A 57,671-nucleotide genomic window follows, 5' to 3' on the forward strand; every position below is an offset into this window, starting at 1 on the left:
ACGGTTCTAATCCTGCCAATACAAGGTCTCTTCTTTTTTCTGCCATTTTCTTTTTAATTTTCAACGGAATAAATTCCGTTGCTACTATTTCTCGTTCCTCTGGAACTATTATTCAACGTCTTGCTTGTCTTTGAGAGGAACAAAGCAATCTCATTCTAATATTTCAAATCCTACAAGATTTACAAAATCTTTTAGGTTTATTTATTTTCTAATCTTATTTTGGGCGTGTCCCAAGGGCCGGGCTATCCGTTACAAGTCCTCGACCAATTCCGTTATCACTGCATCGGTCTGTGGGCTTTTCTCTTCTATCCCTCACGCAAACTCAGTTTCATAATAATGTTTATGTTTTTCCGAGGTTTTAATTTTTCTTATTCTAACAATTTATCCAGTTGATTTTGAAGCGTTTTTTTATCCGGCAGATACAATTGGTATTTACTCAACAAAACTTTGTTTGTAATACTATCTGTTGCGTATTCAACCAAAATATGGTTTTTGTGAGCGCCTAAAACAATTCCAATTGGTTCATTGTCTCCTTCTGTTGCTTCCTCTTTTTTAAAATAATTCAAATACAAATTCATCTGACCAATATCCTGATGATCTATTTCGCCTCTTTTCAAATCAACCAAAACAAAACATTTTAGTATCCTATGATAAAAAAGCAAATCCAGATAAAAATGTTTTCCCCCAATATTCATTCGGTATTGTCTTCCTATAAAAGCAAACCCTTTTCCCATCTCCATAATGAACTGTTGTAAATTGGAAATAATTTTCTCCTCCAATTCATTTTCCAAATAGTGATATTGCTCCGGAATATTCAAAAAATCCAATACAAAAGGATCTTTAATCAAATCCTCGGCATTTTCTACAATATGTCCTTCTTTCGCTAATTTTAAAACACCTTCTTTGTCTTTGCTCAAAGCTAATCTTTCAAACAAAGAACTTTTCATTTGACGTTTTAGCTCCCGAACACTCCATCTTTCATGCTGACATTGTTTGGTATAAAAACTAATTTCTAACTCCGAATCAGCTTTTAAAATTTCAAAATAATGACTCCAGGTCAATAAGTGAGACAGTGTCTCACTTATTGGAAAGGATAGATAAAACTTACGCATGTATAAAAGATTAGATCGACTGAACCCTTTTCCATGAGCTTGTACCAAATCCTTTGAAAGCCTTTCAAATAATTGACTCCCATACTCCGCCTTTTCACTTCCTTTTTGTTCAAACTCAACAATATGTTGCCCAATGTACCAATACGTTTGCACCAAAATAGTATTTACCGATTGTGCTGCTTGTTGCCTGCCTTGTTGCAACAAACTCCCAATTGTATCGATAAGAATACTATATGATTGCCTTTCTGGGTTCATAACTATTTTATTGTCTCAACTTATTTTATATTATTTGCTCTTTACAAAGCTCTTTTTTTAATATTTTGGGCGTGTCCCAAGGGCCCGGGCTATCCGTTACAAGTTCTCAACCAATTCCGTTATCACTACATCGGTCTGTGGGCTTTTCACTTCTATCCCTCACGCAGACTCGGTTTCATAATAAATTTATGTTTTTCCGAGGTTTTTAATTGTATTTTTCATTTGTAGTCATGAGCGTTACGCTCGTGCACAATTCCAACTTATAAATTTTTAAATCCTTTGCGGGTACGAGCTGGAAGATCTCGCTAGCAGGGGCTTCGATCAGACTCTCAAAAAATACTATCTTACCATTGCAATATTTTCATGGAACCATTTCGCTTCTTCTTTTGCTGATATTTCTGCTTGCTTACTCGTAAATCTGCTAAACACAGAAACAAAATCATACGGTTTACTATCATCAAAATAAGGCCCTACTACACCTAACATCCAACCGTCTTTGGCCGCCCAATGAGGTTCGTATGTTCTAAATTTAAACACACAATAGCATACTTTATTACCATCAAAATCTATTGTCACTTTTTCTTCCAACTCTAACTCATCTGGACAAGCATCAAGTTCTGTAGGAAATTCAAGCCAATTTGCTAAATCTGTTTCCGCTCCTTTTTCAATTGTATTAAAAATATTAGGGAACAATTCTAATTTTTTATACTCTTTCAATAACTGAAATGTAATTTTTCTTGTCAATAAATCAGATGCAAAACTTAAAACTTCATCTTCTCTTACTTCTAATCCATTCCTTAATTTTTGATAAATTGGCTCAATTCTTCCAAGTCTTACTTTATTTAATTTTCTGTTTTGAATATTAACAACTATATACCTATAAATTGCAAGCAACAATAATACTGAAACAGCTATGCCAATTATTATGAATATTATTCTCATTAATTTATCTCTAAATTACATACCTACAAGGTTTTAAAAACCTTGCAGGAGACGTTATTCTAAAACAGGCGCCACTCTCGGCTTATAATCTTTCGCAACCTCAGCCATTAATCGAATATGATCCGGAGTGGTTCCGCAACAGCCACCGATGATGTTAATTAAATTATCCTCTAAATATTCTTTAATGAATGCTTGTGTCTGTTCTGGTGTTTCATCATATTGTCCGAAAGCGTTTGGCAATCCTGCATTTGGATGTGCCGAAACGTTGAACTGTGTATGCTGGGATAACGTTTTTAAATACGGTTTCAGCAAATCGGCTCCTAATGCGCAATTGAAACCTACACTCAATAACGGAATATGCGAAACTGAAATCAAAAACGCTTCAACAGTCTGTCCGGAAAGTGTTCTTCCTGAAGCATCGGTAATGGTTCCTGAAACCATGATTGGAATATCGATGTTACGTTCGTCTTTTACTTCTTCGATTGCAAAAAGTGCTGCTTTTGCGTTTAACGTATCAAAAATCGTTTCTACCAAAAGTAAGTCGCAGCCTCCGTCTAATAAAGCCTCAACTTGTTGTTTGTAGGCAATTCGTAAATCGTCAAACGTTACGGCTCTGTAGCCCGGATCGTTTACGTCCGGTGACATGCTTGCCGTACGGTTTGTTGGTCCGATGGAACCGGCTACAAAACGTGGTTTTTCGGGGTTTTTGGCTGTAAATTCGTCTGCTACTTCACGGGCAATTTTAGCCGATTCGTAGTTGAGTTCGTAAACCAGATCTTCCATGAAATAATCGGCCATACCAATTGTCGTTCCGGAGAAGGTGTTGGTTTCTACAATGTCTGCTCCGGCTTCGTAATAGGCTGCGTGAACAGCACGAATTGCCTGTGGCTGCGTGAGGGATAATAAATCATTATTTCCTTTTAAGGGATGCGGAAAATCTTTGAAACGCTCGCCACGAAAATCTTCTTCGGAGAAGTTGTAGCGTTGTAACATGGTTCCCATTGCCCCGTCAAGGATTAGGATTCTTTCTTTTATTGCTTCCTGAATTGTTATTGACATATCTTTTATTTGATGTTCTAAAAAGTTGTAAAAACCTGTTAGATCTCTATTTTTATTTAATTTATATTTTATGTATGAAACTTATACCTAAGAAGTTTTAATAACCTGTTAGGATACGTTTCCAAAAGTTCACTAATGCTGGCTGTTTAGCCCCGATGGGAGCAAATATCCTTTTATTCTGGGGTTCAGAATAAAAGATATGGTGTACAGCGGGAACTATTGCCTGCAAAAATGCACTAATAATTCGCTCCTTTTGCTGAAATTGATTCAGTAAAATTATGTTGTAATGTTGTCAGGAAAAGTGTTGGGAAATACGTGATGTATTTTGCGTTATCTATCTTAATATCATGACATTAAGTAGAATGTAGCACCTTCTTTATGGTAAAGGGTTGCTAAGGTTTCATTGGGTCTTTCCCTCCGCCTTTCGTGATAACTTTCAGTAAAATTAGGAACAGTGCAAAGTAAAGACATAAGTGTAACAATTGCAAGTTTTTTTTAAGTTTCTAAGCTACTTACGTTCCGTGTTTCTAAGCTTAAAATTTCTGAAATAAAAAAGCTCAAACTATTGTGAGAGTTTGAGCTTCTTTTTAAGAATTTAGCTTTTTATACCGAAAAAGACGGGGTGTTTTTTGAAAATAAAGAATGGGCTTGGTTAAAAACTTCTGTCCCATTTTAGAAATGTATCCATGACTTCCTGATGATCTGTTAATTCATTATCTGTCATTTTCATTTCACTGTCAATTTTTGCCTGTTCTTCGGGTGCTAATTCTTCATTCCAATTGTTCATAATAGATAATTTATTTAAATAGATACTTAAAGTTAGTATTTTATCCTGATTTTTCAAAATTTATTTTATGCTACAAAGCTACTAAGCTTCTAAGGGACCAAGATTAAGTTAACATTAATAAAAAAGCTTAAAGTATTGAAGGTTCATAGTTGTGAAACTTCTGCAAACTACAATTAAAGTAAAAAGCCCAAACTTTTAAAAATTTGGGCTTTATAATTTGAAAATGTTAGTCGTTTACTATCTAGCGACTTAGAACTTATCTTTAAACAATCGCTTTAACAACTGCTTTTGGAGCTTCTTTTCGGGTTCCGTCAAAACCGTCTACACCAGAAACTGTGGTGTATTTTAATACGTATTTTTTACCTGGATTGATGATTTGGTACGCTGCCTGACACATTAAAGTCGCTTCGTGAAAACCGCAAAGAATCAGTTTTAATTTTCCAGGGTAGGTATTAACGTCACCAATTGCGAAGATTCCCGGAATATTGGTTTGGTAATCTAATGCGTTGTTTACTTTAATGGCATTTTTCTCGATTTCTAATCCCCAGTCTGCGATTGGACCTAATTTTGGCGTTAAGCCGAAAAGCGGAATAAAATAATCGGTTTCGATTTTGCGGTGTGCTCCGTTCTCTTCGATGTCCAAAGCTTCTACATGCTCAGCACCGTGAATTCCGATTACCTCAGCCGGTGTAATTAATTTGATTTTTCCAGCAGATTTTAATTCCTGTACTTTTTCAACAGAATCCAAAGCTCCTCTGAATTCATTTCTACGGTGAATTAAAGTTACTTCTGAAGCTACATTTGCCAAAAAGATACTCCAGTCTAATGCTGAATCTCCACCTCCGGCAATAACAACTCTTTTATCCCTGAATTTCTCCGGATTTTTGATGAAGTATTTTACACCTTTATCTTCATAAAACTCGATATCTTCAATAAGAGGTTTTCTGGGTTCGAAACTTCCCAAACCTCCGGCAATTGCGATAACCGGTGCGTGAAATTTCTTTCCTTTATTTGAGGTTACGATAAAACTTCCGTCTTCTTGTTTTTCGATCGTTTCTGCACGCTCACCTAAAGTAAAACCAGGTTCAAATTGTTTAATCTGTTCCATTAATCCGTCTACTAAATCTCCCGCTAACACTTCCGGAAAACCAGGAATGTCATAAATTGGCTTTTTAGGGTACAATTCAGAAAGTTGTCCGCCCGGTTGTGGCAAAGCATCTAAAATATGGCATTTTAATTTTAATAATCCTGCCTCGAAAACGGCAAATAAACCTGTTGGTCCTGCTCCAATTATAAGTATATCTGTTTTAATCATTATGGTGTTGTTTATAATCATTCTTAATAATACAAAGAAACGAATAATTTATTCTAATTTCAATGACTTTTATCATTCATTCTTTGCGAAACTTTTACTCTTTATTTTTTAACGAAACGGTAATTTCGTTTCTTTGGTCTCATCGGGTTACAAGCCGACACTACAAAATCGGTCGTTCCTCCGGAACTTTTTTTGTTATTCTTTATTTTTCAAAGATGCTGTTATTTCATTCATCTTCTTCACTTTATCTTCAAAATCGCCTTTCAGCGTTTTTCTGTATTCGTTGAGGTTTTCAACCATTTTGTTGATGTCCTCCGGAATCACTTCTTCAAAAAACTCTCTTAGTCTTTTGGCTGTTGTTGGTGATTTTCCGTTCGTTGAAATCGCAATTTTGACATTTCCTTTTGTTACGATTCCGCCCAGATAATAATCACATAAATCTGGTGTATCGGCAATATTGCAAATCAGATACCGATTTCTGGACAAATCGTATACTCTTTTATTTACTTTTAAATCATCAGTACACGCAATAACCATGTGTCGCTTTTTGAGCATTTTCTTTTTAAACTTCGATTTTGTTAGTTTAATTGAAGGATGCTTTTCTGCCAGAAGCTTTATTTCCAAATGAAAATCTTTTGAAACGACCTCTACATTCGCATTTGGGCTTGATTTCAATAAAAAAGAAAGCTTTTCAAGTCCTACATTTCCTCCACCAACAATCAGCACACTTAGATTGTGAAGCTTTAAGAATACCGGATATAATTCGTTTTGTTCCATTTTAATTTATTTACATCCAGCCAAAATTAGATGATTTTTATTTCGATCAGATTAAAAATATGATTTTATATGCTATACGTTATTGTCATGCGTCCATTGGGTTGAAACCCAACGCTACAAAATCGGTCGTTCCTGCGGAACTTTTCATCTCTCGATTTCTTTTGAGAGAAACTCTTCATAAAATCCTTTTAATTTAGTGCTTTCGCGAACTACTTCTCCAAGAACAATAATCGCCGGTGAACTTAATTTTTGGTCTTTTACGATTTCTAAAATCGAATCCACTGTTCCAACTCCTGTTTTTTCTTCGGTTGTTGTACCGTTTTGAATAATTGCAACGGGTAAATCGCCTTTGTTTTCTTTTTGAAACAGTTCAATAATTTCTGGCAGTTTATGCATTCCCATCACAATTACGACCGTTGCCGATGACTGTGCTGCCAAAGCTACATCTGCCGATAATTCTCTGCTTGATGTTGTACCGGTTATGGCCCAAAAACTTTCTGAAACTCTTCTTTTTGTAATGGAAATTCCCTGACTTGCGGGAACTGCTACTACTGATGAAATTCCGGGAATTACAAAGGTTTCGATTCCGAAGCTTTCTGCAAATTCAATTTCTTCACTTCCACGTCCGAAAATAAAAGGATCTCCACCTTTTAATCTTACTGCGTTTCCATATGTTAAAGCATTATCAACAATCAGCTGATTGATTTGATCCTGTGTATAACTGTGATTCCCTTTTCGTTTTCCAACAAAAATACGGATTGCATTTTTGGGTGCGTACTCTAATATGGCATCATTAGCCAGCGCATCATACAAAACCACATTCGCTTCAGCAAGTGCTTTTACGGCTTTCAGCGTAAGCAAGTCCGGATCTCCGGGACCTGCACCTACTAAAGTGACTTTGGGTTTTACTGTATTATGCATTTTCTAATTCTTGTGCTCTGTATTTTTCTATGATCGCAAAAAATGCAATTCCTTCCTGAATGTATTGTTTCGCAAATGCTTCAGTTGGCTCATTTTTATTGATTTGATATACTAATTCGTTGAACGTCGTCGACAATCGAATTTTTGAACTTTCAATAAAAACTTTATCAAACAAATCTACAATTCCTGCGTGGTTATTTGTTTTTTCGTTTTCAGATAATAACAGTGCTTTTGCACCGTTTACAAATCCTGCATAAGCGTGGTAGATTGCATCTGCCCATTTTCCTTCGTCGAAAGATTCCTGCGCAAAGGTCAGTTTATCTTTTGCCTCTAATAATAAAGTAGCCACCAAATCAATTACAACGCCGGCACATTCTCCCACTCCTACAGCTTTCACATAATTATCTGCATTACCCCAGTCAATAAAATCAGCTTCTGTTAAATTGGTTACATCTGCAAAAGGCTTTAAGATTTCGTAGAAATATTTTTCTCCTTTAGCATCATAATAATTAAGGAATTTTTGTCCGTTTCCGTTAGTGTCAAAATCATTTAATATAGTACGCAACGCATCTGGTCCTCTACGGCTTGGGATTTTGATTACTTTATCAGCAAAACGTCCTTCTCCGTTTCCTAAACGTCCTCCTCCTAATAAAACCTGTAATGCCGGAGCGACTAATTTCCCTGAATTGATTGACATTCCCTGAAAACCAATTGCCGACATATTGTGCTGTCCGCAGGCATTCATACAACCACTGATTTTAATTTCAATTTCTTTATTGTTGCTGTATTGCGGGTATTCTGCTTTGATTACTTTTTCTAATTCATCTGCAATTCCGGTACTGCTCGCAATTCCTAAGTTACACGTATCTGTACCCGGACAAGCTGTAATATCGCCAATTGTATTGTAACCTAAAGCTACCATATCTAATTTGGCTAATTCCTGATAAAAGAAAGGTAAATTTTCTTCTTTTATATGACGGATCACAATATTCTGACGCAATGAAAAACGCAGTTCATTTGCTCCGTAATTCTTAATTAAATCGGCTAATAATCTGGCTTTATCCGTATAAAAATCTCCTAATAAAACTTTGATTCCGATAGCATAATAACCTGCTTGTTTCTGAGCAATTACATTTGATGCTTTCCATGCTTCATAAGCTGCTGTGTCATCAATTGTAACTTGTGGAACTGCTAATAGTGGCTCGGGAATTGGTCCATCAAAAGCAGTGGTATCAATTTCATAAGTTTCGAAAGCGATTGCTTTTTTCTCTTTTTCAACTAAATCTAAGAAAACATCTTTTCCGATTTCTTTGATTAAGAATTTCATACGTGCTTTCATTCTTTTGGCACGCTCACCATATCTGTCAAAAATACGGATGATTCCTTCAGCCGTAGGAATGATTTGGTTTGCCGGAATAAATTCTGAAAGCAATTCGGCATGAGCTGGCTGAGATCCTAAACCTCCACCAAAAACAACTTTAAAACCTTTTTCGCCATTTACAATTTTTGGAATAAATCCTAAATCATGCAAATAACTCAAAGCCGTATCTTCATCTGAAGAAGAGAACGAAATTTTGAATTTACGTCCCATTTCCTGACAGATTGGGTTTCTTAATAAGTACTGGAACATTCCGTGTGCATAAGGCGAAACGTCAAACGGTTCGTTTACATCTACTCCTGCAAGTTCACTTCCTGTAATATTACGAACGGTGTTTCCACAAGCTTCACGCAACGTAATATCGTCTTTTGCCAGTTCTGACCAAAGTTCCGGCGTTCTGTCCAGGCTTACATAGTGGATCTGAATATCCTGACGTGTTGTAATGTGCAAACGTCCTGTAGAATATTTATCTGACACTTCTGTAATTCTTTTTAATTGCTCGCTGGTAACTTTACCATAAGGCAATTTGATCCGAATCATCTGTACACCTTCCTGACGCTGCCCGTAGATTCCACGCGCTAAACGAAGACTACGAAAACGCTCATCATCAATTTTTCCTCCACGGAATAAGTGAATCTTTTTTTCTAAATCGATAATCTCTTTCTGAACTATCGGGTTTTCTATTTCTGTTCTAAAACTTTCCATTTTATTTTTGGCTTTAGGCTTTAAGCTGTACGCTTTAGGCTTTTTTAACTTTGTGTTTTTTGCTTAAAGCTTACAGCAGTGAAACTATCTAATGAATCCTACTCCTGCTGTTGTATTGGTTACGGCATCAATTAAGATAAAAGCTCCGTTTGATTTATTTTCATTATAAGAATCAAAATACAATGCTTTGCTTAATTTGATACTTACTTCTCCAATTTCATTAATTGCTAACTGTGAAGCCGGAGTAGTTCCTGAATAATCAGTTGCAATTGTATTGGTAACGCTCTCAATTTTAGCTAAAACCCTGTTCGTGTTGTGCTGTACAAAATATTTAGCTCCTGGAACTAATTTTTTGCTGTCCATCCAGCATACAGTAGTCACAATGTCTTTTTCAATTTTTGGAAGTTCAGATGATTTTACAATCATATCTCCTCTTGTTACATTGATATCATTTTCTAATTCGATTGTAATTGAAGAACCTGCAACAGCTTCATCAAATTGTTTATCAAAAAAGTGAATATTTGTAACCTTTGATTCTGTTAATGATGGAAGAACTGTAACGGCATCACCTACTTTAATAGAGTTTCCGTATAATTTTCCGGCATATCCTCTAAAATCGTGGTATTCTTCTGTTTTAGGACGAATAACAGTCTGTACCGGAAAACGTGCTTTTCCGCTTTCAAAAACATCTGAAGAATGCAATCCTTCCAAATACTCTAAAATAGTTTGTCCCTGATACCAAGGCATTCCGTCTAATTTATCCACTACATTATCTCCTGTTAAAGCACTTAGCGGAATATAACTTACGTTTTGCTCTTTGAAAGTACTTTTTGCATTTAATGCCTGAAAATCGGCTTTGATTTTATTGAAAACTTCTTCTGAATAATCAACTAAATCCATTTTATTGATGGCAACGATTACCTCTTTTACTCTCAATAAATTATTGATAAAAAAGTGGCGGTATGTTTGCTCAATAACCCCTTTTCTGGCATCAATCAAAATAATAGAAACCTGAGAAGTCGAAGCTCCTGTAACCATGTTTCTGGTATATTCTACGTGACCCGGAGTATCAGCAATAATGTAACTTTTCTTTGCAGTAGAAAAATAAATATGAGCTACGTCTATTGTGATTCCCTGCTCTCTTTCTGCCACTAATCCGTCAGTTGCCAATGAGAAATCAAGATAATCATATCCTTTTTGTTTACTGCTTTTTTCTATTGCTTCAATTTTATCTGTAGTCAATGATTTTGTATCGTATAATAATCTTCCGATCAAAGTACTTTTCCCGTCATCTACACTTCCTGCTGTTGCTATTTTTAAAACGTCCATTCTGTAATATTTTGTTTCAGGTTTAAAGTTTCAGGTTTTCTGTTGAAACTAATAATCTGTATGTTTTTGTTTTCTTGATTTTCACTTTTAAAATTTCGTCTAGAATTGCATTCATAATTCACAATTCATAACTCATAATTATTAAAAGTATCCTTGTTGTTTTCTTTTCTCCATTGCAGCTTCAGAACGTTTATCATCAATTCTGGCGCCTCTTTCTGAAATAGTTGATTCTCTGATTTCACCAACTACTTCTGCAATAGTTGCTGCATAAGATTCAACAGCTGCTGTACAGCTCATATCTCCAACGGTTCTGAAACGAACGATTCTTTCTTCGATTTGCTCGTCTTCTTCCTGATAAACAAAAGGAGAATGTGACCAGATTAAGCCGTCTCTTAAAAAGACTTTTCTTTTGTGTGAAAAATAAATTGACGGAATTTCGATATGCTCTTTTTCTATATAACTCCAAACGTCTAATTCTGTCCAGTTTGAAATTGGGAAAACACGAACATTTTGCCCATTTTCTATTTTTCCATTTAAAATATCAAATAACTCCGGACGCTGGTTTTTCTCATCCCATTGACCGAAATCATCACGAACGGAGAAAATACGTTCTTTAGCTCTTGCTTTTTCTTCATCACGACGTGCACCGCCAATACAGGCATCAAACTTGAATTCTTCGATTGCATCTAAAAGTGTCGTAGTCTGTAAGCTATTTCTGCTTGAATATTTACCAGTCTCTTCAACTACTTTTCCCTGATCAATTGCATCCTGTACGTTACGAACGATCAATTCTAATCCTAATTCTTCTACTAATTTATCTCTGAAAGCAATTGTTTCAGGAAAATTATGTCCCGTATCAACATGCAAAAGAGGAAACGGAATTTTTGCCGGAAAAAATGCTTTTTGTGCCAGACGTACTAATGTTATGGAATCTTTCCCGCCTGAAAAAAGTAAAACCGGTTTGTCAAACTGAGAAACAACTTCTCTAAAGATGTATATCGCTTCACTTTCTAAAGCATTTGTTTTTAATACTGAACTCATTTTTGATATTTTATTTGATATTTTATGTCGTTTCAAGTTTCAGGTTTCAAGTTTTTTACCCAATCTAATACTTTCCACTTTTATTCTATTCTCTCGCTTCTTGCCTCTCTACTCTTTTTTCGCACTATGCAAACCACATTCTTTATGACTGGATTCCCAATACCATCTTCCAGCTCTTATATCTTCTCCCGGAAAAATGGCTCTTGTACAAGGCGCGCAGCCAATACTTACAAAGCCTTTTTTATGCAATACGTTTTGAGGCACATTGTTTTCCTGCAGATAATTTTCAACTTCTTCTAAAGTCCATTTTAATAACGGATTGAATTTAATAATATCGAAACCTCCATCATATTCAAACAAACTCAAATCTTGTCTGTTCTCTGATTGTTCTGCCCTTAAACCTGTAATCCAGACTGCATTTCCTGCTAAAGCTTTTCTTAACGGAACTACTTTTCGAATAAAGCAGCACTCTTTTCTGTTTTCAACCGAGTCATAAAAGCTGTTGGGGCCTTTTTGTTTTAAAAGGTTTTCAACCGCTGCAGCTTCCGGAAAATAAACCTCAATATGTTTTTTATATTTTTTTAATGTCTTATGAAAAACATCGTAGGTTTCCTGAAATAATCTTCCGGTATCTAAAGTAAAAATGGTAATATCCTGATTACTTTTAGCAATATAATCTGTAATTACCTGATCTTCCTGACCAAAAGAAGTCGAAAAAATGATTTTTCCCGAATATTCCGCTGCCAAAAAAGCTAATGTTTCTTCCAGTGAAAAATCTTTAGTTTTATCTAGTAAGGTCTGTACTACTGATGTGCTCATTTCTGTACTTTTAAATTATAAAAATCTATTACCCTATCGGCTTAGTAGATTACTTTGCAAAAATAATACTAATTTGTGAATAACAAAACATTATTTGAAGTTTTTTATTTTTTGAACAGACTGTATTTCAAACGTTTAAAACAATCCTTACAATTTTGACAGAAAGTAAACTAAATTCAAAAGGAACAATCAAGCTAAAAAACTAAATAACAATATCTTATGCCCATTCTTAAAAAATATTAAGCAATAGTCTATAAAATCGATAGGATTATTGTGAATAAGTTGTTATTTTTGGCAAAAAATTTTACATATGGATTTTCAGACAGGGCTTGTTGTTGCAGGTTTATTCGTTGGTTTTGTGGTAGGAATGACCGGAGTTGGAGGTGGTTCATTGATGACACCTATTTTATTATGGTTTGGAATTCCGCCTACAACAGCAGTAGGCACGGACTTATTATATGCAGCATTTACAAAAATGGGCGGTGTTTATGTACACAATAAAAAAAAGAATATCAATTGGAAGATTACAGGTTTACTTTCTCTTGGAAGTGTTCCGGCCGCTATCATAACATTATGGCTATTAGAGAGTATCAAAACAGATATTACTGTTATGAACGCCATAATTAAATACAGTTTAGGCTGGGCATTACTGTTTACTTCTGTTGCTATTTTATTTAAAAAGAAAATAATGGTCTTTTCTGAAAAACATGCAGGAGACCGATTTCATTATGAAAGTACTACACAAAACGTATTAACGGTTGCCATTGGTGTTCTTTTAGGAGCTACTGTAACACTTACTTCAATTGGAGCCGGTGCATTAGGAACCGTCACTTTATTTTTCCTTTATCCACTTTTACCTACCCCAAAACTAGTTGGGACTGAAATCGCTCATGCAGTTCCTTTAACGCTCGTTGCAGGAATCGGGCATGCCTCAATGGGTAATTTAGATCTTGCTTTACTTGGTCAGTTGTTATTAGGATCTCTTCCCGGAATTTACATAGGCAGCATGTTAAGCGGAAAAGTTCCTGATTTATTCTTAAGGAATGCTATCGCCATCATGTTGTTTATGGTAGGTTATAAATTGGTTTTTTAGACATATATCCTGAAAAAAATCCCGTTTCAAAATTGAAACGGGATTTTTTTATATCAAAGACAGTATTTAAAATGCAATATCAGCCAGAGAATTACTTTCTAATATCTTAAGAGTGTTGTCGCGAACTTCTGTCATTAAACGTCTTGCTGCACAGGTTGTTTCGTCATCGCAATCATCGCATTTTTCATAAAAATTATGACTGGCACAAGGCAATAGTGCAATTGGCCCTTCCAAAATACGATAGACTTTGGCCATACTGATATCTTTTGGCTCTTTTATGAGATAATATCCTCCGCCTTTTCCTTTTTTGGCTCCGAGAAAACCGGAGTTTCTCAAGAGCAGTAAAATACTTTCCAGAAATTTAATCGAAATATGTTCGTTTTTTGCTATTTCAGCAATTTGTACTGGCTCATTGTTTTCCCGTCTGGCCAGATAAGTTAAAGCTTTGATTCCGTATTTTGTTTTCTTTGAAAGCATTTTTAAATTTTAGATTGTAGATTTTAATATCTCAAAATCTTTACAAATTTTTCTGCAACAAAAATATACTTTTTAAACGAGAATATCAGTAGAATAAGATTTAATTCTACCAAACCAATCGAGTTTACTCGTTTGTTTCCTCAACTCCTATCAATTTAAACTCATCAAACATTTTCTTTTCTTCAGCTAAAGCTTTTTTATCTACAACATAAGTATCAGACAAAGAATCATGCCACCCTCTTCCTGCACTTCCTAAAAAAGAAAATACCTCAAAAGGAATTAAACGGCTAAGGCTTCTTTTTAAAACAGCTGCAAAACCTGGTTTTACTCCGTTTTCATCGACAACAATTGTTCTGGTAATAACCTTGGCTAACGATCTTCCGAAAATACCTTCAGTAACCATATAATACACTATCATAATCATTACAAAAACAACCTCTCCTTCGAGATCACTCATATTTGTCATCCAAAATAGCAGTTCGCTCCAGTCAAAAAGGCTGGCAAAAATGGCAAAGAAAAATGCTAAAATTATTATTAACAGAAAAATAAAGATGACATCCAAAATATAATTTAAAAGGCGCTTACCATTTGATGCTAATAATTTATCATCCAAAGTATAAGTACAATTATTCATACAATATTAATTTAGTTAATGTTTAGTTGACAACAAAAATATACTTTTTGATTAAACATTTACAAAAATTCATTACAAATAACAGCAACGTTGTTTTGATCTAAATATAATTGATGAGCTTGGTTTTCAAAAAAATGGCGGGAAACTTTCATATCTGAAAACCACTTTAGATCTGGTAAATTTAAATCCTTATCTCCAAAATATAATTTTATCTTACAATCTGGCAAATGAGTTTCATATCTTAATCTTGTTGACGAAACAGCTATTAAATAAGACGCTTTTAAACCTTTCAAAGAAGCTTTCCATGCAATTGTTCCTCCAATACTAAAACCTAAAACAGCGACTTCATCTTTTTCAAGTTCTAATAAATTGTGAACTGCCTTATCAATTCCTCCATTTAGAAATTGATTGTGAATATCCATTTCTGTGAAATCTAAAACAGTAATATTAGCTAATTCAAGAACATCATAATATTGAATATCAAATTTAAGTTCCAATAAATCTATATACAGTTTTACCCACTCTGGATTTTTCCCTCCAAATACATCCGACAAAATGAGTAATCTTGGTTTCATTAGAAAAATTGCTTATCAATCTGTTTCCTGAACTCCTATTAATCTAAACTCCTCAAACATTTTTATATCTTCCTCCAAACCTTGTTTACTAACTACATAAGTATCAGAAATAGAATCATGCCAACCACGAGACCCTAAAAACGAAAAAGCATCAAAAGGAATTGAACGGCATAGAGTTCTTTTAAAAATTGTTCCAAAACCAGGTTTTAAACCATTCTCATTGACAACGATTGTTCCCGTTACGAGCTTACCTAAAGTTCTTCCAAATAAACCCTCGGTCAAAACATAATAAATTATAGCTATCGCAATGCTTACAAAAAACCATGTTACATTGCCTGAGTTATAAACCCAAAACCCGAATCCTGTTAAACCAATAGAATCCAAAACATTAATAACAAAAGGTAAAACCAATCCAAATGCATACGAAAACACATATGTAAGTGCATAATCGATAGTGTAATTTAAAAAACGTTGTCCGTTAGAAGCTAATAATTCTTCTTCTACAATATAAGTCGATTGGCTCATGTTATCATTAGTTTAGTTTATAATTTTCAACTGCTTATCGACAAAAATATACTTTTTAGTTCAACAATTACAAAACAAAATAACGATTTTTAACAGTACTAAATTTACAGTCAAAAATCGTTATTATTTTAGATTTTTAATAAATCTGAAAATATTTAAGAAAGTGCCTGCTCCAAATCGGCAATGACATCTTTTACAGTTTCCAGACCTACAGAAACACGCACCAAACCTTCTGTAATTCCAACAGCTAATTTTTCCTCAACAGATAATTTGCTGTGGGTTGTTGATGCGGGATGCGTTACAATGGTTTTAACATCGCCAATATTTGCTGAAAGCGAACACAATTTAATCTTATCCAGAAATTTACGTCCTGCTTCTATTCCGCCTTTAATTTCAAATGCAATAATGTTACCGCCTAAAAGCATTTGTTTTTTGGCAATTTCATATTTTGGATGTGACTTTAAGAACGGATATTTCACACTGTTTACATTGGGGTGACTTTCTAAAAATTCGGCAACTTTCAAAGCATTTTCGCAATGTTTGTCAACACGAACGGCCAGAGTTTCTAAACTTTTTGACAAAACCCACGCATTAAATGGTGACATTGCCGGACCTGTATTTCTTGAAAACAAGTATATTTTACGAATTAACTCCGCATCACCAACTGCAATACCGCCTAAAACACGTCCCTGACCATCCATTAGTTTTGTAGCAGAATGCACTACTATATGTGCTCCGTATTTAATTGGCTGCTGAATGTATGGTGTCGCGAAACAGTTGTCGATTATCAATATTAGATTGTGTTTTTTAGCGATTTGTCCCAACAACTCTAAATCAATCACATCTACTCCCGGATTTGTAGGTGTTTCAGCATATAAAATTTTAGTATTTGGTTTAATACAACTTTCTATAGTTTCCGGTTTGTTGATATCAAAATAGGTCGTTTCAATATTCCATTTCGGAAAATAAGTCATAAACAATGCATGTGTCGAACCGAAAACACTTCCGGCAGAAACAATATGATCGCCTGCATCCAGCAAAGCAGCAAAAGTCGAATATATAGCTGCCATTCCGGTTGCAAAAGCATATCCAGCCTCAGCACCTTCCATAGCGCAAACTTTATCCACAAACTCGGTTGTGTTTGGATTACTGAAACGAGAATAAATATTACGTACTTTTTCTTCTGTAAAAGATGCTCTCATATCCTCTGCATCTTCAAATACAAAACTTGACGATAGATACAAAGGCGTCGAATGTTCCTGAAATTGTGATTTCTCTAAATGATTACGTATGGCTTGCGTTTCAAACCCAAATTCTTGTTCGTTCATTTTATTTGTTTTTCTTGTTTCAAGTTTTAAGTTTTAAGTTTCAGGTTTTTTGGAATCGGCAATAACCAGCACTTAAAACTCAAACTGTTTAGAGTTGTTATTCAATGTTCATTTTGAATTATCTCATTCTCTAATTGACTCATTTTCTAATTATTTATTTTTCTAACTCTACTCCGTTCAAAATTACTTTATAATGAATGGTTGCTGTAGGCTCAACTGTTTTAGAAACCGAGCAATATTTTTCGAAAGACAATTGTGCTGCTTTAGCTGCTTTGTCTTCTTTAATGTTTCCTTCCAAAGAAAAAACTACATAAATATCTTTAAATGGCTTTGCTTCTCCTACCTGTACGCGCTCGCCCTCAACCTCAGCTTTGAAAGAAGTAATTTCCTGACGTTGCTTTTTCAGGATTGAAATCATATCAATTCCGCTACAGCCTGCTACTCCCATCAAAACTAATTCCATAGGACTTGGTCCCATATCATTTCCTCCAAATTCTGGTCGTGCATCAACATTTACTACATGTCCACGTTCATTTTTTAATTGAAAATGGAAGTTTTCGTTTACTCTGTCTAATGTTATTTTCATTGTGCTTTTTTTTATTTTTTACCTTTTGTTATCAAAGTTTAGCTCCTTTTATAAACAAAACTGATCTAATAGATTGCTCTTTCAAATAAAGAAACTTTTTTCTTTCCTCATCATGTTTGAAATTCTCAAAATCTTCTTCTGATGCAAACTCCACCAAATGAATTTCATACGGTTTCTCAATATTACTTTCAATATAACTTTTATCATCTGGTCGTACCCGAAGTAATAATTGACCATTATATTTCAAAATCGTTGGAATGGCAATATCTTCAAACTGATGAAAAACTTCTTCCTGTCCTTCGATTACATATATTAATTGTGTTATAAATATCATTTGCTAAATTTTATTCTTTTACATCAATCTAAAATTCTTACCCTTTATCCGACAATCTCAAAATATCTCCAAAAACTCCTCTCGCAGTTACAGCAGAACCTGCACCTGCTCCCTGAATTACGATTGGTCTGTCTCCATAAGATTCAGTGTAAATTTCGAAGAAAGAATCTGAACCTTTTAGTCCTCCAAGTGCAGTATCAGAAGGAACCGAAACTAATTTCACTTCCAAATTTCCTTTGTCGTTTTGTAAATCGCCTGACAATTCACCAATGTATCTCAAGACATGGTTAGGCTTTTGTTCAGCTTTTATTTTATCGTAAATCAGGTCGAATTCTTTTAATTTGGTTAAGAAATCAGAAACATTTCCTTCACGTAAATGTTCCGGAATTAAATTCTGAATGGAAATTTCTTCAAATTCGTTTTGTAAATCTAATTCTCTCGCCAGAATCAATAATTTTCTTCCTACATCATTTCCGCATAAATCCTCACGCGGATCCGGTTCTGTGTAACCATTGTCGATTGCTTCCTGCAGAATTTCACTAAACGGAGCCTCCTTTGCAGAGAAATTATTGAACAAATAACTCAAAGTTCCTGAGAAAACCCCTTTTATTTTGGTAATATTTTCTCCCGAAAGATGCAGTAATTTTATGGTATCAATCAATGGTAATCCTGCACCAACATTAGTTTCATACAAATAATTCTTCTGGTTTTCTGCCAAAACTTTTCTTAGATCTTTATAAAAACCATAACTCAGTGTATTGGCAACTTTGTTCGAAGAAATCAAATCAAAACTGCTTTCTGCAAGCGTAATATAATTTTCTACAAACACAGCACTTGCCGTATTATCAATCGCAATTAAATTCTCTAAATGATATTTATCGGCATAATCGATAATATCCTGAATAGTGTACTCAATTCCGTTATTCTGAATCTCATTTTTCCACTCAGAAGTCACCCCGTTTTTATTTAAAACCAGATTTTTAGAATTCGCAATAGCGAAAACATTCAGCTTGATGCCTTTACGTTTTTCGATAGCATCGGATGACTCTAAAATTTGGTTGATCAGAGTTCCACCAACTAATCCATGACCAAAAATGGCAATATTGATTTTTTTAGAAACTCCGAAAATCTCTCCGTGAATTACGTTTAAGGCTTTATTAAGCTCGGATTTTTTAACCACCAAACTCACATTTTTACCCGTAACGGTGTTGTTAAACAAAATCGGAACAATTTTATTTTTGATTAAGGCTGTGTAAGGCTTGTGAAAAGTACTAAGATCCTGACCAATAATCGAAATAACCGAAACATTATCGGTTACCGTAATCTGGTTGACATCTTTAGAATAAAAGTCGTTTTCGAATTCTTTTTCTAATTCAACCATCGCAGTTGTCGCTTTATCTGTAGCCACAACCAATCCGATTCCTCTTTCTGAAGAACCCTGCGAAATAATACTTACACTGATATTGTGATCTCCCATTACCTTGAAAATTCGGGCATCAACTCCTGCTTTCCCAAGTAATCCGCGGCCTTCAAGATTCAAAAGCGAAACATTTTCAAGAACAGAAAGTGTTTTGATTCCTTCTTTTGCAGTATCTGAAGTGATTAAAGTTCCGCGGTTTTCATGATTGAATGTGTTTAAAATTCGAAGCGGAATATTTTTTTCCAACAAAGGAATAATCGTTTTGGCATGCAAAATAGTTGCCCCAAAATTCGCTAATTCGTTTGCTTCATTAAAAGATAAATATTCAATTTTTTTGGCATCAGCAACCAAATCCGGATTCGCTGTATAAATTCCGTCAACGTGAGTGAAGTTTTGTAATTCTTCGGCATTTAAATAATTAGCAATTAACGAAGCGGTGTAATTACTGCCGTTTCTTCCTAAAGTAGTAGTGTCGTTGTTGTTATTGGAACCAATAAAACCGGTTATGATATTAACAGTCGACCCATTATGCTCTTTAAAATAATTGATAACATTTTTCTTGGAGAGCTGATCCAGGGGCTGTGCATCACCAAATTTCGAATCGGTTTTCAGGAGTTCCCTTGAATCGGTAAAATTAGCCGGAATACCTTTTTCGATCAGAATAGCAGTTAATAATTTAGCCGAAAGCAATTCACCTTTGGATAAAATCTGGTCTTTAATTTTATTGCTGTAATCCCCAATCAGGCTTACTCCTTCGTAAAGTTTATCCAAAATCGTAAACTCCTCAGACAAATCAACCTGAGGATAATCTGAAATCTGGTAGGTTTTAAAATTTTCTAATAATCGTTTGTAATCACCGTTTTTTGCGGCAATTTTCAAAATATATTCCAGTTCATCTGTAGCATTTCCTCTAGCCGAAACTACTACTGCAATTTTTTCTCCCTGTTTTACTTTTTCTTCAATGATAGAGACAACCTTGTTAAGTCCTTCTCCGTTTGATAATGATTTACCTCCAAATTTTAATATTTTCATTGTGTCTTTTTATTATTTCTGCTTAAAAAATAGCAGCAAGTAAATTATCTAATTGTTTGTACTCGATTAAAAAAGCGTCATGTCCGTGAACCGAATTTATTTCGCTGTAAAAAACATTTTCTTTGAACTTTTTTAATTCATCATAAGTCTCCAGATTTTCTTTTGGTGTAAAAAACAAATCCGAATCGATTGCGACAATATGAATCGCTGCGGTTGTTTTAGACAACAAAGTTTTAAAATCTTTCGTATTTCTTGTAATATCTATGGTCTTCAGTAATTGGTTCATCAATTTATAAGAAGACAACTGATAACGTTTCTGTAATTTTTCACCGTGATGCGCCAGCCAGCTTTCTATATTAAAAATCAAAAGATCCTGATTAATGGTTCGCTGAAATTTTTCTTTGAATGATTCCGGTGAGCGATAGCACAACATAGCATGAATTCGAGCATCTTCAATTGGTTTTGACGAATTGTTCAGGATTTGTTCCTGTAAAAAACAATTTGCAATCATCCAGTCGGTCGATTTCCAGTCAGTTGCAATAGGAATTAAATGTTGGGTAATGTTTGGTTCAAGTGCCAGCATTTCCCAGGCAATTCCTCCACCTACCGATCCTCCGATAATAGCGTACAATTGTCCTGCTTTTAAAGTTTCGATTCCTTTCAAAAAAATACGGGCAATATCCCTGGCCGTAAAATCCTGATAATTTTCAATCGTAAAAGAATCATTTCCGTTACCGGGAACATTAAATGCTAAAACGGAATATTTAGTAGTGTCAATTGTTTTTCCTTCACCAATTAAATCATTCCACCAGCCATTTTCGCCGGTAACCTGTGCATTTCCTGTTAAGGCATGATTTACCAGTACAATTGGTGCACTGTGAAGTGGCAAACCAAAAAGCGCATAACTTAAGGGCAATAAATTATATAAAGCACCACTTTCGGTAGTAAAATCTTTTAATATGATCGGGTTGGGTATACTTTCCAATTTCAAATCTTTTATTTTTTGATTTGTATATGGAAATATTAGAAAGAAAGTCTAGAACGAGACTAGAAAAACTCTTTTTGTTATCTTTCCACGTTGGGCGTGGTAGAATGCAGCACCTTCTTCGCTTTACCGAAGGGTTGCTAAGGATTCATCGGGTCTAATCCCTCGTCCTTTCTTTATAACATTTCAATACGTTTCTGAACTTAACGGTGCAAATTAACTACTAATTTCTTAAACAAACAAATTTATCTGAACAGATTCTTTTATTTACAAAATATATTATACGCAAAAACTATTATACGCAAAAAATTACCGAACAAATTTGCCCAGTAAGATTATGCAGGTTTTACCTATTTAAAATGCTTTTGGATTTAGATAAAAAGCGCTTCATTTTCTTTAGAATACATCAAAAACAATAAAGAGTCAGGATTTTTCTTTTCCATTTTAACATCCGTTTCTGTGATTCCGAATCTTGGATGTATCAATTCGTTTTTTGGCGGTGGATTGTTTCTTTTTGCCCTTATGTTTTTTAATGTAGAAAATGTTTTTGTTAAGTAGTTCAAAGTGCTCATGATATTTGTGTTTAGTTTGTTTATATATATTTAATTATTTCTTTCGTTTTATTTAAGTCCTTTAAAACAAAAACCCTTTTGGTTTCAGATACCAAAAGGGTTTAAGTTGTTTTAACTTATATACTTTTGGAATCAACAGACGCATACACGAATAGTTGCGACATTGAACATCTTGTTCATCTGCAGGGACTTGTTCATCTGTGATTTATTTGTTATTTTAAAAATTTCTGGCATTTGTCGTATAATTAAAAAAGCCTCTCAAAATATTTTGGGAGGCTTTGCTATAATGATATTGTTCTTACAATTTTTAAGCAATAGACACCCCAATGGTTTCTTTCGAAATGGTACAAAACATTTTATAGGAATTAAACATATCTTCAGTAGTTTTTGGGTTTAACAAATATGCGAAAGTTTTTTTTATTTACCAAATATAAACGCACAAAACCAATAAAAAAACAATATTTTAATTTTAAAAATATCTTACAAAAATTACATCGTTTGAAATACAGATTAAACTTACTTTATTTAATGATTTTTGTTAGCTCTCCATAATCAGTCTTTCAAAGAACAAATCTTAATGAATTCATTTTGATTTTTTTGACCAAAAATTTGATTCAAAAAAAAAATCACCTCCGGCAATCCGATTACCAGAGGCAATTTTTTCAAACAAAAAACAAAAAAACTTTAATTTTTATTAAAGACTTCGCTGTGCGATTTGGCAACCGTTGCAAAAACTGTTTTCAAATCATCAATTAAATCTTCGATATGTTCAATTCCAACAGAAAGTCGAATCAGATCTTTAGAAACTCCTGTTTCCAGCTGCTCCTGATCTGTAAGTTGCTGATGTGTTGTACTGGCAGGATGGATAATTAGTGATTTTGTATCTCCGATATTTGCCAAAAGTGAGAACAGCCTGGTTTCATCAACAACTTGTTTCGCTGCTTCGTAGCCTCCCTGTAATCCAAAAGTAATAATCCCGCTTTGACCTTCTGGTAAATATTGCTGGGCTAAATCATAATATTTATTCGATTTTAATCCCGGATAATTTACCCAGACTACCTGGTCTTGTTTCTCAAGCCATTGGGCTAAAGCCAGAGCATTTTCACTGTGTTTTTTAATTCGGATTGGTAACGTTTCCAATCCCTGAATGATTTGAAACGCATTAAACGGACTCAAAGCTGCTCCAAAATCACGTAATCCTTCAATTCTTGCTTTTGCGATAAAAGCTGCATTCCCTAAAGCCTCATGGTAAACCAAACCGTGATAGCCCTCAGAAGGTTCTGTAAATTCAGGGAATTTTCCGTTGGCCCAGTCAAAAGTACCGGCATCGATAATAACACCACCCAATGAAGTTCCGTTTCCTGAAATATACTTAGTCAAGGAATGAATTACAATATTAGCTCCAAATTCAATTGGTTTGAGCAAATACGGCGTTGCCACTGTATTATCTACTATAAAAGGTACTTGTAATGCTTTGGCTTCTGCTGCAATTGCTTTTAAATCCAATACATCTAATTTTGGATTACCGAGTGATTCCACAAAAACAGCCCTTGTATTTTCTTTTGCCGCTTTTGTAAAGTTTTCTGCTTTTGACGGATCTACAAAAGTGGTCGTTATTCCTAATCTTGGCAGAGTCACTTTTAAAAGATTATAAGTTCCCCCATACAAACTGTTTGAAGCCACAATATGGTCACCGGCTTTCAGTAAAGTCAGTAATGTTGTCGAAATTGCCGAAGCCCCTGATGCCGTAACAACTGCAGCTATACCGCCTTCCAGTGACGCAAGTCGCTGTTCCAGAATGTCATTCGTAGGATTGTTTAATCGTGTATAAATAAATCCTGACTCAGCCAGACTAAATAAATTGGCCGCATGATCTGAATTATTAAAAACATAGGATGATGTCTGATAAATTGGTACGGCTCTCGTACCTCCATTTTTAGTTACGTCGTGTCCTGCGTGTAAGGCGTTTGTTGCAAATTTTTGTGTACTCATAATTTCTTAGTTTTTAGATGATTACTATTTTTATTTTTTTATTATTAAATGAAAAGATTTTCGTTTTCAGCAGCATACATGTCTGCGAGCAATGAATTTGTTTCATCAGCATATAATTTACCTTTTTGTAAACTTAAATCTGATTTTTGATTTACTCCGAAAACATTTTTCGGGTTAATTGACTTTAAGATTCTATAGATGATTTTCATGATTTTTAATTTTAATTAATGAAATAAAAAAAGCCCTTTCGGTTGGCTGCCAAAAGGGCTATAGTCAGAAACTATAACAAAGATTTTATCTTTCACTTTCGGCAACAATAAGTGGGGGTACACATCGGCATCTTACAACACATCATTATTTTATTTCTTACTGTATTATTCATTTTTTTATTTTTTTAACCCTATTTAGTAATTCCGGTTCCTGTAAAAATAGCCGGCAACTTTCACCTTTACAATTTTAAATGCTTTAATTGTATTCAAAAAAAAACCTCCGCAATGCAGAGGTCTTATTGTTATTTTTAGATTTAATACTAAACAATAGCGAACTCTGCGGAAGTTTCCGACATCATACAGCACATATTTTTGGCGATTAAATTCATTTTGTTTCTCTTTTGTTTCGCAAATTTGAGAACTTTTTTTCAATTCACCAAATAAAAAACAAATTAATTTCCATTACCCTATCGATTTAATGTACTAATGTTAAATTTCTCTTTAAAAAAATAAAAAAGTTGAACTTTAATTTGCAAATCAAAATGGTTTTGTACTTTTGCACCCGAATACAGAGGAAAAATTTGAACTGATTGCAACCTCTTCATAATGAAATGGTTCGTTATGAATGCTGAAAAATTGATTTCGGTAGTAAAAAATGCTAAAGCAGAAACTCTTCTTTAGCCATTTTCAGCAATTATTTCCTCGCTTAATTTTAATTTAATCATTATTATGGCTTATTTATTTACGTCAGAATCTGTTAGTGAAGGACATCCGGACAAAGTTGCAGATCAAATTTCGGATGCATTAATTGACAACTTTTTGGCATTTGATGCTGACTCAAAAGTAGCATGTGAAACTTTAGTTACAACTGGTCAGGTAATTTTGGCTGGTGAAGTAAAATCGAATACGTATCTTGATGTACAGCAAATTGCCCGCGAAGTAATCCGTAAAATTGGATATACGAAAAGTGAATATATGTTTGAGGCCAATTCTTGTGGAATTTTATCAGCAATCCACGAGCAGTCTGCAGATATTAATCAGGGTGTAGACAGAGCTAAGCCGGAAGAACAAGGTGCAGGTGATCAGGGAATGATGTTTGGTTATGCGACTAACGAAACTGAAAACTACATGCCATTGGCACTTGATTTGTCTCATAAATTATTACAGGAATTAGCGATCTTAAGACGCGAAAACAAAGAAATCACATATTTACGTCCTGATGCAAAATCTCAGGTTACTTTAGAATACAGTGATGATAATAAACCAACCCGTATTGATGCAATCGTAATCTCAACTCAACATGATGATTTTGATGAAGAAGCTTCAATGCTAGCCAAAATTAAAAAAGATATTATCGAAATTTTGATTCCTAGAATCATAGCTAAGAACCCGGAACACGCTCATTTATTCAATGACAAAATCAACTACCATATTAACCCAACAGGAAAATTCGTTATTGGAGGACCTCACGGAGATACTGGTTTAACAGGAAGAAAAATCATTGTTGATACTTATGGCGGAAAAGGCGCTCACGGTGGTGGTGCATTCTCTGGAAAAGATCCGAGTAAAGTTGACCGAAGTGCAGCTTATGCGACACGTCATATTGCTAAAAATTTAGTTGCTGCGGGTGTTGCAGACGAAATTTTAGTTCAGGTTTCTTATGCTATTGGAGTTGCTGAACCAATGGGTATTTTCATTGAAACTTACGGAACTTCTAAAGTAAACTTAACTAACGGTGAAATCGCTAAAAAAGTAGAAGCTATTTTTGATATGCGTCCTTACTTTATTGAGCAAAGGTTAAAATTAAGAAATCCAATTTATAGTGAAACTGCTGCTTACGGACACATGGGACGTAAACCGGAAACTGTTACTAAAACTTTTTCTGCTCCGGGAGGAAACGAAAAAACAGTAACCGTTGAGTTATTCACATGGGAAAAACTTGATTTTGTTGACCAGGTAAAAACTGCTTTTGGATTGTAATTAAATCCAATATATAAACAAAAAATGCTGTCTTATTAATTTAGGACAGCATTTTTTGTTTAAAAGAAGAATGTAATTATCTTTCCAATTTTACGTCTGGCAATGTTTTCGGACGGCCTGCATCATTTGATAAAATCCAGCCTGTACGGTACATCCATTCTGTCATTTTACGCAGTTTTATGTAATCAATATTTTCAGCTTCATCCATTGGAGTATGATATTCGCTATGCAAAACACTAGTAAAAAACACAGCAGGAATACCTTTACGGACATACGGTAAATGATCTGAACGGAAGTAAAAATATTCCGGATGTTCGGGTTTATCCCAAAGTTTGTCTAAATCAAATTTTGGTCCTTCATCATTTGCTTTTTTTGCAATTGCTACTAAATCTGAAGAGTTTTCGTGGGGAGAAGATGAGCCAAGCAAAGCTGCCTGATTTACATTATTTCTTCCAATCATATCGCCATTTAAAACTGCAATAATATCTTTTTCAGGAACTGTAGGATGCGATGCATACCAACCTGACCCTAATAATCCTCTCTCTTCGGAACCATGAAAAACAAACAAAGCTGTTCGTTTACCAGGTTGTTTTTTGTAAGCCCTTGCAATCGCCAACATTGCTACACAGGTGCTTGCATTATCATCGGCTCCATTATAAATCGAATCTTGCCCGTATTTTTGTCTCACACCATCATGATCCTGATGTCCGCTAAAAAGGACATATTCACTTTTCAGCTTGGCATCTGTTCCTTCAATTTTTCCAACAACATTTACAGATGGATATTTATATGTTTCAGAAACTACTTCGGCAGACAGTAAATCTTTGGTACTTTTCAAATATTCTAACTGATCATTATGCACCCAAAATGCAGGCATTCTTGGAGGTACCGGTATTTTGTCACGAAAACCTTCAATCCCGTATACGCCTCTTGTCATTTGAGGTTCAACCTGCGACCAACTTTTTTCTCCTAATTCATCTGCAACCAATATTAGTGCTGCTGCACCTTTTGAAAGCAATAAATCGTAATATTTTTGCTTAACAAACCCCGGATAGCGTCTGTCAAAAAGAGAAATTTCATCTGAAATTCCTTCTTTCGAAGCCAAAATTACAACTGCCTTCCCCTTAACATCACTTTTTTCGATTTCTGCCTTAGTCAATGTTCCCAAATAAAGTAAAGGAGCTTCTACCTTAATATTAGTCGTTTCTGCAACTAAAACTTCACTCCATAATTTATATGATTTCTGTCCGATTTTAAACTTTGTATTATTTGTAACCTGATGCCTGTACAAATCAAAAAACTGAAAATAAGTTCCGTCATCACCCGCAGGGCTCATTCCGGCTTCTTTGGCTTTATTGGCTAGCCACATCGATACTTTTAGTTCGTCTAAAGTTCCTGCTTCACGTCCATTAAAATGGTCACCAGCCATTTGATACATATCGGTTCTCAGATCTTTGTCTGTAATTGCTGAAACTAATGGTTTTTTAATTGCCTGTGAAAACATCACGCCACTGGAAGCAATTAAAAGTAATATTAATTTATTTTTCATATTCTTTAATTTAGTAATCCAAACTTAATGATTTTAGAACTTAAAATTTCATTTTTAACAACAAAACCAACAAATCACAATCAATATCAAACACAAAAGCCGTCAATATTGACAGCTATTGCGTTTTTCATATTACGAAAACTAATTTTCTCTTATTACAGTTTCTTTTACTACAAATTGTACTTCATCGAAAAGATGATATATCTGGGCTGAACGGTGTATTGCGAAACACGAGTGGAGAATTGAGAGAAGCTGTCATCATTAAGATAAGTGGTATTTAACAAATTGGTTGCAGCAATTTTATATTCCCATTTGCTGTTTTTCTTTTGATAAATCAAACTGGCGCTTAAAAAATCATATTCGTTATCGACTGACTTGTTTGTATTATAATAATGATAAAATTCATATTCTGAAACAAACGAGAAACTATCCAGAAAATAATAGTCAAATCTCGCAAAAGGCTTTTCTGTGAAGTACGTAGATCCGCTATATTTGTTGACTACCATATTATAACCAAACTCAATATTAGGAAGGTTTTTATAATTAGTGGACGCTTTTACAGTATAACTTTGCGTAAAACTTTCTGTCGTTGCTGGTTTTTCATTTTGAATATTATTGAATTTTGACCAATTTAGGCTAGCATTAACAGAAGCTTTGTAATTCTTTAAAAATGATCTCCCATAGCTTCCCATGGCAGATAAAGTTTCATCAGCCAAATTAGAATTATAAGGGTTGGATTTCTGGTTAATTCCGGTAAATTTTGCTTCGGTTTTAATAGCATCTACTTTTCGTGTGTAGGTCGCATTAGCAAAAATATTTTCAAAATTGAACATATTATACTTAAAATAACGAAGGGAATGCACCTGAGAAGTAGCATTCTCCAAAGACCGGTCTCCTCTGAACAAACTGCTGTAATCAGACAAAACGTAGCCTGCAGCCAATTGGTTTATATCGGTAAAATCGTTTGATAAAGAGAAATTATACGTCAATGTTTCTGATTTTTTGATTTGATAAAGAGCAAAAAAGTCAGGCAGTACTTTTACGAAATTCTGAGAATAACCTGTTCCCAATTGTGTGTTTGTCATTGTGTAAGAATGCAGACTAACACCGGGTGTCAACGTAAATTTACCAGCCAGAATTTTATAATGAAAACCTAAAAAAGTATCATTAAAATTATAGTTTACGTCATTATTATTTGACGTATCGTTTAGATCATTTTTATCACCGTTATCCAGAATCTGAAAAATATGAGAATTAAAATTTTGGTATGAATACGTGTTTCCTAAAGTAATATTGATGTTGCTTTTTGGTGTTACCATATAATAGTAATCGAGTTTCGCATCTATTTTATTTGTTTTTACAAAGCGATCCTGGTTATAATCGTTTCTTTGCTGACCGGAAGTGTAGCCTAATAAATCATTTTTATCAAAAGGCTGCGTCCGAAGATTGGCGTTATAAAAAGGATTTTCGTCCTGATACAAATGCTGCATTTCAAAAGCAAAAATATTTTTGGCACTTTGGGTATAGTACAAGCTCAAATTCTGATTAATCGAGGTCGGATTTTGCTTTTTAGTGGTAAAAATAGTTTCTGTATCTGCAATATTCTGTACAATTTGTTCTCTAAACAAATCTGAATATTCTTCTTGTTTTGTGAGCTTCGTTAAAACATCATAATCAAATTGAAATTTATCATTTGGTTTATATGTTGAACTGAGTTTAAAAAGTCCCAAATTATTTTTTTGATGCGTTTCTTCATCGTTTTTCTGCTGGTTACCCGAACCTAAAAACGTAGTCTGCGATTTGGTTTCCAGGTCTGTTTTTGAAGCCGAAAGTATTCCAAAACCACTAATATTCCAAGTTTTTGTTACTGAGTAAGCAAAGTTTGTTGCTCCAAATTTCGTTTCAATTTCTTTGGCGCGGTTATTTCTTAACAGCGAAATTCCTAAATCATTTGAAGAGACATTGAAATTGCTTCCTCCTTTTTTCATCATATTTTTAAATCCGCCTGTAAACTTAAAATAATCCTGAGCCGTAAAGGGCAATTCACCAATGTTATTAAAATTGGTAATTAAGTTAATACTGTATTTTGGACTGTAATAAAACAATTTGGGATTGATAACATAACGGCTATCAAGCTCTGCAACTCCAACTCCCGCAGTAACATCGCCAAACCAGAAGTTCTTTTTTCCTTCTTTGAGCTTAATATTCATAGCTACATTATCCTGATCGTTTTCAAGACCTTTTAAAGCACTAATTTCATTGTAGTTTCGTAAAACCTGAATTTTATCGATGGCATCAGCAGGAATATTTTTAACACCTAATTTGGTATCCCCGTCAAAAAAGTCTTTCCCTTCCACCATTAATTTACTGACTTTTTTTCCTTCAACCTCGATTTCGCCATCGGCATTTACCTCAACTCCCGGCAATTTTTTCAGGACATCTTCCAGTTTTCTTTCGGTTCCGGATTTAAAAGAATCAGCATTATACACAATGGTATCCCCTTTTATAGAAACTGGCATTTCACGGACAATTTCTACTCCTTCTAATTCAATTCCAACATCATCCATGACAATGTTCTGAACGATATTTTCGGTTTTGGTCGAAACCTGAATTTCTTTCGATTTCATTCCGAGATAACTAATTTTTACGATGTAAGCAGTATTAGGCTTCAGAGTTAATTGAAACTTTCCTTTGTCATTTGTAATCCCATAAGAATCCATTGCTTTTGTTGCAGAGTTAACCGCCATGATATTGGCCATTTCCAAGGGGTTTTTCTGTCCATCCTGAATAAAACCATCAAAACGAATACTTTGGGAAAAGCTGAAAGAGGTAAATAAAAAAACGATAAAAAACAGTGTTTTGTTCATTAAAAAAATGATTATGATAATAAAATTTAGACTACAGGATTTTTTTATCTTCCCATCATTGGAGGACCTCCTGCACGGCCACGATTCATTTCCCTAAATTCTTTCATCTTTTTTACAACTGTTTCGTCATACTCTTTCTGGGATATTTCTTTTCCATTTGTGGGTGCTTTTATGTCGGCTTTTTCTTTAGCATTCAGAACAATTTTTGAACATAAAATGGTTGTAGTTCCATCATTAATTTCTAAAATCAAACCCGGCAATCCCCAATAATTTTCGGGTCCCTGATTAATTGGAATTTCAGGCGAATACCAGGCTGTTACAACTATTTCTTTAGGGATTTCAAAATTGTCTTCAAAGTTCGTTTTTGTTTCATCTGATGCCTTTTTTGCCTCATCTTTTTTATCGTCATTATTTTTCGGTCTGAAATTTCTAAAATCGGTTTTACTGGCTTCATTTACTGCTGTTGCTTTATAACAATTATAACCTCCAATTTGTTTGGTTTCTTGTTCTAATTTCCAGTTTAATTTTGGCAGCGAATCTTTTACCAAAAATTCTTTGCCCATAAACTCTTTATCAACTGTATAGGTTTTATTTTTTACATCTTTATAAAAAGTGCCTCCACCGCCCGTCATAGAGCTTATCATCATTCTCATTCCGCCGGCTTGCTGTCCGGGGGTATCCAGTTTTTCTTCTTCCTTATAGACAGATGCCGATTTATTGAAGTTTAGAATAAATGTTTTTTCTAACATTTTCTTCATTCTTTCTTCCATGTTTTTTTGCATTTCCGGTGTAATGTCACGATTTCCGGGCATTCCTTCAAATTTAGGTGTCTGGGTTTTTGACTCGTAAACGGCCATTCCCTGAAAATCTTTTTGGGCTTGTACCTGACTAAAAGCAAGTACTAAAAACAAATAATATGCTATTTTTTTCATTGGTTCTTTTTAAAATTTGAGTAAATCAAATAAAACTTACATCCAAATGTATTATTAATTTTAAAATACTGAAAGTTAAATATATCAATACCCACAAGACATAGACTAAACAGCTTATTAATTGGACTATTAGAATACCGGAAAGTTTAATGACTAAATTCAACTAAAAAACTATGTTCAACAACTTCATACTATAGTTTTTTGTACTTTGGCTTTGAGAAACAAAAAAATCAAATGAGAAAAACAGCACGCAAAATTTTATTTATACTTTTTATTGTCTGTTCTTTCTCAGCTGCTTTTGCGCAAAATCAAAAGAAAACCCCAACCTCTGTTTCACATTTTGCTATGAATGCCGATGCGTTTTTAGGTTATGATTCTTTTGGATTTTCGTATCAGATAAAAAACAATGTCTTTAGTAAAGTAAAAGGAACAGAAAATTTTGAATATAAAAATGTATCATTAGGCAAAATCACTAAAGCAGACATTGTAAATCCTATGAAAATAGTTTTATTTTATGAAGATTTCAACAGTGCTGTTTTACTTGACAACCAGTTAAATAAAATTACGGAGATTAATTTTTCTCAAAATAACGTACCCATTGTTGTGACGGCGATTGGCATGTCGACTCAAAATCAATTGTGGATTTACAATTCCCTGAATCAGCAAATTGGACTTTTTGATTACTTAAAAAATGAATATAAAACGGTTTCTACACCACTGACGGAAACTATTACATTTTACCAGACTGATTTTAATACTTTTTACTGGATTGATGAAAAAAACAATTGGTATTCCTGTGACTTATTCGGAAAAACTACAGTTTTAGGAAAAGCTTCAGATTTTGATGAAATTCAGATTTTAAGTCCGAAACAATATATTTTCAGCAGTGCAAATCAGTTATATTTTAAAGACATTCATAAGGACGGATCTGAAACCGTTTCTGAAATTGGTATTCCTGAAAAATCATTAAATAAATTTTATTACAAAGAGCAAATTTTATCTATTTTTACAGCTAAAGAAATTACCAATTATAAAATCGTAATACCGTAATGCACATAGCAATAGCAGGAAATATAGGCGCTGGAAAAACAACATTAACTAAATTACTGGCCAAACATTTTAAATGGGAACCTCATTATGAAGATGTTGTTGATAATCCGTATCTGGATGATTTTTATCATCAGATGGAACGCTGGTCATTTAATCTGCAGATTTACTTTTTGAACAGCAGATTCCGTCAGGTACAACAAATTCGTGAAAGTGGTAAAAAAATTATTCAGGACAGGACTATTTACGAAGATGCTTATATTTTTGCTCCCAATTTATATTCGATGGGATTAATGACAAGTCGTGATTTTGAAAATTACACATCCTTGTTTGAATTAATGGAATCATTGGTAAAAGCTCCTGATTTATTGATTTACTTGAGAAGTTCTATACCGAATCTAGTTGGACAGATTCACAAGCGCGGGCGTGAATACGAAAACTCAATTTCTATCGATTATTTAAGCCGGCTTAACGAAAGATACGAAGCCTGGGTTCAGACTTATACTAAAGGTAAACTATTGATTATTGATGTTGACAATATTAATTTTGTTGATAACCCTGAGGATTTAGGAAATATCATAAACCGAATTGATGCTGAACTGAACGGTTTGTTTTAAAAAATAGGTAAAATAAAATGCCTCATCACCTTTGTCATGAGGCATTTCTGAACTATCAAATACTCATTAAAAATCCAATAAGGTTTTCTTTCTTATTTAAACCGAGTTTTTTTCTTAATCGATATCTGGCCAGTTCAACTCCCCCATTGGATATATTCATAATCTCTGCAATCTCTTTAGTGGACATGTTCATCAGCAAATAGGTTGATAAATCTAATTCTCGTGGTGAAATTGTTGGATATCTTTCTTTCAGCCTTTTTAGAAAATCAAAGTGAACATTTTTAATGTGCTTTTCTAAATCTTTCCAGCTTTTATCGGTATTAACTTCTTTTACAATACTTTTATGAAGTTTATTGAATTCTGTTTTAGTTGACTCGTCTAATATACTGGTATCTATTTCTTTAAGCTTACTTATTATAGAATTCAAAGTTTTGTTTTTCTTTACCACCTGCAAAGAGTTATTCACAAGTTCTTTATCCTTTGCTAAAATCTTGATTTGCAGTTTGTCACTCTTTAATTTTTCAATTTCTTTTTCGAGTTTGTGCTGTTCATACCTGATTTTAGCTTCTCTTTCAAGGTACAAACGTCTTTGTTCTATGGTTTCATAATACTTATTTTTTCTTATTTTTAATTTGATTCTGTTCGATACTACATAAATACAACCGCAAACAATCAGAAGATAGCCAAGATAAGCTATTATATGCCTGTACCATGGTGGTGAAATTGTAAATGAAAGCATGGAAGGCTCAGACTGGACTCCATAACTATCTCTAACTTTTACTTTCATTACATAATCTCCCTCTCTAAGATTAGTATATTCTTTAATTGAAATTATTGACCAGTTACTCCATTTCTCCTCAAAATTCTGTAATTGATATGAAAACTGTACATTTTCGAGGTTTTCATAAGTTGGAGAGGAAAAGGTAAACCGTACATGGTTTGAAGAATATGGGATAGCTATGTTATTGATTTTATTTTGATTATTACTGTTTACTATGTAAGTATTGTCCAAAAAGGAAAAACTGCGTATAAAAGCTTTTGGTTTGGTTACAAAACCATTAAGCAATTTTGAGTCAAAATGTGCCAGCCCATCTGTTAATCCTATAAAAATATTTTTAGTGTTGATGGTGTTTACCGATAAATAGCCATTGACAAGATTTCCTGTTAAATTAGAAAATGCTGCATCAATTTTTCTGTAAGTATTATTTTCTTTCATTAAAACACCCAAAGATTCTCCATAGGTGTACCACAAATTTGATTGAGAATCTTCTTTTAATTCATTTATATTTGGAATGTTTTTAAAAAGAGCCGTTAACTTTTTATCTTCATAAAATATTTCCTGTTCAGTAGAATATTTATAAAAATGATTGTTGGCCTGGAAATAGACCCTGCCACCAATTTTCTGGATACTTCCTGTTTTTTTAAACCGATTATTAAGCTGATGTATTTCCTTGATCTCTGAAAAACTTTTCAAATCTTCGCTTAGGGTCATCCGATATAACGATTGCCCCGCCTTAAGCCATAAATAAGACTGATCAAACTCAAAACTTCTGGATGATCTATTAAAGCCATTAACCTGATACTTAAATTCAAATCCGCCAGATGTCCTTTGAAAGACAGCAAATCCATCATAATTTGAACCAATAAAAAACTGCGGATGATTTGGTATTTTTTCGAACCCAAAATAACCTTTCCTGGAGTCAATTACCTGAGCCACTTTTCCTTGTTTAATTAATAATGCACCTCTGTTATTTGCGCATATAAGTTCATTATCCACGACCTGTACATTCCATGATTGAGCGGTTGTCCCTTCAACAAGTTTAAAAACATCCTCTTTAAAATTATCATTCCATGCATGGTAAAATAAACCCTGATTTGTCGCTACATACAAATTTCCTTCATAAAGGACTGAAGCATATACCGTACTAATATTGTAACCAAAACCAAAGTAAGTAAATGGCGAACTTTCGTTGACAAAAGCAATACCATTATCAAGACCAAGCCAAAGATTGTTTTTGTTGTCTATAAAAGAAGTTAAAATCGTATTGTTTTGAAGTCCCTTTTGACGATTTAAGTGCTGAATGATTTTTCCGTTTAGGTCACAAATTACCACTCCATTAAGAACAGAATTTAAAATAATGAATTTATTATTTATAATTGAGCCACCAAGGGATGTATTTTTTTTAATAAAATCATTCGCGTCCGTTTTCCATGGTATTACTTTATTAAAATCATATAAAAAAAGACCCTCTTCTAAAGTTGCCAAAAGCAGACTATTATTTTTAAATGGAAGTATACCCCAGATTTCCTTATCATTTAAGAAAATAGTTCCTTTTAATGGAAATAGTTTATTGTCTTTGTATTCTAAAATGCCTAAAACTTTATCCTGAAAGAAAAGCCTGTTATTAACCACAAAAGAAAATTGAAATTTTTTTGGTGCATTAAGTACTCTTAAACTGTTATTTTTATAAAAAAAGGCCTTAGCAAAAGACTGAAAAATAACTTCACCATTGAAAATATGAATTTTCCAGATTAAGTTCAAATTCTGATTGTCTTTTTTACTAACCATTTTAGAGACAGAAAAATACTTTAGTTCCCCTTTATTATCAGGTTTAAAATAACCAAACTCATTATTTCCTCCTACAAATATATTTCCAAGGGAGTCTAATTTGAGACTTTTTAACGATTCGTTATTGGGCATGGAATAGGTTTTCCATGTTGAACCGTCAAACTGAATTAATCCACTATTGTTTGCAAAATATATAGTCCCGTTTTTATCCTGATCAACACCCCAGTTTTGCGTTCCTCCTTTATATTCATTCCTTTTATAATTTTTAATATTAGGCATTCCTATTTCCTTTACCTGACATAAAGAATTATACGAAAAAAAAGGGATTATTATGATGAAAAAACATTTTATGAATTTCATATTTTTTTATTATAATTTATGATTATATGCGGTATTTTTTCTGTTTAATTGTAAATATCACATTTATTAATTGTATCAGTATATCTAAAATCTAAATCAAAATTATAAAAATCATTTTTTAATAAATGTAGTGTTTTTTTATCATATTTAACATTCTTATAACAATAGAAATATTTTTTTAAATTATTAAATATCAATAATTTATTTATTTATTGATGTGTTTTTGTAGCGTAATAAAATATACTTTGATGTGTTTTTGTAAAGATAATAAAACTCAATTTATAAAAATTTTAACCCTATTATTGTATCAAATTACTAATTAATTAACCAAAATTTTTATAAAAATGAAATTCACAAAATTATTTTTTTGTATTTCGTCGTTAATGTTTTCAATTAGTGTAATGGCACAGGAAATTACAGTTAGTGGAACCATAAATGATGAAAATGGATTACCCGTCCCAGGGGCGACAATTTTGATTAAAGGCACAAAAAAATCGAGTGCTTCAGACTTTGACGGTAAATATCAAATTAGTGCTCCTAGTAATGGGACATTAATTGTAAGCTTTGTTGGTTATAATACAATCGAAGAAGCAATAGCTGGAAGAATAAAACTTGATATTAAATTAACTGCTGCGTCTCAAAGCTTAAATGAGGTAGTTGTGGTAGGATATGGTACCCAGAAGAAAGGTCTAATTACTGGCGCAACAACAAATCTAAAAGGTGAGACACTTCAGGAACTAAATACGGGGTCTGCAATGGAATCTCTTCAGGGAATTGCTCCTGGTGTGAGTGTAACAAGAAATAATGGAGCACCTGGCGCTGGTACAAGAATAACTATCCGCGGATTAGGTACGATTGGAAATTCAAATCCATTATATATTGTGGATGGAATATCCGTAGGAAATATAGACTATTTGAGTCCATCTGATATTGAATCAATTGACGTTCTAAAGGATGCCGCTTCTGCAGCAATTTACGGTTCCAGAGCTGCAAACGGTGTTGTTTTAGTCACTACAGTAAAAGGTAAAAAAGGAAGACCTGCAAGAATTAGTTATGACTCATACTACGGAATTCAAAATACATATAAAAACTTAGATCCTTTAAACGCACAGGAATATATGTACATCATGGATGAAGGAATGATAAATGATGGTCTGGCTCCAAATGATTGGAAAGCTATTATTAGCAATAATACCTGGCTTGAAGGAAGATTTCCTGGTGCCGGAACGCAATTGGGTAATGAAATTTGGGATAATTTACAAAAAGGCTGGACAGGAACTAACTGGATTAATGAAATGACAAAAAAAGATGCACCTATCGTAAACCACTCCTTGAATATTACTGGTGGAAGTGAAGATATTACATATTCATTAGGTCTTTCCTACTTTGATCAGGATGGTATAATTGGAGGTAATATTGTAGATGCAGGATTTAAAAGACTGACTGCAAGAATCAATACACAAATGGTTTTGAAAAAGAACGACAGTCATAGCATAATTACCGTTGGAGAAAATATTACCTATACCAATTCTCAAAATAGAGGTGTATCTACCGGTAATATCTATGGCAATGATTTACACAATGCCCTTGTACAAAATCCATTGCAACCAGCTTACTGGCAGCCAGCAATAGATAAAAATATAAATCAGTTTGGATTTACACCAACTTTGGATGGCTTATCAACAGGTCAAACGAATCCTTTAGCTGTGATGTTTTATAGAAGTAATTATAACTACCCAAAAGACAACAAGATTATAGGTAACGCTTTTGTAGAAGTTGAACCTATCAAAGATTTGAAATTTAGATCCGTTTATGGTATTGATTCTTGGTTTGGATATAGCAGATCAATGAATCCAAAATACAATTTAGGGAGACTTTATGATGATAATGTAGAAGGTGCTTCCCAAAGTGAATACATAGGTGCAAATTCTACCTGGACAAACACAGTGTCCTATGCAAAACAAGCTGGAAATCATAGCTTTAATGCATTAATAGGAACCGAATTAATTAAAAGTATTGTAAATAATAATATTTCGGGTTCTAAAAATGGTTTGAAATTTCCAGGAGATCCTAAATATGCCTACTTAGACAACACATTACCTGTCACCTCAATAAACGACATTAGTACAGGTGGATTTGATTGGGCTGCCGGGGGAGGTGCTATTTTGTCTTATATGGTCAGAGCACAATATGATTATAAAGAGAAGTATCTCCTTTCTGCGACAATGCGTGCAGATGGATCATCGAATTTTGCAAAGGAAAACAGATGGGGTTATTTTCCATCAGTTTCTGCTGGTTGGGTAATTACGAAAGAAGATTTTATGTCTAGTACTTATAATGTACTTAATTCATTAAAAATAAGAGGAAGCTGGGGACAAAATGGAAACCAGTCGGTTGATAACTTCCAATATTCAGCCACTATATCAAATGTTTTTCCTGGTTACTTTTTTGGAGATACCAAACCAGTTTCTGGTTCAACAGCATATCCTTCAAGAGTTACAAATCCTGATATTACATGGGAAACTTCAGAACAGTTAGATTTAGGATTTGATGCAAGCTTATTTGATTCAAAATTAGGTGTAACTTTTGACTGGTACAAAAAGAAAACAATAGACTGGCTAGTATTAGCATCTATTGGTCAGGCTGCAGGAGCACCACCACCTTATATTAATGGGGGAGATATTGAAAATAAAGGTATTGAATTTTCAATAAATTGGAAAGATAAAATAGCAGGATTTAAATATGGCATTACAATAAGTGGGGCTAAAAATGCTAACAAAGTAACTAAAGTTGACAATGCTGATGGAATAATCCATGGTCCAAGCAATGTATTATCACAAGGTACTGGCGAAATTTCAAGAGCACAGGTTGGACAGCCAATTGGCTATTTCTATGGATATAAGGCCGATGGGATTTTACAAAATCAACAAGAAGTCAATGCTTATGTAGGACCAACCGGGCAACCTTATTTTGCAGACCAACGTCCTGGAGATGTTCGTTTTGTAGACCAAAATCAAGATGGTGTAATTAATGATGCCGATAGAGTTTATCTTGGTAATCCTAATCCGGATTTCGAATTAGGTATACAACTAAACTTTGAATATGAAAATGTTTACCTGAATACAACTATGGCCGGAAAATTTGGAATGCAGGTAATGCAGTCTTACAGGTCTTTTGCAGATAATCCAAAACAAAACTACACTTCAGACGTATTTAATCGTTGGCATGGAGAAGGAACTTCAGATAAAATGCCAAGGTTAAGTTCTGTAGTAAACAGAAACACCCAGCTTGTTTCTGATATTTTTATGCAAAACGCTGATTACTTAAGAATTAACAATATAACTCTGGGATATAATTTTAATGAACTTCTTAAAGACATTAAATTTATTTCTAATCTTAAAGTTTATGCAGCAGTCAATAACTTGTACACATTTACTAATTATGATGGCATGGATCCGGAAGTTCGTTTTGGACATGATGCAGGCTGGGCCTCAGGTGTAGATTTAGGTTTATATCCGCAAGCAAGAACAGTAATGTTTGGTTTAAGTGCAGATTTTTAATATAAATACATTCACAATGAAAACAATAAAATATTTTATAGCAATTTCAGCAATTATTGTTGTGTCAAGTTGCTCTGATGTTCTGGATACTGAGAATCTTAAAGATAAAAGTCTGGAGACTTTCTATAAATCACCTACTGACATTAACGAAGCCATAGCTGGTGTATATAATGCTATTTATACCACGAATGTTCATAGTGAAGAACAAATGGCAGCTAACCTCATGGATAATATGATGTTAGGTGGCGGAGGTCCTGATGACAAATCGGCGAAGTACGTTGACAATTTTGAAGATCCTACTGATGATACGTATTATGACTTATGGGGACAATCCTACAAAGGTATAGCAAGAGCTAATGCTATTATTGAAAAAACAGCTGACGCAAATTTTACCACCTATTTTGCTACTCCTGCACAAGCAGAGGAATTTAAAAACCAAGCAATTGGTGAAGCATTATTCATGAGAGCCTTTTTTTACTTCAGGTTAGCTAAATTTTTTGGCGGAGTACCTTTGATTACTAAAATTGATGGTGTGAAAAATGGTCCACGAGCAACCTACTCAGAAACATTTGCACAAATTGCTTCAGATTTAAAGCTGGCAATCGAGACAATGCCAGCAAAACCCTTTACGAGTATTCCAACCTCAGAGTATGGACATGCAAATAAATGGGTTGCCGAAGCATATTTAGCACGCGTATTTTTATTCTATACAGGCTACATGACTAATATTGAAAAACAGGCTACAACAGATTTACCATTAGTTGATGGTTCAAAATTAACTGCCAATGATGTTACTACCCATTTAAATGATTGTATTAACAACAGTGGCTATAAATTAGCTTCTGATTTTAGAAATATATGGCCGTATTCATATGTAAATAAAGCTTCCGGAAAACCAATTTTACCTTGGGCAGCAACTGAAAATTTATCATGGATTGGTCAGGATGGTTCTACTCCAACTTTTGGAACAGGAAATTTTGAATCTATGTTTGTACAAAGATTTTCATTTGGCGATTGGGGATGGTCAAATGGTAACATTTACACAAACAGACTTTGTTTATTTAATGCGTTACGTGATAACTCACTGGTACCTTTTGGAGCTGGATGGGGATGGCTTACTGTTAATCCTAAGCTTTATAACAACTGGTCAGATCTTGATCCACGAAAAAGAGGTTCAATACTAGAAGTTGGTAAGGCAGATCAGGGCACAGAAAATTATGTTGGAGGATTTGGTACTCACGAAACAGGTTATTTCAATAAAAAATATACCTCTTTACAATATCCAACAGCAGCGGGAGCAACAGTAGGAATGTTTGTTCAGTTATATGGATGGAAAAACACAGATATGCAGTTAATGCACGCACAGGATTTTATCTTTATGCGTTTTGCAGATGTATTGTTAATGCATTCTGAAATTACTCAAACTCCTGCGGGAATAAATGCTGTAAGAACAAGAGCCGGTGGGTTACCATCTGTTGGCTATTCAATCGAAGCTTTAAAAGAGGAGCGCTTACATGAATTTGCATTCGAAGGCCTACACTGGTTTGATTTAGTGCGTTGGGGAGATGTAGAAACCGCATTTAACGATTCTTTTCCGGTTAAAAACACAGGAACTGATGCAACTTACAGTGTCAAATACAGACCTGAAACTAAAGCTTTAGTTTCAATTCCTGAAACGGAAATTAGATTATCTAATGGAGTTTATGTACAAAATCCGGGTTGGTAATATTTAATAACTATTAATAAACAAAAACATGAAAATTAATAAAATAATAGATCTCATCTTTGTATCGTTTTTGCTTGTTTTTACAGCATGCGACTCAATTGTAGATGAACAGCATTTAACGGATTCTACAGATGTTGCAGGTGTTGAGTTAGTCACTACTCAAAGTACTCCGGGAGGAAATAAAATTACTTTAAAAATGGCTTCACCAGGAATTACAGGATATTGGGATTATAATTTAGGGAAAGCACTGACCAATGAAGTAACAGTTGTTTATCCTATTCCCGGAAAATCAACATTTACTTATGTAGGAAGTTTAGGTTCTAAATTTTTCACCAAAACAATTGATGTACAAATTGATCAGCTGGACACACCATTAGATCAGGACTGGTATGACTTGGTTAGCAATAATACATCAGCAGGTAAAACATGGGTCTTTGACGGATCAGTTGGTTCCGGCAGGTTTTGGTGGTTTATGTCACCTCCAGGAAGCCCTGATGGTGCTATGACTGCATGGTGGAACGCAGGAGATTGCTGCCCTCCAAGTGATGCAACAGGTAAAATGCATTTCGATTTAAATGGTGCGGCAAACTTTACTCATTATGCAACACCAACAGCAACAGCAGAAAAAGGAAGTTTTGTATTAGATCCTGCAAATAAAAAATTAATCATTACAGGATCAAAAATGTTAGGATATGCAGCAGGCAATGCTGACGGTGTTTACACAATTGTAACACTTACACCAGACAAAATGGTACTTTATTTAAGCAATAATGAAGCTAATGGTACAGGATGGACATTTGTTTTCAAACCTCAATAATTAATATTTGTTAGTTTGCATTCTGGTAAGGAAGACTTAAAAACCTTCCTTACTTGATTATCAGCAACTTTATAATAAAAGTAAGTTTAAGTTTGGTTGTTGAAAATGGTCCATATTCATTTGATGTGGACTATTTTTTAATCCATTTTTAAGTAAACAAATCTAAAAGTCTTACATCAATTATCCATATTCAATAAAAAAAACAGGCTTTATTATAACTTGTGCATTCCTGTGCATCGCTGGTTTTTCAAAACAAAAAAATAAAAACATCAAAGTATAAACTACTGCCGATAATACAAAAATTAAGGCTCACCCTACAGCCGAAGCAATTTATTAAGCACATCTTTTTTAAATATTAATAAAACAGTAGCAACAATTGTAATGAATAAGACCGACAAAGAAATAGCGTATAATCTAACCCTTGATTCTGAAAAAACTGCTGTTAAAATTCCTTCACATGTGATACAAACATTAGTGTATTAGATATTTAAACATCTAATTTTCCCAAACAGATTCATAATTAAAATATAATCAAATTAATTGAAATCATGAAAAAATTGGCCCTGACACTGCTCTTATTATTTTCAATGACCACTTTTGCACAAGGTTTCCTGCATAGAGAAGGACAAAAAATTGTCGATAGCAAAGGAAAAAATATACTCTTAAGAGGTTTAGGATTAGGTGGATGGATGGTTCAGGAGGGATACATGCTTCAAACACAATCTTTTGCTGGTCCTCAATATCAAATCAAACAAAAAATTCAGGATGTAATCGGTGAAGAAAATACAAAAGAGTTTTATACTGCTTATAAATCCAACGGAATTACAAAGCGGGATATAGATTCACTGGCGGCATGGGGATTCAATTCTATTCGTCTGCCTATGCACTATAATTTGTATACACCTGCTATTGAAGAGGAAAAAAATGGTGAAATTACATGGAACGAAGAAGGTTTCGATATGACTGACAATTTGCTAAAATGGTGCGAATCGAATAAAATATACCTTATTTTAGATCTGCATGCTGCTCCGGGAGGACAAGGAAATGATACTGCAATTTCAGATTATGACATTACAAAACCATCTCTTTGGCAAAGCGAAGCTAATCAGAAAAAAATAATTGCATTATGGAAAAAATTGGCTTCACGCTATACAAATAATCCATGGATTGGAGCTTACGATATCATCAATGAACCAAACTGGAATTTTACCGGAACCAATAAAAATGGATGTGACGAGAATTCAAATATTCCTTTAAGAGAGTTAATGATTGCCATAACAAAAGCAATACGTGAGGTAGACACTAATCACTTAATTTTTATTGAGGGCAATTGCTGGGGAAATAACTATAACGGAATTTTTCCTTTATGGGATGAAAATATGGCTTTGAGTTTTCACAAATACTGGAATTATAACACAAGAGCTTCTATTCAAAAAATGCTGGATTACAGAACACAATACAACGTGCCAATATGGATGGGGGAAAGTGGTGAAAATTCAAATGTATGGTTTAGGGATGCTATTTCATTAGTAGAAAAAAATAACATAGGCTGGGCTTTCTGGCCAATGAAAAAAATAGAAAATATTGCCGGGATAACTTCGGTTACAAAAACTCCTGAATATGATGTCTTATTAAAATACTGGAAAGATGGCGGAGAGAAACCTGATACAGATTTTGCCAAAAGTGCTTTAATGAAAATAGCAGAAAATTACAAAATCGAAAATGTAACGGTAAAGAAAGATGTAATTGATGCCATGTTTAGACAAGTCAGTACAAATGATACAAAATCATATAAAAAACATTTTATACCTGGGAAAATTTTTGCCACCGAATATGATTTAGGAACTAATGAACATGCATATCTTGACAAAGATTTTGTTAATTACAAAGTTGATACAGGACATTCTGAAGAATGGAACAAAGGAAATTCTATGCGAAATGATGGTGTCGATATTTTACCTAATAAAGATACTTATTCAAATGGATACCAGGTTTCCTTTATCGAAGATGGAGAATGGCTCTTGTTTACTACAGAAGTTTCAGAACAAAAAGTTTTTAAAGTTGCTATTCGATATTCAAGTGCAAATTCAGAAGGAAAACTTCATTTAGAAACCGAGAACGGAAACAAATCAGAAAGTATTCTTCTTCCTGCTACAGGTTCAGACGATAATTGGAAAACAATTATTTTACCACAAGTATCAATAAATTTCGCGACTAATAAAATTAAAGTTCTTTTTGAAAGAGGAGGATTTAATTTGAATTATTTTGACTTTAAAGAAAGTAAAAAATAAGTTTAAACCCATGGTTAACGTTTTTTTAAAAGATGATTTTTTATCAACAGAACTTTAAATGGTAGTTTTGGAGAATAAATTTTTTAACATGAAAAAGATACAAGTTGTTGTTTCGTTGCTAATACTGCTTTTTACAAGCACTTCATTTTATGCTCAGGGTTTAAAAATGATGAGCTATAATATACGTTTGGACGTAGCTTCAGACGGAGAAAATGCGTGGCCAAACCGAAAAGATTATTTTACTTCTCAAATTCAGTTTTACGATCCTGACATCTTAGGGGTTCAGGAGGCAACCCCTGGTCAGGTTGTTGATATTGCTTCGGCTTTGCCGGAATACAGTAAGTTTGGAATAGGAAGAGAAGAGAATGAAACGGGTGAGGCTTGTACTATTTACTATAAAAAAGAACGCTTTAAAGTAGAACAGATAAATACATTTTGGCTTTCAGAAACACCAAATGTAGTGTCAAAAGGCTGGGATGCTGCATGCAACAGAATTTGTACCTATGCACTTTTTAAAGATTTAAAAACAAAGAAATCATTTTGGGTTTTCAATACCCATTTGGATCATGTGGGAAATGAAGCCAGAGTGAAAGGAGTCCAGCTAATTCTTTCGAAGATGAAAGAGATAAATACTAAAAATTATCCGGCATTTTTGATGGGCGATTTTAATTCAGAACCCAATACAAATCAGATTGCAGAGGTAAAAAAAGAAATGGATGATACGAAAGAGATTTCAAAAGAAAAACCTTTCGGACCGTCAGGAACATTCAATGATTTTAAACATAATGAGCCGGTTACATTGCTCATAGATTACATATTCATTTCTAAAAATAGCGGATTAACAATTCAAAAACATGCCGTTTTAAGTGATTCAAAAGATTTAAAGTATCCTTCGGATCATTTACCTGTTTATATAGAAGTTAATTAAAAACGGTTATTTGCTTTAATCATTCAGAATAAAATTTAGAACAAACAATTAATCTCAAAACCTAAAACAAACAATTATATATAAAGACAGTCAAAAGAATAAAACAATTTATTTCATGAAAAAAATAACAACAATGACTCTGTTGATGGTTTCCTTTTTTGCGATGGCACAGCAAGAGACAATAGATCAAAAAGTAAATTCGCTACTAAAAAGGATGACTATTGAAGAAAAAATTGGCCAGCTTAATCAATATACAGGCGATAATTCTGCAACGGGTCCAATTAACATAAATCCGAACAAACAAGCCGAAATAAAGGCTGGACTTATCGGTTCTATGCTCAATATTATCGGAACAAAATATACCCGTCAATATCAGGAACTGGCGATGCAGTCCCGACTTAAAATTCCGTTGCTTTTTGGGCAGGACGTCATTCACGGATACAAAACAACCTTCCCTATTCCGTTGGCAGAAGCAGCCAGCTGGGACTTAGAAGCAATTGAACTTTCTGCCAGGGTAGCTGCCATAGAAGCCTCGGCTAGTGGTATCCACTGGACCTTTGCCCCGATGGTCGATATTGGCCGCGATCCGCGTTGGGGGCGTGTTATGGAAGGCGCTGGTGAAGACACGTATTTGGGAACTAAAATTGCGCATGCCAGAGTAAAGGGTTTTCAGGGTAATAAATTGGGTGACTTGAATTCGGTTATGGCCTGTGTAAAACATTTTGCAGCGTATGGTGCAGCTATTGGCGGAAGAGATTACAACTCGGTTGATATGAGCGAAAGGATGTTATGGGAAACCTACCTACCTCCTTTTAAAGCCGCTTTGGATGCGGGTGCTGCAACTTTTATGAATTCTTTTAATGATGTAAATGGAATTCCGGCAACCGGAAATAAGCATTTACAAAGAGATATTTTAAAAGGAAAATGGAACTTTCAGGGATTCGTAGTTTCAGACTGGGGATCTATTGGAGAAATGGTAGCACATGGCTATTCGAAAGATTTAAAATCTGCTGCTTTTTCTGCCATTACAGCCGGAAGCGATATGGATATGGAAAGCAATGCCTATCGCTATAACTTGGCAGAACTTGTCAAAGAAGGTAAAATAGCTATTGATTTGATTGATGACGCGGTAAAAAGAATTCTCCGTAAAAAATTCGAATTAGGATTATTTGATGATCCTTACCGATATTCAGATACAAAAAGAGAAGAAAAAGAATTAAACAATCCGGAAAACAGAAAAACAGCACTTGAAGTGGCTAAAAAAAGTATTGTTTTACTAAAGAATGAAAACGAAACATTACCCCTTTCTAAAAATTTAAAAACAATTGCCTTTATCGGCCCAATGGTTAAGGAATACAAAGCCAATATGGGATTCTGGGCGGTTGATTTACCCGAAGTTAATTATGATAAATGGATTGTTTCACAATGGGATGGCTTGCAAAACAAAGTAGGTAAAAACACCAAACTGCTTTATGCCAAAGGCTGCGAAGTTGATGGAGACAATAAAGATGGTTTTGCCGAAGCACTCACAACAGCAAAACAAGCCGACGTAGTGATTTTAAGTATTGGTGAAAGGCACGATATGAGCGGAGAAGCTAAAAGTCGTAGCGATATTCATTTACCCGGTGTTCAGGAAGATCTTGTAAAAGCCATTATGGCTACTGGAAAACCAGTTGTTGTGTTGATAAATAGCGGAAGACCTCTTGTTTTTAACTGGACTGCAGATAATGCTCCTGCCATTTTATATACCTGGTGGCTGGGCACAGAGGCCGGAAATGCCATTGCCGATGTATTGTTTGGCGATTACAATCCGTCTGGTAAACTGCCAATGACTTTCCCACGGGAAGTGGGGCAAATACCTATTTATTACAACCATTTCAGTACCGGAAGACCTCCAGCGGATGAAAATGCAAAAGGCTATGTTTCATCTTATATTGATTTAAAAAATTCGCCGAAATTTCCTTTCGGTTACGGGTTGAGTTACACAAAATTTGATTATTCAGGTTTGAAACTATCTTCAACAAAAATAAAAAGCAACGAAAACATAAAAGTATCATTTCAATTATCAAATATCGGAAAAGTAACTGGAGAAGAAGTAGTTCAACTGTATTTACAAGATAAATTTGGTTCAGTAGTACGACCTGTTTTAGAACTGAAAGACTTTCAAAAAGTAAAATTAGATGCAGGTGAATCTAAAACTATTGCGTTTACAATTGACAAAGAAAAACTTTCTTTTTATAACAATAAATTAGAATGGATTGCTGAACCGGGAGATTTTGAACTCATGATTGGAGCATCCTCGGCAGATATTAAACTAAAAGCCGATTTTGAGTTAGTAGATTAAAACTGCTACAATAAAAAATGCCTCCAAAAATTAGAGGCATTTTTTGATACTAACAAAGATTTATTTCGCAGCGTCAACTTTAGCTTTTACCTCAGCTTCAGTTCCTTCAAAAACTTCTGTAGTCGTTTTTCCGTTTTGGGTTTTGGTTACTGTCCCTACCGTAACGCCGTTTGTGGTTGAAAGATTAACTTCCACTCTGTTTTTATCCGGATCAAAATGAGCCAGGCATTTTGCTGTTTGTTCTACTGAACAGCCTTTTTCTTTACACATTTTAATGCACTCTTCTTTGGTCATTCCTGACATATCTCCGCATTTAGATACTCCGCCTGCATGCATCTCAGTCTTCATGCAACACTTTATTTCTTTAGGAGGCAATCCGCAATGCGGAATATTTGTTTGAGAAGAATGACCATCACCCAAAATTGGAGCGATTACCAAACCAATCAAACAAGTCAGTTTAATCAAAATATTCATTGACGGTCCTGAAGTGTCCTTAAAGGGATCTCCAACTGTATCTCCCGTTACCGCAGCTTTGTGAGCATCAGAACCTTTGTAAGTCATTTCACCATTGATCATTACGCCGGCTTCAAAAGATTTTTTAGCATTGTCCCAGGCACCTCCTGCATTGTTTTGAAAAACAGCCCAAAGCACTCCTGAAACTGTAACTCCAGCCATATATCCTCCTAACATTTCAGCAATTAACTGATTGTTGTCTGAGTAAACTAATTTCCCTAATAATACAATTGCAATTGGGAAACCTATTGTCAAAATTCCCGGTAACATCATTTCGCGTAAAGCGGCCTTTGTCGAGATTTCAACACATTTTCCGTACTCCGGTTTTCCCGTTCCTTCCATAATGCCCGGAATCTCCTTAAACTGACGACGAACTTCATACACCATATCCATCGCTGCTTTACCAACAGAATTCATAGCTAATGCCGAGAAAACTACCGGAATCATTCCACCAACAAATAACATCGCTAATACTGGTGCCTTAAAGATATTGATTCCGTCGATTCCGGTAAAAGTCACATACGCCGCAAATAATGCTAATGATGTCAAGGCTGCAGAAGCAATTGCAAAACCTTTTCCGGTTGCTGCAGTAGTGTTTCCAACAGAATCTAAAATATCGGTTCTGGTACGCACTTCTTTTGGTAATTCGCTCATTTCGGCAATTCCTCCGGCGTTGTCTGAGATTGGTCCAAACGCATCAATTGCCAGCTGCATTGCCGTAGTTGCCATCATGGCTGAAGCAGCCAATGCAACTCCGTAAAATCCTGCCAAAGCATACGAAATCCAGATAGCTGCCGCAAATAATAATACAGTTGGAAAAGTAGAAATCATTCCGGTTGCTAAACCTGCTATTACGTTTGTTCCTGCCCCGGTGGAAGACTTTTGAACAATCGCCAGAACTGGTTTTGTTCCTAATCCTGTATAATATTCCGTTACAGATGAAATTGCTCCTCCAACTACTAGTCCAACCAAAGTGGCATAGAAAACACGCATTGATGAAATATCTTTAGAACCTTCACCAAAAAAACTCATCTGCATCGTTTCCGGAAGCATATATTTTACCAAAAAGAAACAGGCAACAGCCGTTAAAACTATCGAAATCCAGTTTCCTATATTCAATGCTTTTTGCACTTGTGCTTCTCTTGCGTTATCATCAGTTATTTTCACTAATGTTGTTCCGATAATAGAGAATAAGATTCCAAAACCAGCAATTGCCATCGGAAGTAAAATTGGCCCAATTCCGCCAAAAGCATCATTGATACTTCCGCCCATATCTTTGATCACATAATTTCCGAGTACCATTGCAGCTAAAACAGTTGCAACATAAGATCCAAATAAATCAGCTCCCATACCGGCAACGTCTCCAACATTATCCCCGACATTATCTGCAATTGTTGCTGGATTACGAGGATCATCTTCTGGAATTCCTGCTTCAACTTTACCCACTAAATCAGCCCCAACATCTGCCGCTTTGGTGTATATTCCCCCGCCAACTCTCGCAAACAAAGCGATTGATTCAGCGCCAAGCGAAAATCCGGCTAAAGTTTCCAAAACTACAGTCATGGTTTCCGTATCTTTCCATACACCATCAGAAAATAAATGAAAGAAGATGATAAAAAAGGCCGTCAAACCTAAAACTGCTAAACCTGCAACTCCAAGTCCCATTACGGTTCCGCCTCCAAAAGAAACTTTTAAAGCCTGAGGCAAACTGGTTCTGGCTGCCTGAGTGGTTCTGACGTTTGTTTTGGTTGCTATTTTCATACCTATGTTACCTGCATAAGCTGAAAATAATGCGCCAAAAATAAATGCAACTACGATTAATAAATGTGTTTTTACACCCGGAATAAAAGTAATACCTGCTAAAACGATGCTTGCAATAATTACAAAAATGGTTAATAGTTTATATTCGGCTTTTAAGAAGGCTAAGGCGCCTTCGTAGATGTAATCTGAAATTTCTTTCATCTTACCATCCCCGGCATCTTGTTTTAGAACCCAACTCCTTTTTATTCCCATGAAAAGTAATCCAAGAATTGCCATCACAATTGGCAAATAAATCATAAATGCATTCATAATATATTAATGGTTTTGGTTAATAGTCAACTAACTAACAAAACGAATTTAAACAAAAAAGCAATACTCTTAACGGAGTATTGCTTTTTTTATAAAATATGAAGGCTAAAATTATTTAATGCTAAATAATCCGTCTGGTTTGTTTTCAATGTCATTAAAACGCTTTGTGCACTCATCAATAATTGCAAAAGCTTCTTTTACGTCTCCCCATCCTTCTACATCTACTTTTTTGTTTTCAAGATCTTTGTAAACCTGGAAAAAATGCTCGATTTCTTTCAATAAGTGTCCGTTGATATCTGAAAGGTCGTTTAATGAATTCCAGATTGGATCAGAAACCGGTACACAAATGATTTTTTCGTCTGGTCCTTTATCGTCTGCCATATGGAAAACTCCAATAGGTTTTACTTCTATCACACATCCGGGAAAAGTTGGTTCATTTATCAAAACCAATACATCAAGAGGATCACCGTCAAGAGCTAATGTTTCAGGGATAAATCCGTAATCTGCAGGGTACATCATTGAAGAGAATAACATTCTGTCAAAACGCATTCTTTTGATTTCAAAGTCGTACTCATATTTATTTCTGCTTCCTCTTGGTATTTCGATTAATACATCGAAAGTTGTTAGTTTGTCTGCGGTCATTTTCTTTTTTTATTATATCTATAATTCGGTTGCAAAAGTAACCCAAAGAATCCTTTTTTACAATGAAAAAAATACATTAATCCACATACTTTTTTCATTAATTAACATACTTTCCTTTTATATAACAGTTAGTTAATAGGTAACCTTGCGATTTCGCTTATTTAAGTAATAATGCCAAAGCAAATAGGTCGCATAAGATCGATACGGGCTCCATTGTTGAGTCTGAATTTCCATTTCTTCTTTGTCATGAATATTCAATAATTCTTTAATGGTATTTATGACTGCAATATCGCCAAGCGGAATTAAATCCGGTTCCTGAAGACAAAACATTAAATAAATATCAATTGTCCAGTTTCCGATTCCTTTCAATTTAATAAGCTCTTCCCGAACTTCTTTTGCCGATTTTGCAGCTAAGCCGTCAATATCTAATTCTTTGTTCAAAACAGCTTCCGCTAAAATTTTAATGTATTTTGTTTTCTGGCGGCTTACACCCAAATTTCTAAACTCTTCATCTGGTAAAACCGACATTGTTTCAGGATTACATGTTGTATGGTTTTTAATTTTTAAGAAGGTGGCTTTCGCCGAATCTATAGAAACCTGTTGTTCGAGAATTAACAAAACTAAAGTTTCAAAACCCTGAGGACGTTTTGGAATTGTCGGCAATCCATATTTCTCGATAATCTCCTGAAATATTGAATTTTTGGTTAATAGAAAATCGATTGCTTCTTGCATAACGTGAGTTTTTTAGCCCCGATTACTTCACTTAACTTTCATTTTAATCGGAGTTTAGCGAACTTCGTTTGTAGTGAAAATCCTTTTGTGCCGGGGTTTGGCACTAAAGATTACTTCACTACTATCGGGAATAGCTTCTAAATTAATAAATATTTAAAATCAAACTTAATTTAAAATAAAAAGAGAAATCACACAAGCTCAAATAATGAGTTAATGTGTGATTTCTCCTTCGTCGAAATTGACAAATATTATGTTTCTTATTTATTAGAAATAGAATCCGAAAGATCCTTTTACTGCAAATTTAGCGGCATCTGGCATATTCAAATAATTCCCTCGCCATGAAAAATCAATTCTGAAAACTTTAAAGATATTTCCAATTCCGGCATTATATTCCCAATATACTTTTTCAGGTGCATTATACGGAAGCCCGGAAGCATTTATCGCTCTGTTTTCATCAGAAATTGTTCCATGAACGGCTCTCACACCTACAAATTCTCTCCAGTTCAGTTTTCTCATAAATGGAATACGGGCAAATAATCTCCCTCCAAAATCATGATTCCACTGTAATGTTGTGTATTGGTCTGTGACAAATTCGTAAAAATTCAAATTACTAAAGGTGTTTTCAATCGTAAAATACGTCTGGTTACCCGGAATTACACTCATTAATCCTAACGGAATTGTACCAAAAGTCTTTCCGGTTTCAAGGGTAATATTTGTTCTTCCTAATGGCCCTATAATAATGGGCTGTCTGTAAAACAACTGTACTTTTTCATAAGCAAAATCGCTGTCCAGAACTCCCTTAAGACCATAACTGAAATTAACAAAGAAATGACTAAACGGACTGTCAACAAGATCACGCTCTACTCCATAACCAATAGTTTTACGGTTTGGCATAAACTCAAACTGAATATTAGCCTCAGACTGAGTGACCTTACTTTCAACTACACCAGCCGGATTTGAAACAGAGGGCAACGTCTTGTAATAATCTAAACTAAAGGTTTGAGATGCCGATTCCAGGGTTCGATATGAAAAACCTGCAGAAACTATGAAATTCTTCTTGGCTTCCATTTCAACGGAAACATTGGTCAAATTAATATTGGTTAGTTTTCCGTTGCTTCCTGTAGTAAACAAGGCCGAAGATGCAAAACTTCGCCCCAAAACATCATTTGTAGTGGTTAAACTTGCGCCTATTTGCTCGATGTCACGCCTGTTTCCTCCAGAAATAATTACTCGGTTTTTCTTATCAACCATCCATTTTCCTGAAACTCCATACTTAAATTTATTATCGTCAAATCCATATGCGGTATAAGCCTGAATACGCCAGGGATCGTTTGGCCCAAAATACGTTCTTCCCCCAACTCTTAATCGTAAACCTTCTACTTCATTATAACCAAAGGTGGAAAAAATAGGTCCGTAATCGAAATTTTTAAATTCAACATAACCACTTCCTAAAATCGAAACAAGATTGTAGAGCTGCTTAAATCGCTTGACAGTTTGTAGCGTGTCAAGCATTTTATAAATTCCCTGTTCGTCTTTATTTAATTTTTCAAAACGATTTTCCTCCCAAAATTCGGGCGGGCGGTCATAAACAGCATTGTCTATAAAATTGACTTCTTCTTTATAGAATTTCTCAGGTTTCTGAATATTAAATTTATGTCCTCTATATAAAGTAGTTCGCTTTCCGTAAACTCCTTTTGATTTTTCTTTTTTATTTAAAGCAAAATCGGACATCATATAATCACGGGTCAATAAGAAAACAGAATCATTTTCTACTTCAAATTCCTGTTCGATATAAATGTCTTTTACCCAGTTAATATTGGCACTTTTAGTTACGCCCATATTAATTTTCTTGATTGCAAAAGTAGAATCGTTTACCCAAAAATCTCCTTTAAAAGTCAATTCATTTTTACGTCTTGGATAAAAAACAATATTATAACACCATTTTTTATCAATAAAAGCACTGTCTTTTAGTACATAATTATAAACATCAATTCCTGTCTTTGAAAGTGGGCTTGTAAAACTTTTGTCAAAAAACTTAAGGTGATTATCGTAGATATTATAGTCAGAATAAAGATCTTTTACAAAAGACAAAATCTGCTGATTCCCATTGAATCCCGACATTTTGTTTCCTGTAATATTTTCCTTTACTTTCTTTAATTTATTATCTCCATAAACATCATAAACCGATTCGTTAATAAAAATTGGTAAATAAGTTTTTCCGGTAACATCAGAAGTATCAACATGATTAAAAACAAACTCCATTCCTTTAAAGAGTTTATTTTTCATAAAAGCACTGTCAATCGTGTTCATGTCAAACTCGACCTTTTCGTACTTCTGCATTTGATACTGATTGAATTGGTAAAGACCATTTTTACGTTTTCTTTCCCAAATTTTCCTCAAAATATCCAATGCAGGATTATTCTTTTTTGAAGTTTTGCCAGTAAAAATTACAACTTCATTAAGTGCTTCGGGTTCACTTAAAACAATTTTAAAATCATAATTAACTGCTTTTTCCAAAGGAACTTCCTTGTCTGAAAATCCTGCCGAAGTAACCAACAATGCGGTGTAGGTGTTTGGCGATTCCAAATAAAAACGTCCGTCTTCATTTGAAACTATACCAGTATTCGAACCTTTGAAAACAACATTTGCAAACGGAATAGGCTGATTGGATTTATCCATAACAATTCCACTCACTTTAGTTTGTGCAAAGATATTATCTGCTAAAGCAAATACAAAAAACAGGCTGAGTAAAATTATTTTTTTCATATCGCGGCAAAAAAAAAACTTCATCAATTAGCTAATGAATGATGAAGTTTTTATGAATTTTGTATGTATTATTATTTGTACATTACTTTTTTCACTGCTTTTACTACATCAGCTGCATTTGGCAACCAGTCTTTGAGTAAAACAGGAGAGTAAGGCGCTGGTGTATCAGCTGTTGTAATACGCTGAATTGGCGCATCAAGAAAGTCAAAAGCCTGTTCTTGTACAATATAGGTGATTTCAGATGAAATACTGGCAAATGGCCAGGCTTCTTCTAAAATTACTAAACGATTTGTTTTTTTAACTGATTTTAAGATCGCTTCGTTATCCATTGGACGAACTGTTCTTAAATCGATAATTTCACAAGAAATGCCTTCTTTGGCTAATTCATCAGCAGCGATAAAAGCTTCTTTGATGATTTTTCCGAAAGAAACAATTGTCACATCTTTCCCTTCACGCTTAACATCTGCAATTCCTAACGGGATTGTATATTCTCCGTCTGGCACTTCCCCTTTATCACCATACATTTGCTCAGATTCCATAAAGATTACAGGATCATTATCGCGAATAGCTGATTTCAAAAGTCCCTTTGCATCATAAGGTGTAGAAGGCACAACTACTTTAAGACCCGGAGTATTTGCAAACCAGTTTTCTAAAGCCTGAGAGTGAGTTGCTCCTAATTGACCTGCAGAAGCAGTTGGTCCACGGAAAACGATAGGCACATTAAATTGCCCTCCGGTCATCTGACGCATTTTAGCCGCGTTGTTTATAATTTGATCAATACCTACTAAACAGAAGTTGAAAGTCATATATTCTACAATTGGTCGGTTACCATTCATTGCAGAGCCTACTGCAATTCCGGTAAAACCAAGTTCAGCAATTGGAGTATCGATTACTCTTTTTTCGCCAAACTCAGCAAGCATTCCTTTTGAAGCTTTGTATGCTCCGTTGTATTCTGCAACCTCTTCGCCCATTAAATATATGGATTCATCGCGACGCATTTCCTCGCTCATCGCTTCGCAAATGGCCTCTCTAAATTGTATTGTTCTCATAGTTGTATGTTATGTTCTTTTTTCTGATGAGCAAAAATAAATATTTTAAATAACTTAAAAGCATAAAATAAGTCTAAAAAAAAGGAAGTTTCTGCATTAACTATAATTTGCAACTCTTTTCAGCCTAAAAAGAGCCTTTATAGCTGATCACGAAATCGATTCCCTTATAGTGATTATTCAAATAATGTTAAAAGTTCAAACAAATTGTATTGAATTTGTTTGAATAAAAAAACTTCTGTAATTTAAAATGCCTGAGATTTACCGCCTATTTTCCGAAATCGTAATAGTTTTAAAAAATATTATGCATGCATAGTATAATTATTCAGAATTAAATTCTAAATTTGTAAAAGCATATTATAAATTCAAAATATATACTTATGAAAATATTAGTTTGCATCAGCCATGTGCCTGATACTACTTCAAAAATTAACTTTTCCAACGGTGATTCAGAATTTGACACCAATGGTGTACAATATGTAATTAATCCTAACGACGAATTTGGTTTAACAAGAGCAATTTGGTTTCAGGAGCAACAAGGCGCAAATGTGACTGTTGTAAACGTGGGAGGTCCGGATACTGAGCCAACTTTACGCAAAGCTTTGGCAATTGGTGCCAACGAAGCAATTCGTGTAAACGCTAACCCTACTGATGGTTTTTTTGTTGCAAAACAATTGGCTGAAGTAATCAAAAATGGTGGTTACGACCTTGTAATTGCCGGAAAAGAATCTTTGGATTATAATGGCGGAATGGTTCCCGGAATGATTGCCGGAATTTTAGGTTCAAACTTTTTAAATTCCTGTACAGCAATTACTGTTGAAGGGAATAATGTAAATGCTGTTCGCGAAATTGATGGTGGAAAGGAAACTGTAAATACTACACTTCCTTTGATTATTGGTGGACAAAAAGGACTTGTTGAAGAAAAAGATTTACGTATTCCAAATATGAGAGGAATCATGACAGCAAGAACTAAAGCTTTAACTATTCTTGAGCCAGTTGATGCACCTGTAAACACAAAAGCCGTAAAATTTGAAAAACCAGCTCCTAAGTCAGCAGTAAAATTAGTTGCTGCAGATAACCTGGATGAGTTAATTAATTTATTACACAACGAAGCTAAAGTAATCTAGTAATCAGTATTCAGTCGCAGTTTTCAGTTTTTTAAACCTGAAAACTGAAACTTTAAACTTCTAAACAAAAAATTATGTCATTATTAATATACGCAGAATCTGCAGAAGGAAAATTTAAAAAAGTGGCTTTTGAATTAGCTTCATACGCTAAAAAAGTGGCTGAAACTTTAGGAACAACTGTTACTGCTGTAACCGTAAACATCAGTGATGTGAGCGAATTAGCAAAGTACGGAGTTGATAAAATCTTAAAAGTAAACAACGATAAATTAGCAGGCTTTACAGCTAAGGCTTACGCCGATGTCATTAAACAAGCCGCTCAAAAAGAAGGTGCCAAAGTAGTATTGCTTTCTTCAACGACAGACAGTATTTATCTTTCATCATTAGTAGCAGTTGCTTTAGAAGCTGGGTTTGCTTCAAATGTAGTTGGATTACCGGTTAGCACTTCTCCTTTTCAGGTAAAAAGAAATGCTTTTTCAAACAAAGCTTTTAATATTACAGAAATTAATACAGCTATAAAAGTTCTTGGCCTTGCTAAAAACTCGTACGGAATTTTCGAAAATGCCGGATCGGCAACCGAAGAAGATTTTAATCCAACAATTGATGAGAATGACTTTGGCGTAAAAGTAGCATCTGTAGAAAAAGGTAGCGGAAAAGTTTCTATCGCTGATGCAGATATTGTAGTTTCCGGAGGCAGAGGTTTAAAGGGGCCAGAAAACTGGGGATTAATTGAGAATTTAGCTTCCGTTTTAGGTGCTGCAACTGCATGTTCAAAACCCGTATCAGATCTAGGCTGGAGGCCTCATAGTGAACACGTGGGACAAACAGGAAAACCGGTTGCAACAAACTTATATATTGCAATAGGTATTTCAGGAGCTATCCAGCATATTGCAGGTATCAACTCATCAAAAGTAAAGGTCGTCATTAATAGTGACCCCGAAGCTCCTTTTTTTAAGGTCGCAGATTATGGAATTGTTGGAGATGCGTTT

45 protein-coding genes, 1 pseudogene and 2 riboswitches (2 of these 48 cut by a window edge) are annotated in these 57,671 nt (G+C 34.4%); of the genes and pseudogenes, 13 read left to right on the forward strand and 33 right to left on the reverse strand.

Going from position 1 to position 57,671, the window contains the following annotated elements; genetic code table 11:
• The 12 genes from metH to DMB65_RS06030 form a co-directional block, all read right to left on the reverse strand.
• Window positions 1-46 carry the beginning of a methionine synthase gene (gene metH / locus DMB65_RS05975; RefSeq protein WP_110305746.1) on the reverse strand. It extends 2,630 nt beyond the left edge of the window, so 46 of the gene's 2,676 nt are visible here — the first part of the coding sequence; it begins with the start codon at window positions 44-46; its stop codon lies off the left edge, out of view.
• A 322-nt stretch (window positions 47-368) separates the two neighbouring features.
• Complete coding sequence (locus tag DMB65_RS05980; RefSeq protein WP_110305747.1) at window positions 369-1,367, reverse strand: PDDEXK nuclease domain-containing protein; 999 nt, start codon at window positions 1,365-1,367, stop codon at window positions 369-371.
• Window positions 1,368-1,706: 339 nt separating this feature from the next.
• The gene (locus tag DMB65_RS05985; protein WP_110305748.1) at window positions 1,707-2,309 is read right to left on the reverse strand and encodes a hypothetical protein; all 603 of its coding nucleotides are present in this window, start codon (window positions 2,307-2,309) and stop codon (window positions 1,707-1,709) included.
• 54 nt (window positions 2,310-2,363) lie between these two features.
• On the reverse strand, window positions 2,364-3,368 hold the full coding sequence (locus tag DMB65_RS05990; protein WP_110305749.1) for a homocysteine S-methyltransferase family protein: 1,005 nt from the start codon (window positions 3,366-3,368) through the stop codon (window positions 2,364-2,366).
• Between the two features lie 327 nt (window positions 3,369-3,695).
• Window positions 3,696-3,804: riboswitch (SAM riboswitch) on the reverse strand.
• A gap of 216 nt (window positions 3,805-4,020) precedes the next feature.
• On the reverse strand, window positions 4,021-4,155 hold the full coding sequence (locus tag DMB65_RS22590; RefSeq protein WP_262511962.1) for a hypothetical protein: 135 nt from the start codon (window positions 4,153-4,155) through the stop codon (window positions 4,021-4,023).
• A gap of 262 nt (window positions 4,156-4,417) precedes the next feature.
• Complete coding sequence (locus DMB65_RS06000) at window positions 4,418-5,470, reverse strand: NAD(P)/FAD-dependent oxidoreductase (RefSeq protein ID WP_110305751.1); 1,053 nt, start codon at window positions 5,468-5,470, stop codon at window positions 4,418-4,420.
• Window positions 5,471-5,665: 195 nt separating this feature from the next.
• Window positions 5,666-6,247: a precorrin-2 dehydrogenase/sirohydrochlorin ferrochelatase family protein gene (locus DMB65_RS06005; RefSeq protein ID WP_110305752.1), complete on the reverse strand. Its 582-nt coding sequence runs from the start codon at window positions 6,245-6,247 to the stop codon at window positions 5,666-5,668.
• 144 nt (window positions 6,248-6,391) lie between these two features.
• Entirely contained in the window at window positions 6,392-7,168 is a 777-nt protein-coding gene (gene cobA / locus DMB65_RS06010; protein ID WP_110305753.1) for a uroporphyrinogen-III C-methyltransferase, read from the reverse strand.
• Window positions 7,161-9,251, reverse strand: a complete 2,091-nt coding sequence (locus DMB65_RS06015) for a HEPN domain-containing protein (protein ID WP_110305754.1) — start codon at window positions 9,249-9,251, stop codon at window positions 7,161-7,163. The genes cobA and DMB65_RS06015 overlap by 8 nt, the downstream gene beginning before the upstream one ends.
• Before the next feature lie 84 nt (window positions 9,252-9,335).
• The gene (locus DMB65_RS06020; RefSeq protein ID WP_110305755.1) at window positions 9,336-10,580 is read right to left on the reverse strand and encodes a sulfate adenylyltransferase subunit 1; all 1,245 of its coding nucleotides are present in this window, start codon (window positions 10,578-10,580) and stop codon (window positions 9,336-9,338) included.
• 141 nt (window positions 10,581-10,721) lie between these two features.
• On the reverse strand, window positions 10,722-11,621 hold the full coding sequence (gene cysD, locus DMB65_RS06025; RefSeq protein WP_110305756.1) for a sulfate adenylyltransferase subunit CysD: 900 nt from the start codon (window positions 11,619-11,621) through the stop codon (window positions 10,722-10,724).
• 108 nt (window positions 11,622-11,729) lie between these two features.
• Complete coding sequence (locus DMB65_RS06030) at window positions 11,730-12,440, reverse strand: phosphoadenylyl-sulfate reductase (RefSeq protein ID WP_110305757.1); 711 nt, start codon at window positions 12,438-12,440, stop codon at window positions 11,730-11,732.
• Window positions 12,441-12,750: 310 nt separating this feature from the next.
• Here DMB65_RS06030 and DMB65_RS06035 point away from each other — a divergent pair, with 310 nt between their 5' ends.
• On the forward strand, window positions 12,751-13,533 hold the full coding sequence (locus tag DMB65_RS06035; protein ID WP_110305758.1) for a sulfite exporter TauE/SafE family protein: 783 nt from the start codon (window positions 12,751-12,753) through the stop codon (window positions 13,531-13,533).
• A 66-nt stretch (window positions 13,534-13,599) separates the two neighbouring features.
• On the opposite strand, the gene DMB65_RS06040 is transcribed toward DMB65_RS06035, so the two are convergent.
• From DMB65_RS06040 to DMB65_RS22105, 12 genes are all read right to left on the reverse strand, one after another.
• Entirely contained in the window at window positions 13,600-14,010 is a 411-nt protein-coding gene (locus tag DMB65_RS06040) for an RrF2 family transcriptional regulator (RefSeq protein WP_110305759.1), read from the reverse strand.
• A 124-nt stretch (window positions 14,011-14,134) separates the two neighbouring features.
• Complete coding sequence (locus DMB65_RS06045; RefSeq protein WP_110305760.1) at window positions 14,135-14,644, reverse strand: RDD family protein; 510 nt, start codon at window positions 14,642-14,644, stop codon at window positions 14,135-14,137.
• Window positions 14,645-14,703: 59 nt separating this feature from the next.
• On the reverse strand, window positions 14,704-15,219 hold the full coding sequence (locus DMB65_RS06050) for an alpha/beta hydrolase (RefSeq protein ID WP_110305761.1): 516 nt from the start codon (window positions 15,217-15,219) through the stop codon (window positions 14,704-14,706).
• Between the two features lie 15 nt (window positions 15,220-15,234).
• Window positions 15,235-15,744, reverse strand: a complete 510-nt coding sequence (locus tag DMB65_RS06055) for an RDD family protein (protein WP_110305762.1) — start codon at window positions 15,742-15,744, stop codon at window positions 15,235-15,237.
• 155 nt (window positions 15,745-15,899) lie between these two features.
• A complete protein-coding gene (locus DMB65_RS06060; RefSeq protein WP_110305763.1) occupies window positions 15,900-17,072 on the reverse strand; it encodes a trans-sulfuration enzyme family protein in 1,173 nt (390 codons plus the stop codon).
• A gap of 154 nt (window positions 17,073-17,226) precedes the next feature.
• Window positions 17,227-17,658: an OsmC family protein gene (locus tag DMB65_RS06065; RefSeq protein WP_110305764.1), complete on the reverse strand. Its 432-nt coding sequence runs from the start codon at window positions 17,656-17,658 to the stop codon at window positions 17,227-17,229.
• A 31-nt stretch (window positions 17,659-17,689) separates the two neighbouring features.
• The gene (locus DMB65_RS06070) at window positions 17,690-17,992 is read right to left on the reverse strand and encodes a DUF1330 domain-containing protein (protein WP_110305765.1); all 303 of its coding nucleotides are present in this window, start codon (window positions 17,990-17,992) and stop codon (window positions 17,690-17,692) included.
• Between the two features lie 37 nt (window positions 17,993-18,029).
• Window positions 18,030-20,444: a bifunctional aspartate kinase/homoserine dehydrogenase I gene (gene thrA / locus DMB65_RS06075; protein ID WP_110305766.1), complete on the reverse strand. Its 2,415-nt coding sequence runs from the start codon at window positions 20,442-20,444 to the stop codon at window positions 18,030-18,032.
• Window positions 20,445-20,466: 22 nt separating this feature from the next.
• Window positions 20,467-21,429, reverse strand: coding sequence for an alpha/beta fold hydrolase (locus tag DMB65_RS06080; RefSeq protein ID WP_230470615.1), 963 nt, complete (start codon window positions 21,427-21,429; stop codon window positions 20,467-20,469).
• 77 nt (window positions 21,430-21,506) lie between these two features.
• Window positions 21,507-21,614, reverse strand: a riboswitch (SAM riboswitch).
• A 186-nt stretch (window positions 21,615-21,800) separates the two neighbouring features.
• The gene (locus DMB65_RS06085) at window positions 21,801-22,001 is read right to left on the reverse strand and encodes a hypothetical protein (RefSeq protein ID WP_110305768.1); all 201 of its coding nucleotides are present in this window, start codon (window positions 21,999-22,001) and stop codon (window positions 21,801-21,803) included.
• A 684-nt stretch (window positions 22,002-22,685) separates the two neighbouring features.
• The gene (locus DMB65_RS06090) at window positions 22,686-23,993 is read right to left on the reverse strand and encodes an O-acetylhomoserine aminocarboxypropyltransferase/cysteine synthase family protein (protein WP_110305769.1); all 1,308 of its coding nucleotides are present in this window, start codon (window positions 23,991-23,993) and stop codon (window positions 22,686-22,688) included.
• Window positions 23,994-24,037: 44 nt separating this feature from the next.
• Complete coding sequence (locus DMB65_RS22105) at window positions 24,038-24,202, reverse strand: hypothetical protein (protein WP_165834885.1); 165 nt, start codon at window positions 24,200-24,202, stop codon at window positions 24,038-24,040.
• 729 nt (window positions 24,203-24,931) lie between these two features.
• Here DMB65_RS22105 and metK point away from each other — a divergent pair.
• Window positions 24,932-26,182, forward strand: a complete 1,251-nt coding sequence (metK, locus tag DMB65_RS06100; RefSeq protein WP_110305771.1) for a methionine adenosyltransferase — start codon at window positions 24,932-24,934, stop codon at window positions 26,180-26,182.
• 76 nt (window positions 26,183-26,258) lie between these two features.
• Here the strand turns inward: metK and DMB65_RS06105 are convergent, their stop codons facing one another.
• From DMB65_RS06105 to DMB65_RS06115, 3 genes are all read right to left on the reverse strand, one after another.
• The gene (locus tag DMB65_RS06105; RefSeq protein WP_110305772.1) at window positions 26,259-27,731 is read right to left on the reverse strand and encodes a M28 family metallopeptidase; all 1,473 of its coding nucleotides are present in this window, start codon (window positions 27,729-27,731) and stop codon (window positions 26,259-26,261) included.
• Between the two features lie 170 nt (window positions 27,732-27,901).
• Window positions 27,902-30,598, reverse strand: a complete 2,697-nt coding sequence (locus DMB65_RS06110; RefSeq protein ID WP_110305773.1) for a carboxypeptidase-like regulatory domain-containing protein — start codon at window positions 30,596-30,598, stop codon at window positions 27,902-27,904.
• Window positions 30,599-30,642: 44 nt separating this feature from the next.
• Complete coding sequence (locus DMB65_RS06115; protein WP_110305774.1) at window positions 30,643-31,530, reverse strand: GLPGLI family protein; 888 nt, start codon at window positions 31,528-31,530, stop codon at window positions 30,643-30,645.
• Window positions 31,531-31,764: 234 nt separating this feature from the next.
• Here DMB65_RS06115 and DMB65_RS06120 point away from each other — a divergent pair, with 234 nt between their 5' ends.
• Together DMB65_RS06120 and DMB65_RS06125 are read left to right on the forward strand one after the other, a co-directional pair.
• Complete coding sequence (locus DMB65_RS06120) at window positions 31,765-32,580, forward strand: hypothetical protein (protein ID WP_110305775.1); 816 nt, start codon at window positions 31,765-31,767, stop codon at window positions 32,578-32,580.
• Entirely contained in the window at window positions 32,580-33,194 is a 615-nt protein-coding gene (locus DMB65_RS06125) for a deoxynucleoside kinase (protein WP_026983862.1), read from the forward strand. The genes DMB65_RS06120 and DMB65_RS06125 overlap by 1 nt, the downstream gene beginning before the upstream one ends.
• A gap of 55 nt (window positions 33,195-33,249) precedes the next feature.
• Here the strand turns inward: DMB65_RS06125 and DMB65_RS06130 are convergent, their stop codons facing one another.
• Entirely contained in the window at window positions 33,250-36,042 is a 2,793-nt protein-coding gene (locus DMB65_RS06130; RefSeq protein WP_230470616.1) for a helix-turn-helix and ligand-binding sensor domain-containing protein, read from the reverse strand.
• Window positions 36,043-36,467: 425 nt separating this feature from the next.
• Here DMB65_RS06130 and DMB65_RS06135 point away from each other — a divergent pair, with 425 nt between their 5' ends.
• The 7 genes and pseudogenes from DMB65_RS06135 (at window position 36,468) to DMB65_RS06165 (ending at window position 47,789) form a co-directional block, all read left to right on the forward strand.
• On the forward strand, window positions 36,468-39,683 hold the full coding sequence (locus tag DMB65_RS06135; protein WP_110305777.1) for a SusC/RagA family TonB-linked outer membrane protein: 3,216 nt from the start codon (window positions 36,468-36,470) through the stop codon (window positions 39,681-39,683).
• Window positions 39,684-39,699: 16 nt separating this feature from the next.
• The gene (locus tag DMB65_RS06140; protein WP_110305778.1) at window positions 39,700-41,409 is read left to right on the forward strand and encodes a RagB/SusD family nutrient uptake outer membrane protein; all 1,710 of its coding nucleotides are present in this window, start codon (window positions 39,700-39,702) and stop codon (window positions 41,407-41,409) included.
• A 28-nt stretch (window positions 41,410-41,437) separates the two neighbouring features.
• Window positions 41,438-42,226 carry a hypothetical protein gene (locus DMB65_RS06145; RefSeq protein WP_110305779.1) on the forward strand — a complete coding sequence of 263 codons (789 nt, stop codon included), beginning with the start codon at window positions 41,438-41,440 and terminating at the stop codon, window positions 42,224-42,226.
• Window positions 42,227-42,556: 330 nt separating this feature from the next.
• Window positions 42,557-42,709, forward strand: a pseudogene (locus DMB65_RS06150) (glycoside hydrolase family 30 beta sandwich domain-containing protein); the annotation flags it as partial.
• A 65-nt stretch (window positions 42,710-42,774) separates the two neighbouring features.
• On the forward strand, window positions 42,775-44,517 hold the full coding sequence (locus DMB65_RS06155; RefSeq protein WP_110305781.1) for a cellulase family glycosylhydrolase: 1,743 nt from the start codon (window positions 42,775-42,777) through the stop codon (window positions 44,515-44,517).
• A gap of 88 nt (window positions 44,518-44,605) precedes the next feature.
• Window positions 44,606-45,445 (forward strand): endonuclease/exonuclease/phosphatase family protein, encoded by an 840-nt coding sequence (locus DMB65_RS06160; RefSeq protein WP_110305989.1) that lies wholly within the window; start codon window positions 44,606-44,608, stop codon window positions 45,443-45,445.
• 115 nt (window positions 45,446-45,560) lie between these two features.
• The gene (locus DMB65_RS06165; protein ID WP_110305782.1) at window positions 45,561-47,789 is read left to right on the forward strand and encodes a glycoside hydrolase family 3 N-terminal domain-containing protein; all 2,229 of its coding nucleotides are present in this window, start codon (window positions 45,561-45,563) and stop codon (window positions 47,787-47,789) included.
• 60 nt (window positions 47,790-47,849) lie between these two features.
• On the opposite strand, the gene DMB65_RS06170 is transcribed toward DMB65_RS06165, so the two are convergent.
• The 5 genes from DMB65_RS06170 to DMB65_RS06190 form a co-directional block, all read right to left on the reverse strand.
• A complete protein-coding gene (locus DMB65_RS06170; protein ID WP_110305783.1) occupies window positions 47,850-50,372 on the reverse strand; it encodes a sodium-translocating pyrophosphatase in 2,523 nt (840 codons plus the stop codon).
• Window positions 50,373-50,483: 111 nt separating this feature from the next.
• Window positions 50,484-51,014, reverse strand: a complete 531-nt coding sequence (locus DMB65_RS06175) for an inorganic diphosphatase (RefSeq protein WP_110305784.1) — start codon at window positions 51,012-51,014, stop codon at window positions 50,484-50,486.
• Between the two features lie 132 nt (window positions 51,015-51,146).
• Window positions 51,147-51,746: a DNA-3-methyladenine glycosylase family protein gene (locus DMB65_RS06180; protein WP_110305785.1), complete on the reverse strand. Its 600-nt coding sequence runs from the start codon at window positions 51,744-51,746 to the stop codon at window positions 51,147-51,149.
• Window positions 51,747-52,010: 264 nt separating this feature from the next.
• Complete coding sequence (locus DMB65_RS06185) at window positions 52,011-54,512, reverse strand: DUF5686 and carboxypeptidase-like regulatory domain-containing protein (protein ID WP_110305786.1); 2,502 nt, start codon at window positions 54,510-54,512, stop codon at window positions 52,011-52,013.
• Between the two features lie 71 nt (window positions 54,513-54,583).
• A complete protein-coding gene (locus DMB65_RS06190; protein WP_110305787.1) occupies window positions 54,584-55,561 on the reverse strand; it encodes a pyruvate dehydrogenase complex E1 component subunit beta in 978 nt (325 codons plus the stop codon).
• Window positions 55,562-55,938: 377 nt separating this feature from the next.
• Between DMB65_RS06190 and DMB65_RS06195 the strand changes: the two genes are divergently transcribed.
• Both DMB65_RS06195 and DMB65_RS06200 read left to right on the forward strand, forming a co-directional pair.
• Window positions 55,939-56,685, forward strand: coding sequence for an electron transfer flavoprotein subunit beta/FixA family protein (locus DMB65_RS06195; RefSeq protein WP_110305788.1), 747 nt, complete (start codon window positions 55,939-55,941; stop codon window positions 56,683-56,685).
• A gap of 74 nt (window positions 56,686-56,759) precedes the next feature.
• On the forward strand, window positions 56,760-57,671 hold the 5' portion of the coding sequence (locus tag DMB65_RS06200) for an electron transfer flavoprotein subunit alpha/FixB family protein (RefSeq protein WP_110305789.1). Its footprint extends 57 nt past the window's final position; only the first 912 of its 969 coding nucleotides appear in the window; its start codon is at window positions 56,760-56,762; the stop codon falls past the right edge of the window.

The organism is Flavobacterium cheongpyeongense (assembly GCF_003202435.1).
Lineage (GTDB): Bacteria > Bacteroidota > Bacteroidia > Flavobacteriales > Flavobacteriaceae > Flavobacterium > Flavobacterium cheongpyeongense.

Bases quoted from the DNA above. Each gene is read 5' to 3' on its own strand.
- DMB65_RS05980 (WP_110305747.1), bottom strand. From the start codon at position 1,367: ATGAACCCAGAAAGGCAATCATATAGTATTCTTATCGATACAATTGGG.
- DMB65_RS05985 (WP_110305748.1), bottom strand. From the start codon at position 2,309: ATGAGAATAATATTCATAATAATTGGCATAGCTGTTTCAGTATTATTG.
- DMB65_RS05990 (WP_110305749.1), bottom strand. From the start codon at position 3,368: ATGTCAATAACAATTCAGGAAGCAATAAAAGAAAGAATCCTAATCCTT.
- DMB65_RS22590 (WP_262511962.1), bottom strand. From the start codon at position 4,155: ATGAACAATTGGAATGAAGAATTAGCACCCGAAGAACAGGCAAAAATT.
- DMB65_RS06000 (WP_110305751.1), bottom strand. From the start codon at position 5,470: ATGATTAAAACAGATATACTTATAATTGGAGCAGGACCAACAGGTTTA.
- DMB65_RS06005 (WP_110305752.1), bottom strand. From the start codon at position 6,247: ATGGAACAAAACGAATTATATCCGGTATTCTTAAAGCTTCACAATCTA.
- cobA (WP_110305753.1), bottom strand. From the start codon at position 7,168: ATGCATAATACAGTAAAACCCAAAGTCACTTTAGTAGGTGCAGGTCCC.
- DMB65_RS06015 (WP_110305754.1), bottom strand. From the start codon at position 9,251: ATGGAAAGTTTTAGAACAGAAATAGAAAACCCGATAGTTCAGAAAGAG.
- DMB65_RS06020 (WP_110305755.1), bottom strand. From the start codon at position 10,580: ATGGACGTTTTAAAAATAGCAACAGCAGGAAGTGTAGATGACGGGAAA.
- cysD (WP_110305756.1), bottom strand. From the start codon at position 11,621: ATGAGTTCAGTATTAAAAACAAATGCTTTAGAAAGTGAAGCGATATAC.
- DMB65_RS06030 (WP_110305757.1), bottom strand. From the start codon at position 12,440: ATGAGCACATCAGTAGTACAGACCTTACTAGATAAAACTAAAGATTTT.
- DMB65_RS06035 (WP_110305758.1), top strand. From the start codon at position 12,751: ATGGATTTTCAGACAGGGCTTGTTGTTGCAGGTTTATTCGTTGGTTTT.
- DMB65_RS06040 (WP_110305759.1), bottom strand. From the start codon at position 14,010: ATGCTTTCAAAGAAAACAAAATACGGAATCAAAGCTTTAACTTATCTG.
- DMB65_RS06045 (WP_110305760.1), bottom strand. From the start codon at position 14,644: ATGAATAATTGTACTTATACTTTGGATGATAAATTATTAGCATCAAAT.
- DMB65_RS06050 (WP_110305761.1), bottom strand. From the start codon at position 15,219: ATGAAACCAAGATTACTCATTTTGTCGGATGTATTTGGAGGGAAAAAT.
- DMB65_RS06055 (WP_110305762.1), bottom strand. From the start codon at position 15,744: ATGAGCCAATCGACTTATATTGTAGAAGAAGAATTATTAGCTTCTAAC.
- DMB65_RS06060 (WP_110305763.1), bottom strand. From the start codon at position 17,072: ATGAACGAACAAGAATTTGGGTTTGAAACGCAAGCCATACGTAATCAT.
- DMB65_RS06065 (WP_110305764.1), bottom strand. From the start codon at position 17,658: ATGAAAATAACATTAGACAGAGTAAACGAAAACTTCCATTTTCAATTA.
- DMB65_RS06070 (WP_110305765.1), bottom strand. From the start codon at position 17,992: ATGATATTTATAACACAATTAATATATGTAATCGAAGGACAGGAAGAA.
- thrA (WP_110305766.1), bottom strand. From the start codon at position 20,444: ATGAAAATATTAAAATTTGGAGGTAAATCATTATCAAACGGAGAAGGA.
- DMB65_RS06085 (WP_110305768.1), bottom strand. From the start codon at position 22,001: ATGAGCACTTTGAACTACTTAACAAAAACATTTTCTACATTAAAAAAC.
- DMB65_RS06090 (WP_110305769.1), bottom strand. From the start codon at position 23,993: ATGAGTACACAAAAATTTGCAACAAACGCCTTACACGCAGGACACGAC.
- DMB65_RS22105 (WP_165834885.1), bottom strand. From the start codon at position 24,202: ATGAAAATCATCTATAGAATCTTAAAGTCAATTAACCCGAAAAATGTT.
- metK (WP_110305771.1), top strand. From the start codon at position 24,932: ATGGCTTATTTATTTACGTCAGAATCTGTTAGTGAAGGACATCCGGAC.
- DMB65_RS06105 (WP_110305772.1), bottom strand. From the start codon at position 27,731: ATGAAAAATAAATTAATATTACTTTTAATTGCTTCCAGTGGCGTGATG.
- DMB65_RS06110 (WP_110305773.1), bottom strand. From the start codon at position 30,598: ATGAACAAAACACTGTTTTTTATCGTTTTTTTATTTACCTCTTTCAGC.
- DMB65_RS06115 (WP_110305774.1), bottom strand. From the start codon at position 31,530: ATGAAAAAAATAGCATATTATTTGTTTTTAGTACTTGCTTTTAGTCAG.
- DMB65_RS06120 (WP_110305775.1), top strand. From the start codon at position 31,765: ATGAGAAAAACAGCACGCAAAATTTTATTTATACTTTTTATTGTCTGT.
- DMB65_RS06125 (WP_026983862.1), top strand. From the start codon at position 32,580: ATGCACATAGCAATAGCAGGAAATATAGGCGCTGGAAAAACAACATTA.
- DMB65_RS06130 (WP_230470616.1), bottom strand. From the start codon at position 36,042: ATGCCTAATATTAAAAATTATAAAAGGAATGAATATAAAGGAGGAACG.
- DMB65_RS06135 (WP_110305777.1), top strand. From the start codon at position 36,468: ATGAAATTCACAAAATTATTTTTTTGTATTTCGTCGTTAATGTTTTCA.
- DMB65_RS06140 (WP_110305778.1), top strand. From the start codon at position 39,700: ATGAAAACAATAAAATATTTTATAGCAATTTCAGCAATTATTGTTGTG.
- DMB65_RS06145 (WP_110305779.1), top strand. From the start codon at position 41,438: ATGAAAATTAATAAAATAATAGATCTCATCTTTGTATCGTTTTTGCTT.
- DMB65_RS06155 (WP_110305781.1), top strand. From the start codon at position 42,775: ATGAAAAAATTGGCCCTGACACTGCTCTTATTATTTTCAATGACCACT.
- DMB65_RS06160 (WP_110305989.1), top strand. From the start codon at position 44,606: ATGAAAAAGATACAAGTTGTTGTTTCGTTGCTAATACTGCTTTTTACA.
- DMB65_RS06165 (WP_110305782.1), top strand. From the start codon at position 45,561: ATGAAAAAAATAACAACAATGACTCTGTTGATGGTTTCCTTTTTTGCG.
- DMB65_RS06170 (WP_110305783.1), bottom strand. From the start codon at position 50,372: ATGAATGCATTTATGATTTATTTGCCAATTGTGATGGCAATTCTTGGA.
- DMB65_RS06175 (WP_110305784.1), bottom strand. From the start codon at position 51,014: ATGACCGCAGACAAACTAACAACTTTCGATGTATTAATCGAAATACCA.
- DMB65_RS06180 (WP_110305785.1), bottom strand. From the start codon at position 51,746: ATGCAAGAAGCAATCGATTTTCTATTAACCAAAAATTCAATATTTCAG.
- DMB65_RS06185 (WP_110305786.1), bottom strand. From the start codon at position 54,512: ATGAAAAAAATAATTTTACTCAGCCTGTTTTTTGTATTTGCTTTAGCA.
- DMB65_RS06190 (WP_110305787.1), bottom strand. From the start codon at position 55,561: ATGAGAACAATACAATTTAGAGAGGCCATTTGCGAAGCGATGAGCGAG.
- DMB65_RS06195 (WP_110305788.1), top strand. From the start codon at position 55,939: ATGAAAATATTAGTTTGCATCAGCCATGTGCCTGATACTACTTCAAAA.